Source organism: Streptomyces sp. NPDC107575 (assembly GCF_055657265.1).
On sequence record NZ_JBVKBG010000008.1, the window covers coordinates 228,021 to 285,040 of the forward strand.

Consider the following 57,020-nt stretch of genomic DNA (forward strand, 5'->3'; position numbering starts at 1 on the left):
GGGCGGATCCTGGACGTGCTCGGGCAGTCCGACATCCGGCACGTCCTGTGGTTCACGGTGTGGCAGGCGCTGGCGTCGACCGCGCTGACGCTGCTGATCGCGCTGCCGGGGGCGTATGTCTTCGCCCGGTTCGAGTTCCCCGGCAAGCAGGTGCTGCGGGCGGTCGTCACCGTGCCGTTCGTGCTGCCGACCGTCGTCGTGGGCACCGCGTTCCTCGCGCTCGTCGGCAACGGCGGGCTGCTCGACGAGCTGTGGGGCGCCCGGCTCGACACCACGGTGTGGGCGATTCTGTTGGCGCATGTGTTCTTCAATTACGCGGTCGTGGTGCGGACCGTCGGCGGGCTCTGGGCGCAGCTCGATCCCCGGCAGGAGGAGGCCGCGCGGATGCTCGGCGCCTCGCGGTTCGCGGCGTGGCGGAAGGTGACGCTGCCGGCGCTCGGGCCTGCCGTCGCGGCCGCCGCGCTCATGGTGTTCCTGTTTACGTTCACGTCGTTCGGTGTCGTGCAGATTCTCGGTGGGCCGGGATTCTCGACGCTCGAGGTCGAGATCTATCGGCAGACCGCGCAGATCTTCGATCTGTCCACCGCCGCCGTGCTGACCATCGTGCAGTTCCTCGCCGTCGGGCTGATTCTCGGGGTGCACGCCTGGAGCGTGCGCCGGCGGGAGAGCGCGCTGCGGCTCGTCGACGCCGCGCACACGGCGCGCAGGCCGCGCGGGGCCGGGCAGTGGGCGCTCCTCGGGGGCGTGTTGGTGTGCGTCGCCCTGCTGATCGTGCTGCCGCTGGGTGTGCTCGTCGAGCGGTCGCTCGATGCTCCGGGCGGATACGGGTTCGGGTACTACCGGGCGCTCACGGACGCCGACGGCGGGACCTTCCTCGTACCGCCGATCGACGCGATCTGGAACTCGCTGGAGTACGCGCTCGCCGCCACGGCCATCGCCGTCGTGATCGGTGGGCTTGCCGCCGCGGCGCTCACCCGGCGCGCGGGGCGGCTCGTGCGCGGGTTCGACGCGCTGCTGATGCTGCCGCTCGGGGTGTCGGCGGTGACCGTCGGGTTCGGGTTCCTGATCACGCTCGACGAGCCGCCGCTCGACCTGCGGTCCACGTGGATCCTGGTGCCGCTCGCGCAGGCGCTCGTGGGCGTGCCCTTCGTCGTACGGACGATGCTGCCGGTGCTGCGGGCCGTCGACGGGCGGCTCCGGGAGGCCGCCGCCGTGCTCGGGGCCTCGCCGCTGCGGGCGTGGCGGGAGGTCGACCTGCCGATGGTGCGGCGGGCGCTGCTGGTCGCGGCCGGGTTCGCGTTCGCCGTGTCGCTCGGCGAGTTCGGGGCGACCGTGTTCATCGCGCGGCCCGACAACCCGACGCTGCCGGTCGCCGTGGCCCGGCTGCTCGGGCGGGCCGGTGACCTCAACTACGGGCAGGCGATGGCCCTTTCGACCGTGCTGATGGTCGTCTGTGCGGCCTCGCTGCTCGTCCTTGAACGGATTCGGCCCGCCAAGGCCTCGACCGGGGAGTTCTGATGTCGCTGCTGGAGCTGGACGACGCGACCGTACGGTTCGGTGGGCGCGCCGTGCTCGACGACGTGGACCTGGAGGTCGCCGAGCACGAGATCGTGTGCGTGCTCGGGCCGAGCGGCAGCGGCAAGTCGACCCTGCTGCGGGCCGTCGCGGGGCTGCAACCCCTGGACGGCGGGCGGGTGTTGCTCGGCGGCGCGGACCAGGCCGGGGTGCCCGCGCACAAGAGGGGCGTCGGCCTGATGTTCCAGGACCACCAGCTGTTCCCGCAGCGCGACGTGGGGCAGAACGTCGCCTTCGGATTGCGGATGCACGGGGTCGGCAAGGCCGAACAGGCGGATCGAGTACGGGAGTTGCTGGGGCTCGTCGGGCTGCCCGGGGCCGAGCGGCGCGCGGTCGGCGCGTTGTCGGGCGGGGAGCAGCAGCGGGTCGCGCTCGCGCGGGCGCTCGCGCCGAGGCCGCGTCTGCTGATGCTGGACGAGCCGCTCGGTCAGCTCGACCGCTCGCTGCGTGAGCGGCTCGTCGTCGAACTGCGGGAACTCTTCGGCGAGTTGGGGACGACCGTGCTCGCTGTCACGCACGACCAGGGCGAGGCCTTCGCGCTCGCCGACCGGGTCGTCGTGATGCGGGACGGGCGGATCGCCCAGACCGGTACGCCGCTTGAGGTGTGGCAGCACCCGGCGGACGAGTTCGTGGCGCGGTTCCTCGGCTTCGACAACGTGGTGGAGGCGACGGTGACCGGGGCGGTCGCGGACACGCCGTGGGGCAAGGTGCCGGTGCCCGAGGGGGCGGAGCAGGGGGACCAGCGGCTCCTCGTGCGGCCCGCGGGCGTACGCCTCGTACCCGCCGCCGAAGCCCAGCTGACCTGCGCCGTCACCGCGCGCACCTTCCGTGGCACGCACGTCGCGGTGCATCTGCAGCCGGCGGACGCGCCCCGCCTGGAAGCGGCCTGCGCGCTGCGCGCGGCGCCGGAGCCGGGCGACGAGGTCGGGGTCGCCTTCGACGCGGCGGAGATCGTGGTGCTGGGGGCGGGCGCCGCCGCGGACAACGGCTGAGCCGGAGAACCGGCTGGGCCGGAGAAGCGGCTGAGCCGATGACCGACTGAACCGTCCAACGGCGCCCGCGCCAGGCCTACTTCTGCGCCGAGCCCTTGCGGCGGAGCGCGAAGACCACGCCGCCGCCCGCGACGACCAGGAGGGCCGCGATGCCGGCGATCATCGGGGTGTTGCTGCTCGCGCCGGTCTCGGCGAGGTCCGAACCACCGGCCGGGGAGGCCGAGCTGCTCGGCGCCGGGGCGGCGGCGGAGCTGCTCTTGGAGGGCGCCGGGGTCGGCTTCTCGGCCGGGGCCGAGGTGCTGGGCGCCGCGGACGTCGGAGGCGTCGACGGCTTTTCGGTGGCGCACGCCGTCGCCGGGGCGGTGACGCCGCCCTTGATGTCGTCGTCGACGTCGAAGCGGTCGGTCTTCACGTGGACGCGGTAGGTCGCGCCCGGCTTCCAGTCCTCCTTGAAGGTGATCGTGGCGCCCTCCTTGGAGCCCTTCACGACCTGGGAGCCGACCTGCTCCTCGGAGCCGCCGGACGTCCGGAAGACGGTGACGGTCGCCGGGGTGCCGGACGCGTCCACGTCGGTCACGGAGATGACGCCCTGCGGGCCCTCGCAGGCGGCCTTGGCGGTGAACTCGCTGATGTTGCACGCCGATGCGGAGCCCGCGACGCCGAGCGTCAGGGCCGTCGCGGCGGCGGCCACGCCGGCGAAGCGGGCTGCTCTGGAGGAGGAGATGCGCTGAGATATGCGGGGGGCTACGGACACAGCTGTCCTTCACATGTGCTGGGAAGAGGAGGGGTGCGGCGCGGCGCGAACGCACCTCGAAGCTCAACACCCCCATGGTCACCGCTGGTTTATCGGTGACCGTGACGCACGGTCAATACACGAAGCGCCTCACCGGCCACTCTTGACCCCCGCTTGACCCAACGCGCTAGCCGAGACGCTCGATCGCCTCGCCCGCCTCCTCTGCCGTGTCCACCAAGGCGATCCGGTCCTCCATGGACCGCTCGCGGGCGAGTGCCTGGAGCAGCGGCCAGGTGGGGAGGCGTTCGGTCCAGTGGGCGCGGTCGACCAGGACCATCGGGGTCGGTTCGCCCCGTGACTCGTAGTAGTTGGGCGTCGCGTTGTCGAAGATCTCCTGCACCGTGCCCGCCGCGCCCGGCAGGAAGATCACGCCCGCGGTGGAGCGGGCCAGCAGGCCGTCCTCGCGGGTGGCGTTGGCGAAGTACTTGGCGATGTGCTCGGCGAACGCGTTCGGCGGCTCGTGCCCGTAGAACCAGGTGGGGATGCCCACGGAGGGGCCGCCGCCCGGCCAGCGCTCGCGCACGGCGAAGGCCGCGTCCGCCCAGTCGGTGATCGACGGGGTGAACGACGGTGATTTGGCGAGGAGTTGGAGCGCGTCGTCGAGCATCGAGTCGGCGAACGGCGCCGCGTACGCGCCCAGGTTCGCGGCCTCCATCGCGCCGGGGCCGCCGCCCGTCGCCACCATGAACCCGGCGCGCGCGAGCGTGCGGCCGAGCCGGGCCGCGCCCGCGTACGCGTCCGTGCCGCGCGCCATCGCGTGACCGCCCATGACGCCCACCACCCGGGCCCCGACGAGGAGTTCGTCGAGCGCGTCGGACACCGAGTCGTCGTGCACGGCGCGCAGCATCGACGCGAACACGTCGCCGTCGGCCTTGGTGCGCTGGAACCACTCGTACGCGCGGGCGTCGGGAGTGGCCGCGTAACCGCCCTCGGACGACAGGCCCTCGAAGAGCTCGGCCGGGGCGTAGAGGCGGCCGCGGTACGGGTCGAACGGGAGCCCGGGGACCGGCGGGAAGACCAGCGCGCCGCGCGCCCTGACCTCGGCGGCCGCCTGCGGGTCCATGGGGCAGCCGAGGAATATGGCGCCCTCGACCTCGGCGCGGCGCAGGTGCTCGGTGCGGCCGGTCAGGTCGACGGCCTGCACCCGGTGCCCGGTCAGCGTGCCGCGCGCGGCCACCACCTCGTCGAACTCCGCGAGCGTCTCGATCTCGCGGTCGTGGGTGGTGGCAGGTACGGGTTTGGAGGAATGCTCTGGAGTCGGCACCCGCCCATGCTAAGCACGGGCGGGCGCCGGGCCGTTGGTCAGCCCTCGACGACCGACGGGTCCATCCACATGACCTCGAAGGTGTGGCCGTCGAGGTCGTCGAAGGCGCGTCCGTACATGAAGCCGTGGTCCTGCTTCTCGCCGGTCTCGGTGCCGCCCGCGGCGATCGCCCGGTCCACCAGCTCGTCGACCTTCTCGCGGCTCTCGGCGCTCAGCGCGATGAGCACCTCGCTGCTGCTCGTGGAGTCGACGATCTTCTTCTTGGTGAAGCCCGCGTACTTCTCCTTCGTGAGCAGCATGATCACGATGTGGTCGCTGATCACGATGGAGGCGGCGGTGTCGTCCGAGAACTGGGCGTTGCGCTCGTAGCCCAGCTCCGTGAAGAACTTGGTCGATGCGGCCAGGTCGTTCACGGCCAGGTTCGGGAAGATCATCTGCTGGTACTCGCTCATGACGTGTCCGCCGCCTTCTCGATTAAGTGAAGCGAAGTGAAGTGGTGTGGTGCGTACGAACATGTAGACGGCCAGTGTCGTCAAAACTCATCGCGCCGTCAGCGGAGCCGCCGAAAGTTCCGCGACGACCCAGGTCAGCGGCCCGAAGAGGGCCAGCAGGGCGCAGGCCCTGAGCGCCACCGCGCCGCGCAGCGCCGTGGCGGGCGCGCCGATCCGCAGCAGCGCCTCCGTCGTGTGCCGCCGCGCCTGGCGGGCCTCGAAGGACGCGGTCACCAGCGTCGCCACGGCGCAGCCGACGACGAGCAGCGCGCCGAGCGTGGCCAGCGGTCCGACGCCGGCCGCCCGCTCCCCGTACACGACGCCCGCCGCGTACAGGCCCGACGCCACCGCGCAGACCACGCCGAGCGGACGTCCGACACGCCGCGCCTCCTCCTGGAGCACCCGGCCGGCCAGCAGTCGCACCGCCGAGGGGCGTACGGACTGCAGCGCGCGCCCGCACAGATACGTGAGCCCGGGACCGGCGAGCGCCAGGCCGAGCGCGGTCAGCGTCCACCCGACGAGCACGCCGGTGGGGCTGCCGGTGAGGCCGCCGGGCAGCCGGGAGCCCGCGGCGCCGCGGGCGCTCGCCGCGTACGTCTCCACCGCGAGGCCCGCCGCGAGCAGCGCGAAGCCCCACGGGAGCCCGGCCGGGGGTGCCGCCGGTTCCTGCGGCTGCTCGATGTCCTTGACCGGGCGCGCGAGGCGCGGGCGCAGCGCGAGGGCGCTCGCCGCGGAGGCCGCGAGCGGCACCCACGTGAGCAGGGTGAGTGTCGCGGCCAGCGGCAGGGGCCGGTCGGCTGCGAGCAGTTCACGGGCCGCGCCGTCGAACGGGAGGCCGGAGAGGTCGCCCCGTAGATGCAGGAAGAACAGCAGCGCCAGCATCGAGCCGAGCGTGCACGCGATGGCCGTGGAGATCGCGGCGAGCAGCGTGAGGCGGGCCGGGCCGAGGCCCACGGCGGACAGGCCCGCGCGCGGCTGCGTGCCGGGGTCGGAGCGGGCCACGGCGACCGCGAAGTACACCGTCGCGGCCAGCGGCAGCGCGCACCAGGCGAGGCGCAGCACCGAGTTCGCCGCGGTCTCGGGGTGCGCAAGGGCGTGGCCGAGCGTGCTCAGGAGCAGAAAGCCGGTGCCGGCCGAGGCGGCGGCGACCAGGAGTCTGCGCAGCTGGACCAGCGGGTGCGCGCCGCGCGCTAGACGGAGAGCGAGCACGCGGTGCGGCCCTCCCCTTCGGCGGCCTTCTCGGGCAGCGGCACGGTGTGCACGCGGCGCCCGTCGAGCAGCGACTCCGTGCGGTCGGCGAGCGCGCCCACCGCGGAGTCGTGGGTCGCGAGGACGACCGTGATGTCGTGCGAGCGGGCCGCGGCGGTGAGCGTGCGCAGGATGTGGGCGCTGTCGGCGCGGTGCAGGGTCGCGGTCGGCTCGTCGGCGAACACCACGTGCGGGGCGTGCGCGAGGGCGCGGGCGATGGCCACGCGCTGGCGCTCGGCGACGGACAGGGCGTGCGGGCGCTTGCGGGCGAGGCGGCCGACGTCGAGCCGGTCGAGCCACTCGTGGGCGGCGGTCTTGGCGGGGCGGCGCGAGGTGCCGCGCAGCATCAGGGGGAGCGCGGTGTTCTCCCACACGTTCAGCTCGGGCACGAGGACCGGCTCGGGGTCGATCCAGCCGAACCGGTCGCGGCGCAGCCGCTCGCGGACCAGCGGGCCCATCGTGTGCACGGGCGTGCTGTTGAACCACACCTCGCCCTGCTGCGGCAGGAGCTGACCGGAGAGGCAGCGCAGCAGCGTCGTCTTCCCGCTGCCGCGCGGACCGGTGACGGCGAGGATCTCGCCCTCGCGGACACCGAGCGAGACACCGGTGAGCGCGGGGGGCGCGCCCTCCGGTCCGTTGCCCGATCCGCTGTGCGCATAGTGCAGGGCACGCGCCCACAGCACGTCGTTGTCCGGCGGGGCCACCATGACGTACACCTCGGTTCTGATCAGTTGCCGTCCCCCGATAGGGGGAACGAAGGCGGGGCCGATCGGTCACTGGGCACCGTATGGACGCGCGGGCGCGGGCCGGAGAAGGGCACGGCCCGGTTGCCTCCCATCTCACTCGGATGGGTGCAACCGGGCCGTGCGGCAAGCCAGTTGGCGGTCCGTGGCCACCGCTGGCTCAGACCTTGATCAGATCTTCGACCAGGCCTCCGTGAGGACCTGTCGGATGATCCCTTCGATCTCGTCGAACGTCGCCTGGTCGGAGATCAGCGGCGGCGAGAGCTGGATGACCGGGTCGCCACGGTCGTCCGCGCGGCAGTACAGGCCGTACTCGAAGAGCTTCTTCGAGACGAAGCCGTAGAGCACGCGCTCCGACTCCTCGTCCGTGAAGGTCTCCTTGGTGGCCTTGTCCTTCACGAGCTCGATGCCGTAGAAGAAGCCGTTGCCGCGGACGTCGCCGACGATCGGCAGGTCGTTCAGCTTCTGGAGCGTGTTGAGGAAGTTCGCCTCGTTGTCCAGCACGTGCTGGTTGAGGCCCTCGCGCTCGAAGATGTCGAGGTTGGCGAGACCCACGGCGGCGGAGACCGGGTGGCCACCGAACGTGTAGCCGTGCAGGAACGTGTTGTCGCCCTTGTAGAACGGCTCGGCGATCCGGTCGGAGACGATGGCCGCACCGATCGGGGAGTAGCCGGACGTCATGCCCTTGGCGCAGGTGATGATGTCCGGGACGTAGCCGAACTTGTCACAGGCGAACATCGTGCCGAGGCGGCCGAAGGCGCAGATGACCTCGTCGGAGACGAGCAGCACGTCGTACTTGTCGCAGATCTCGCGCACGCGCTGGAAGTACCCGGGCGGCGGCGGGAAGCAGCCGCCGGCGTTCTGCACCGGCTCCAGGAAGACGGCCGCGACCGTCTCCGGGCCCTCGAACAGGATCTCCTGCTCGATCTGGTCGGCGGCCCAGCGGCCGAAGGCCTCCGGGTCGTCGCCGTGGATCGGCGCGCGGTAGATGTTCGTGTTCGGCACCTTGTGCGCGCCCGGGACGAGCGGCTCGAAGGGGGCCTTGAGGGCCGGCAGACCCGTGATGGACAGGGCGCCCTGCGGGGTGCCGTGGTAGGCGACCGCGCGCGAGATGACCTTGTACTTCGTGTGGTTGCCGTTGAGCTTGTGGTACTGCTTCGCCAGCTTCCACGCGGTCTCGACGGCCTCACCGCCACCGGTGGTGAAGAAGACCTTGTTGAGGTCGCCCGGAGCGTAGTGGGCCAGGCGCTCGGCCAGCTCCACGGCCTTGGGGTGGGCGTACGACCAGATCGGGAAGAACGCCAGCTCGGCCGCCTGCTTGGCGGCGACCTCGGCGAGCTCCTGACGGCCGTGACCGGCCTGGACCACGAACAGGCCGGAGAGGCCGTCCAGGTACTTCTGGCCCTTGTCGTCGTAGATGTAGGTGCCCTCGCCACGCACGATGGTGGGAACGGGCGCGTTCTCGTACGACGACATGCGGGTGAAGTGCATCCACAGGTGGTCGTACGCGGTTCGGCTGAGGTCCTTGCTCACGGCTATCGGGTTCCCCACATGTAGGTCTGCTTCTTGAGCTTCAGGTAGACGAAGCTCTCGGTGGAGCGCACGCCGGGGAGGGCCCGGATGCGTCGGTTGATGACCTCCAGAAGGTGGTCGTCGTCCTCGCAGACGATCTCCACCATCAGGTCGAACGAGCCCGCGGTCATCACGACGTACTCGCACTCCGGCATGTCGGTCAGCGCGTCCGCCACGGGATCCAGATCGCCCTCGACGTTGATGCCGACCATCGCCTGCCGTCTGAAGCCCACGGTGAGCGGGTCGGTGACGGCGACGATCTGCATCACGCCCTGATCGAGCAGCTTCTGGACGCGCTGGCGCACGGCCGCCTCGGAGAGGCCGACGGCCTTTCCGATGGCGGCGTACGGGCGCCTGCCGTCTTCTTGGAGCTGTTCGATGATGGCGAGGGAGACGGAGTCGAGCGGCGGATTGCTGCCGTTCCTCGAACTGGGTCCCTTGGGGTCTGCGCTACGACTGGCCACGGCCTCACTGTGCACGAGGACTCGTCGGTTTCGCAAGCCCGGAGCGATGAAATTCGTTGTCTGCGAGGTTCAACCTCACTAATTCCGTAGTTCAACAGGGGTGGGGGGTGTCGAAAACGTCGGTCGTCGGTCTAGGGTGGGCGTCTCAATCTTTGGACAGCGAACAGTCAGGAGGGCCGGCAGTGAGCAGCAGTGAGCTGGGACGGCTGCGCAAGCTACGCAACTACGTCGACGGTGAGTTCAAGGACGCCGCCGACGGACGGACCACCGAGGTGGTCAACCCCGCCACGGGCGAGGCGTACGCGACCGCGCCGCTGTCCGCACAGGCCGATGTCGACGCCGCGATGGCGGCAGCCGAGGCCGCGTTCCCGGCCTGGCGCGACCTGGTCCCCGGCGAGCGCCAGAAGTACCTCCTCAAGATCGCGGACGCGTTCGAGGAGCGGGCCGAGGAGCTCATCGCCGTCGAGTCGGAGAACTGCGGCAAGCCGCTCGGGCTCACCCGCAGCGAAGAGATCCCGATGATGCTCGACCAGATCCGCTTCTTCGCGGGCGCGGCGCGCATGCTCGAGGGGCGCTCCGGCGGCGAGTACATGGAGGGCCTCACCTCCTTCGTGCGCCGCGAGCCGATCGGCGTCTGCGCGCAGGTCGCGCCGTGGAACTACCCGATGATGATGGGCGTGTGGAAGTTCGCCCCGGCGCTCGCCGCGGGCAACACCGTCGTCCTCAAGCCGTCCGACACCACCCCGGCGTCCACGGTCCTGATGGCCGAGATCATCGGCTCCATCGTGCCCAAGGGCGTCTTCAACGTGGTGTGCGGCGACCGCGACACCGGCCGCCTCATGGTCGAGCACAAGACCCCGGCGATGGCCTCCATCACCGGCTCCGTGCGCGCCGGCATGCAGGTCGCCGAGTCCGCCGCCAAGGACCTCAAGCGGGTCCACCTGGAGCTCGGCGGCAAGGCCCCGGTCGTCGTCTTCGAGGACGCCGACCTCCAGAAGGCCGCCGAGGGCATCGCCGAGGCCGGGTACTTCAACGCGGGCCAGGACTGCACCGCGGCCACCCGCGTGCTCGTCCACGAGTCGGTGCACGACGAGTTCGTCACCGCCCTCGCGAAGATCGCCGCCGAGACGAAGACCGGCGCGGCCGACGACGAGGACGTGCTCTACGGCCCGCTGAACAACGCCAACCAGCTGAAGCAGGTCACCGGCTTCATCGACCGCCTTCCGGCGCACGCCAAGGTCGAGGCCGGCGGTCACCGGGTCGGCGAGCAGGGCTACTTCTACGCCCCGACCGTCGTCTCGGGCCTCAAGCAGGACGACGAGATCATCCAGAACGAGGTCTTCGGCCCGGTCATCACGGTCCAGTCGTTCACGGACGAGGACCAGGCGGTGTCCTACGCCAACGGCGTCGAGTACGCGCTGGCCTCCTCGGTCTGGACGAAGGACCACGGCCGCGCGATGCGGATGTCCAAGGTCCTCGACTTCGGCTGCGTGTGGATCAACACCCACATCCCGCTCGTCGCCGAGATGCCGCACGGCGGCTTCAAGAAGTCGGGCTACGGCAAGGACCTGTCGGCGTACGGCTTCGACGACTACACGCGGATCAAGCACGTGATGACGTCGCTGGACGCGTGAACCTCACGTACAGCGAGGTCGGCGCGACCCTGGCGGCGGGTGAACTGCCGCCCGGGTACGCCCACATGGACCGCCGTGTCCGGATCGGCTCGGGGCAGGAGTGCTTCGAGCGGGCCGGCGCGGCGGTTCTCGCGTGGGGCGCGCAGCGCGGGGCCGGGCTGCGGGTGACGCCGGGCGACGACGTCCGGGAGGGCGCGGACGTGGAGCTGCGGGCGCTTCTCCTGCGGATTCCCTGCCGGGTCGTCCGCGTCGTGCGCGAGCCGTCGCGCGTCGGATTCGCCTACGGGACGCTGCCGGGGCATCCGGAGTGCGGCGAGGAGGCGTTCCTCGTGGAGCGGGCGGCGGACGGGGTTGTGTGGTTCCGGATCCGGGCGTTCTCGCGGCCGGGGCGCTGGTACGCGCGGCTCGGCGGGCCCGTGGCGCGGGGCGTGCAGAAGTGGGTGACCGGGCGGTATCTGCGGGCCGTCGCGGACGCCGTCGGGTGAGCGGGGATCGACAAGGTGTCGGCCCCGGACCGCGGCGCTCGACGCAGCGTCCATTGTGGGGCCAAGTCGCCCGGAGAGAGGCTGAGTTCGTGCGAGCGAACCCGATATTCCCCCAGGTCACCCGTCGTTCCCTGCTGCGCGCCCTGGGCGGTGGTGCCGCGGCCGCGACGGTCGGCGCCGTCGCCACCGGCTGCGGGGTGCCCGCCGCGTACGTCTCGCCCGGTGATCGCGGCGCCAAGGACCGGTCCGCTGCCGACAAGCGGCTCACCTGGGCCAACTGGCCGCTCTACATCGACGTCGACGACGACAATCCGTCGAAGCGGCCCAGCCTCGACGCGTTCGAGAAGCAGACCGGGATCCAGGTCAAGTACACCGAAGAGATCAACGACAACGACGAGTTCTTCGGCAAGATCAGCCCGTCGCTGATGAACCACCAGAAGACCGACCGCGACCTCATCGTCATCTCCGACTGGATGTGCTCGCGCTTCGTGCGGCTCGGCTGGGTGCAGGAGATGGACCGCGCCCACCAGCCGAACGTCACCAAATACCTCGACCCGCTGCTGCGTTCGCCCGCCTTCGACCCGGGCCGCAAGTACACCGTGCCGTGGCAGTCCGGCATCACCGGCATCGCGTACAACAGGCGGAAGCTGGGCCGGGAGATCAAGCACGTCTCGGACCTGTGGGCCAAGGACCTGGCGGGCCGCGTCACCCTCCTCTCCGGCCTCGACGAGTCCTTCGCGCTCCTCATGCAGGGCAACGGCGTCGACATCACCAAGTGGACCGGCGCCGACTTCGACAAGGTCTGCGACCAGGTCGAGAAGCTCGTCAAGGCGAAGCACATCCGCCGCTTCACCGGAAACGACTACATCAAGGACCTGTCCAGCGGCGACGTCCTGGCCTGCCAGGCGTACAGCGGCGACATCATCCAGCTCCAGGCCGACAACCCGGACATCGAGTTCGTCGTCCCGGAGGAGGGCGCCGAACTCTGGGCGGAATCCCTGATGATCCCCAACCTCGCCGACCACAAGGCCAACGCCGAGCGCCTGATCGACTACTACTACCAGCCGGAGGTCGCGGCGGAGCTGGCCGCGTGGGTCAACTACGTCTGCCCGGTGCCCGCGGCGCGCGACGTCCTAGCCTCGTCCAAGGACAAGGAGACGGCCGAGCTGGCCGAGGACCCGCTGATCTTCCCGGACGACCGGATGCGCTCACGGCTCGCCATCGCGCGTGACATCAGGGCGTCGGAGCGCACGGAGTTCTCGAAGCGGTGGAACAAGATCGCGGGGTTGTGACTCCGGGGGAGAGGCTGAAACGCGGCGTGCTTTGGTACGTGGTCTGTTGTGGAGAACCCGTGAATGCGATGCTGCCTACCGCCCGAACCGACGGAGGCACGCCATGGTCGAACCCGCTCGCACACCGGCCCGCCGCACCGTACTGACCGCCGCCGCGACAGCCGTCATCGCCACTGCCGTGCAGGCAGGCAGCGCCGAGGCGGCCTCCTGGCCCATCGAGTTCCCGCTGCCGAACGGCTTCCAGCCCGAGGGGATCGCTGTCGGCCGCGCCCCGTACGCGTACATGGGCTCACGGGTCGACGGCCGGATCCTCCGCGTCGATCTGCGCACCGGACGCGGTGGTGTGCTGTGGCCGGGAGGGGCGGGGCTGGTGTCGCTCGGCATGAAGATCGACGAGGCGGGCCTGCTCTACGTGGCTGGGGGTGGCGGAGGAGGCGCCCGCGTGATCGACACCAGCACGGGCAAGCTGGTCGCCACGCATCAATTCACGTCCACCACCGGCCACTTCATCAATGATGTCGTACTGACCCGCGGCGGCGCGTGGTTCACGGATTCGCGTGACAGCTACCTCTACGTGCTGAAGGGTGGTGCCGTCCGGCGACTCGGGCTGCGCGGTGACTGGGAACTCGTCCCCGACGCCAACAACGCCAATGGCCTCGTCGCCACCGGAGACGGCCGCGACCTCATCGTCGTCAGCTCGGCCCAGGGCCGCCTGTACCGGGTGGACACCCGGTCGGGGCACGCCACGCTCGTCGAGATCGTCGGTCTGCCGGACGTCGTGCACGGCGATGGACTGCTGCGAGTCGGTCCCCTTCTGTACGTGGTCCAGAACCGACTCAACCGCATCGCGGTGCTGCGCCTGGACGCCCGGGAGACGACGGCCACACTGGTCCGCCTCATCACCGACCCCCGATTCGACGTCCCGTCCACGGTGGCCCGTTTCGGGAATCGCCTCTACCTGGTCAACGCCCGTTTCACGACTCCGCCCACGCCAGAGACCACGTACAACGGAGTCGCTGTGCGGCTCTCCAGCGGGGGATGACCGTCGCCGTCGACCACTGCCGCGTGTGCGCGCCCTAGGCGGTTCGCTTCCTGACCGCGGCCATGATGATCCGCTGGGCGACGGGGTTCATCTCCTCGCCCTTCGCGTCCGTGGAGCCGACGGAGTAGACGACCGTCCGGGACAGGTCCTGGTCGGCGGCCATTCCGGTGCTGTAGCCGTACCGCGAACCGGACTTGCCCCAGTACACGTGGCCGTCGATCGTGATCCGCTGAAGGCCGGCGCTCATCGTGGCGCCGGGGATCCCGGCCGGGACCGTGAACATCTCGGTGAGCTGCGGCTCGGGCACGATCCGGCCCCGGAAGAGGGCGGTGAGCAGCCGCTCCAGGTCGGCTGTCGTGGAGATCATGTCGCCCGCCGCCGACCGGTCGGCCTGCACCCACTCCGTCACGTCGACGAACTTCCCGTCCACCAGCTGGTAGCCCCGGTTGTGCGGGCCGTGGATCCGCCGGTCGGTGCCGGGGAAGTACGTGTGGCGCATTCCGGCCGGGCGCAGGACGAGCCGGGTCGCCGCGTCCGCGAAGGCGTCGCCCGTGACCTTCTCCACGAGCAGGCCGAGCAGCGTGTAGTTGATGTTGAGGTACTGCTGGCGGGTGCCGGGCGCGAACGCGGGCTTCTTGGCGAGCGCCGAGGCCGCGACCTGCGTGGGCGTGACGACGTCGAAGCGGTGCGCGTACTGCTCCGCGAACGAGTTGCCCCAGCCGTCGCCGGCCGGTATCCCGCTGGTGTGGTTGAGCAACTGTCGTACAGAGACCGGCTGTTGGAAGTCCGTGCCGCGGAAGAGTGCGGGGAGGTAGCGCTGCACCGGCGCGTCCAGGTCGACCTTTCCGTCGGCCGCGAGCCGCAGCACGGTGGCCGCGGTGACCACCTTCGTCGTCGAGCCCGCCCGGAACCTGCCGTGCTCCAGGGCCTTCGTGCCCGTCCGCAGATCCCGTGCGCCCGCCGTCCCGTGCCAGGAACCGCCGGTGCCGCCGACCCGGACGAGGGCCGCGGTGGCGTCGTCGTCCGGCAGGCCCGCGAGTGCCGCGGCCAGCGCCTTCGCGTCGGGGGCGCCAGGGGCGGGGGTGGTTGCGGGGGTCACCACGGCCCGCGCCGGGACGGCGGCCGCGGCGAGGGGCGCCGCGACGGCGCCGAGGGCGAGCGCGGTGGACAGGGCGAGGGCGAGACGACGCTTCAAGGGGGCCTCCAGGCAGCCGAGTTGGCCCGGTCGGGCCGACACGGACCATCCTCGGTTCCGGTCGGCCGCGGCAGCTCGTCGCACGGGATGATCCCGACCCTGGCCCGCGTCCCGGCTGTCCCCTAGGGGGCTCTCAGATGTCGCCGCGCAGCGACGTCAGGACGTCGACCCGGTTCGTCGTGATCGAGTCGACGCCGATGTCGAGGAGGCGGCGCATCGAGCGCTTGGTGTCCGGGGTCCATGCCGAGAGCAGGTAGCCGTCGCGGTGGACGCGGGCCGCCAGGTCGCGGGTCACCAGTGGGAAGCGGTAGTTGAGCCAGCGGGGCGTGAGGGCCGTGAGGACGGCGGGGCGGGGCGGGGCCTGCGACGTCCAGGTGAGCGCGATCTCCGCGGAGGGCGACGCGGCGCGCACCTTCAGCATCGTCTCGGCGCCCGCGCAGTAGTAGACGCGCTCCTCGGCGCCGCAGTCGCGCACGGCGCCGACGACCGTCCGGACCGTACGCGCGTCCGCGCCCGGCAGGTCGATCATGACGCGGGCGTCCCGGCAAGCCTCCAGGGCGTCCGCCAGCGTGGGCACACCGTCCTCCGTCAGGCCGCGCACCTCGGCGCAGGAGAGCGCGGACAGCGGGCGTTCGTGCTGCCACAGGCGCTCGAGCGTGGCGTCGTGCAGGAGGACGGGGATCCCGTCTCGCGTCAGTCGTACGTCGATCTCCACCGCGTCCGCGCCCCGTTCGAGCGCGGAGCGCAGGGACGGGAGGGTGTTCTCGCGGACGCGGTAGGGGTCGCCTCGGTGGGCCACGGCAGTCACGGTGCGCATGGCCCCATTGTGACCTGCGGGCTCAGCCCGCCGTCGGCCAGTTCTGCGTGTACGTGTCGATCTCCGCGGCGATCCGCGCCTTGCCCGCCTCGTCGAGGAACGACGCCCGCACCGCGTTCTTGGCGAGCTCCGCCACGCCCCGCTCGTCGAGGTCGAGGAGGCGGGCCGCCACCGCGTACTCGGTGTTGAGGTCCGTCGAGAACATCGGCGGGTCGTCCGAGTTGATCGTGACCGTCACGCCCGCGTCCACGAACTGCTTGAGCGGGTGCTCGTCGAGGGTGCGGACCGCGCGCGTCGCGATGTTCGACGTCGGGCACACCTCCAGCGGGATGCCGTGCTCGGCGAGGTGCGCGAGGAGCTTCGGGTCCTGGGCCGACGACGTGCCGTGCCCGATGCGCTCGGCGCCCAGGTGGTTCAGCGCGTCCCACACGGACTCCGGCCCGGTCGTCTCGCCCGAGTGCGGCACCGACCGCAGACCCGCCGCGCGCGCCCGGTCGAAGTACGGCTTGAACTGCGGCCGCGGGACGCCCACTTCGGGCCCGCCGAGGCCGAACGACACCAGGCCATCGGGCCGCAGCCTGTCGTCCGTGGCCAGCCGCACCGTCTCCTCCGCCGACTCAAGACCCGCCTCGCCGGGAATGTCGAAGCACCAGCGCAGCACCGTGCCGAACTCGGCCTCCGCCGACTTGCGGGCGTCCTCGATCGCCTCCATGAAGCCGCGGGCGTCGATGCCGCGGCGCGTGGAGGAGAAGGGGGTGAGGGTGAGCTCCGCGTACCGCACGTTCTGCCGGGCCATGTCGCGGGCGATCTCGTACGTGAGGAGGCGGACGTCCTCCGGCGTGCGGATCAGGTCGACCACCGACAGGTACACCTGGATGAAGTGGGCGAAGTCCGTGAACGTGAAGAACTCGGCCAGCGCCTCGGGGTCCGCCGGGACCTTCGAGTCGGGGTGCCGGGCGGCGAGCTCGGAGACGATCCTGGGGGAGGCGGAGCCCACGTGGTGGACGTGCAGTTCGGCCTTCGGCAGTCCGGTGATGAAGGCTTGCAGGCTCTGGCTTCGACTCGGGCTCTGGCTCTGGCTCTGGCTCACGGTTTCCTCCCCAGGAACTTGGGTGATCGGCTGATCGGGGTCCTCGTCATCGTATGCGGGGAGATCGCCCGAGCGGCGCGGGTGCCTAGCATGAGCGGATGAGCGAGTACGACCCGTGGCGCACGCCGCCGGCGCCCTCGGCGTACGGGTACGCCAACCCGTACGCGGCGCCGGACGAGCCCGTGCCGCCACCGCCGATCGGCCCGGAGGGTCCGGGGCCGTACGCGTACCGGGCGTACTGGTACGCGTACGGTCACGGCGCCCCGGGGGCCGGACCGCCCCGCAACGGGGTCGGCACCGCGGCCCTGGTCCTCGGCATCGTCACCGCGCTCGGCTTCCTGCTGTGGCCCCTCGCGCTCGTGACGGGCGTGCTCGCCGTGATCTTCGGCGTGATCGGCAGGCGCAGGGCCGGGCAGGGTGTCGCGACCAACGGCGGGCAGGCGCTGGGCGGGCTCATCTGCGGCGTGGGCGGGCTGCTGTCGGCGGTCGGCGTCGGGATCGCCGTCCTCCTGGGCTAGGGGGCAGCTCAGCGCAGCCGCTCTCTCGCCACCATCAGCGCGAACCCCAGCAGATTCAGCCCCCGCCAGGCCTCCGGATCCGCCGCGCCCGCGTCGTCCGCCGCCATCCCGATGCCCCACACCCGGTCCATCGGGCTCGCCTCCACCAGCACGCGCTCGCCCGTCCCGACCAGGAACTCCCGCAGCCCCGGATCCGAGGCGAACTTGTGGACGCTGCCCTCGACGACCACGCCGAAGCGCTCCCGCTCCCACACCTCGCCGTCGAAGCCGCGCACCAGGCGACCCGCCTTCTTGGCCTCCGCCGGATGCCCCGCCGACAGCGCGCGGCGCTCCGCCTCCGCGTCACCGAACAGGCGGGCCTTCTCCGCCATCATCCAGTGCTCCGCCGTCGCGTACTCCACGCCCTCCGCCGTGAACGGCGAGGGCCACCACTGGCTGAGGCAAGCGGCCCCGATCGAACCGTCCTTACGCGGTGTGTGCCCCCAGAAGTGCAGGTACTTCACCGTTGTCCCCGCCGCCAGGGCCGCGACCAGCGAATCCCTGCTGTTGATCTCCATACACGGGAGTCTGGCACCCACCACTGACAATCCGTCCTGCGTTTTCCAGGCGGACTCGACACCTGGTCGACAGATTCCGTCGCGTAACCAAAAGGCAACAACGGAATCACTTGTTGGCGCGGGGGTCCTCTGTCAGGATCGGCACTCAAATCGAGCTGGAGCTACGGCTGGAGCTACGTCGGCCCCCGGGACGGAGCCGGCGCAGGAGAAGCGAGAGCGAGCACTCATGCACCACCCCACCTCGGATCACCCCGCCTCGGCCAAGAACGTGGCCGCACTGGCGAAGGAACTCTTCGCGGACGGCGCGAACTTCATCGCGGGCCGCCTCGTCAAGGGCACGTCCGGCCGCACCCACGCCGTCGTCGACCCGGCCACGGGCGAGGAGGTCCACACGTACGAGCTGGCGGGCACCGACGACGTGGACGCCGCCGTCGCCGCCGCCCGCGCGGCCTTCCCCGGCTGGTCGGGGGCCACGCCCGGCGAGCGGTCGGACGCCATGCACCGGTTCGCCGGGGTCCTCGACGAGAAGGCGGAGGAGTTCGCCAGGCTCGAGTCGCTGCAGTGCGGCAAGCCGCTCAAGCTGAGCCGCGAGTTCGACGTTCCCGGTTCGGTCGACAACGCCGCGTTCTTCGCCGGCGCCGCCCGCCACCTCCAGGGGCAGTCCGCGGGCGAGTACAGCGCCGACCACACCTCGTACGTGCGCCGCGAGCCCATCGGCGTCGTCGGTTCCATCGCGCCGTGGAACTACCCGCTGCAGATGGCGGCCTGGAAGGTGCTTCCGGCGATCGCGGCGGGCAACACGATCGTCCTCAAGCCCGCCGAGCTGACCCCGTTCACCTCGCTGCTCTTCGCGCAGGCCGCCACCGAGGCGGGCCTCCCGGACGGTGTCGTCAACGTCGTCACCGGGGCGGGCAAGGACGTCGGCGAGCACCTCGTCGGCCACCCGGACGTCGCCATGACCTCCTTCACCGGCTCCACGGGCGTCGGCAAGCGGGTCGCCGAGATCGCCACGGCCACCGTGAAGCGGCTCCACCTGGAGCTGGGCGGCAAGGCGCCGTTCCTCGTGTTCGACGACGCCGACCTCGACGCCGCCGTGCACGGCGCGGTCGCCGGCGCGCTCATCAACACCGGCCAGGACTGCACCGCCGCCACGCGCGCGTACGTGCAGCGTCCGCTCTACGACGCCTTCGTGGAGAAGACGGCCGCACTGATGGAGACCGTCAGGCTCGGCGACCCGTTCGCCGAGGACACCGACCTCGGTCCGCTGATCTCGCACGCCCAGCGCGACCGCGTCGCCGCCTTCGTGGAGCGGGCACGCGGCTACGCGCGCGTGGTGACGGGCGGCGAGGCCCCCGGCGGCGACCTCGCGGACGGCGCGTACTACAGGCCGACCCTCATCGCCGACGCCGCGCAGGACAGCGAGGCCGTCCAGTCCGAGATCTTCGGTCCCGTGCTTGTCGTGCTGCCCTTCGACAGCGACGACGAGGGCATCGCGCTCGCCAACGACACCCCGTACGGGCTCGCCGCCTCCGCCTGGTCCACGAACGTGTTCCGCGCGAACCGTGCCACGCGCGAGATCAAGGCGGGCTGTGTGTGGGTCAACGACCACATCCCGATCCTCAGCGAGATGCCGCACGGCGGCTACAAGGCGTCCGGCTTCGGCAAGGACATGTCTGCGTACTCCTTCGAGGAGTACACGCAGATCAAGCACGTCATGTTCGACAACACAGCGGTGGTGCGCAAGGACTGGCACCGCACGATCTTCGGGGACCGATAGCGATCAGGCCGCCCCGACCAGCGGCCGCCAACCCTCCCGAAAGGGCAACCAGCGCATGGAGCAGTACGAGCCCGACAGCCTGACGTCCCTCAGTCGGCCCCAACTGGCCGCCATGCACCGCAGCTTCAGGAACGGCAGGGCAGCGATGTCCCGCCGCTCCCTGATGCGGGCCTCGGCCGGCGGCGCGCTCGCCGTCGGCGGGCTCGGCGCCCTCACCGGCTGCGGCATCCCGGCGGCGAGCAAGTCCTCGGGCGGCATCTCGTCCGAGGACCACTCGGCCAAGGAGAAGACCATCAACTTCTCGAACTGGACCGAGTACATCGACATGAGCGACGACGAGAAGCACCGTCCGACGCTCGAGGCCTTCACCAAACGCACCGGCATCAAGGTCAAGTACACCGAGGACATCAACGACAACGTCGAGTTCTTCGGCAAGATCAAGCCGCAGCTCGCGGCGGGCCAGGACACCGGCCGGGACATCATCATCCTCACCGACTGGCTGGCCGCGCGGCTCATCCGCTACGGCTGGGTGCAGAAGCTCGACCCGGCCAACCTGCCGCACGCGTACACCAACCTGGCCACCCAGTTCCGCAACCCCGACTGGGACCCGGGCCGCGCCTACTCCTACCCCTGGCAGGGCATCGCGACGGTCATCGCGTACAACACCAAGGCCACCGGCGGGAAGGAGATCACCTCGGTCTCGCAGCTGCTCGACGACCCCAAGCTGAAGGGCCGGGTCGGGCTGCTCTCCGAGATGCGCGACACGATCGGCATGACGCTGATCGACATGGGCAAGGACCCCGCCGACTTCAAGGCCGACGACTTCGACGCGGCGATCGCCCGCGTCCAGAAGGCCGTCGACAGCAAGCAGGTGCGCCGCTTCACCGGCAACGACTACATCTCCGACCTCAGCAAGGGCGACCTCGCGGCCTGCCTCGCCTGGGCAGGCGACATCGTGCAGCTCCAGGCGGACAACCCGCACGTCAAGTTCGCGATCCCGGACGCCGGTTACATCTCGTCGACCGACAACATGCTGGTTCCCAACAAGGCGCGTCACAAGACGAACGCCGAGAAGCTCATGGACTACTACTACGAGCCGGCGGTCGGCGCGGAGCTTGCCGCGTGGATCAACTACGTCTCGCCGCTGGAGACCGGCATCGTCAAGCCGGAGCTCGCCAAGATCGACAAGGACGTCGCGAACGACCCGCTGATCGTCCCCGACAAGGAGATGTCGGCGAAGGCGCACGGCTTCCGCTCCCTGACGGCCAAGGAAGACACGGCGTTCGAGCAGAAGTTCGCCCAGCTCACGGGCGGCTGAACCGCCTCGGCCCCGCCTTCGCCCCCGTCCGGCACCGCCCCTGCCCGCCCCGACTCCTTGGACTCACCATGACGACCCTTACGACGTCGGAGACCGGCGGAGACGTCCGTCTCTCCGGGATCAGCAAGACGTACGACAACGGCTTCACCGCCGTCCGGCCGCTCGACCTCACCGTGCCCCAGGGCTCCTTCTTCGCGCTGCTCGGCGCGTCCGGCTGCGGCAAGACCACGACGCTGCGCATGATCGCCGGGCTCGAGGACCCGACCACCGGCACCGTGCACCTCGGCGACCAGGACGTGACGTCCCTGCCCCCGTACAAGCGCCCGGTGAACACCGTCTTCCAGTCGTACGCGCTCTTCCCGCACCTCGACATCTACGAGAACGTCGCCTTCGGCCTGCGCCGCCGCGGCATCAAGTCCGTGAAGAAGCAGGTCGAGGAGATGCTCGACCTGGTGCAGCTCGGCGAGCACATCCGCAAGAAGCCGCAGCAGCTCTCCGGCGGCCAGCAGCAGCGCGTCGCCGTGGCCCGCGCGCTCATCAACCACCCCAAGGTGCTCCTCCTCGACGAGCCGCTCGGCGCCCTCGACCTCAAGCTGCGCCGCCAGATGCAGCTGGAACTCAAGCGCATCCAGACCGAGGTCGGCATCACCTTCGTGCACGTCACGCACGACCAGGAGGAGGCCATGACGATGGCCGACACCGTGGCCGTGATGAACGCGGGCACCGTCGAACAACTCGGCGCCCCCACCGACCTGTACGAGAACCCGGGCTCCACGTTCGTCGCGAACTTCCTCGGCACCTCGAACTTCATCGAGGCCGAGATCGCGGGCCGGGCCGGCGACGACCTCACCCTCAAGGCGGGCGACGGCAAGCTCGTCCTGCCCGCCGCCCGCAACTCCGCGCGCACCACGTCGACCGGCGACAAGCTGCTCCTCGGCGTGCGCCCCGAGAAGATCTCGCTCACGCACGCCGACGACGCGGGCGAGATCCCCGACGGCCGCAACCGCATCACCGGGAAGATCGCCGACTCCAGCTTCATCGGCGTCTCCACGCAGTACGTCATCGACAGCCCGCTGTGCGACTCCTTCGAGGTCTACGCGCAGAACATCGAGCGCGACAGCCGCCTCGCGCCCGGCGCCGAGGTCGTCCTGCACTGGAACCCGGCGCACACCTTCGGACTCGACGCCGCCCAGGACATCGACGCGGGCGCGGCCAAGGTCTCGGAGGACGCCGCCGCATGAGCACGACACTCTCCGACGCGCCCCCGGCGGCGCCCGCACCCACGGAAAAGCCGCGCAAGCCCCGCAAGCGCGGCCGCCTCGTCCCGTACTGGCTGCTGCTGCCCGGCATCCTCTGGCTGGTGATCTTCTTCGCCCTGCCGATGGTCTACCAGGCGTCGACCTCGGTGCAGCAGGGTTCCCTGGAGGACGGCTTCAAGGTCACCTGGCACTTCGCCACGTACTGGGACGCGCTGTCCGAGTACTGGCCGCAGTTCCTGCGCTCAGTGCTCTACGCCGGTCTCGCCACGATCCTGTGCCTGCTGCTCGGCTACCCGCTCGCGTATCTCATCGCGTTCCGCGCGGGCCGCTGGCGCAACTTCATCATGATCCTGGTGATCGCCCCGTTCTTCACCAGCTTCCTGATCCGTACGCTCGCGTGGAAGACGATCCTCGCGGACGGCGGCCCGGTCGTGGGCGTGCTCAACTCGCTGCACGTCCTGGACGTCACCAGCTGGCTCGGCATGACCGACGGCAGCCGGGTCCTCGCCACCCCGCTCGCGGTGGTGTGCGGACTCACGTACAACTTCCTGCCGTTCATGATCCTGCCGCTCTACACCTCGCTGGAGCGGATCGACGGCCGGCTGCACGAGGCGGCGGGCGATCTGTACGCCTCGCCCGCGACGACGTTCCGCAAGGTGACGTTCCCGCTGTCGATGCCGGGCGTCGTGTCCGGAACGCTGCTCACCTTCATCCCGGCGGCCGGCGACTATGTGAACGCCGACCTGCTCGGCTCCACCGACACCCGCATGGTCGGAAACGTCATCCAGACGCAGTTCCTGCGCATTCTCGACTATCCGACGGCGGCGGCGCTCTCCTTCATCCTCATGGCGGCCATTCTCGTCATGGTCACCTTCTACATCCGTCGTTCCGGGACGGAGGACCTCGTCTGATGCGCTGGCTGCGAAAGAACCTCGTCGTCATTGCGGGCCTGATCACGCTCGGCTATCTGCTGCTCCCGAACCTCGTCGTGACGGTCTTCTCCTTCAACAAGCCGAAGGGCCGCTTCAATTACGAATGGCAGGCGTTCTCGATGGACGCCTGGAAGAATCCGTGCGGCGTCGCCGACATGTGCGGATCGCTCTCGCTGAGCCTCCAGATCGCACTGTGGGCCACCATCGGTGCGACGGTCCTCGGCACGATGATCGCCTTCGCGCTGGTGCGCTACCGGTTCAGGGCGCGCGGCGCGATCAACTCGCTGATCTTCCTGCCGATGGCGATGCCGGAGGTCGTGATGGCGGCCTCGCTGCTCACGCTCTTCCTCAACATGGGCGCCCAGCTGGGCTTCTGGACGATCCTGATCGCCCACATCATGTTCTGCCTCAGCTTCGTGGTGACGGCGGTGAAGGCGCGCGTGATGTCGATGGACCCGCGCCTTGAGCAGGCGGCGCAGGACCTGTACGCGGGCCCGGTGCAGACGTTCCTGAGGGTCACCCTGCCGATCGCGGCGCCCGGTATCGCGGCGGGCGCGCTGCTCGCCTTCGCGCTCTCCTTCGACGATTTCATCATTACGAACTTCAACGCGGGCTCGACCGTCACGTTCCCCATGTTCGTCTGGGGCTCGGCACAGCGCGGAACGCCCGTTCAGATCAATGTCATCGGTACGGCCATGTTCCTGGTCGCCGTACTGTGTGTGTTGGCTGCAATGACCATCGGTAAGCGCAAGAACAAGGTTTCCTGAACGACTCGCATTCTGAACCACTCGAATTTCTGAGGGAGTTGGAATCATGGCCGCACGCGCCATGAATCGCTGGACGAATTCACTCGCCGACGCCAAGCCGGTCGCGTACTGGCTCGACGACCCCGGCAGGCCCGAGGCCCGCGCCGCGCTGACCGGCGACGAGCACGCCGACCTCCTGGTCGTCGGCGGCGGCTACAGCGGACTGTGGACCGCGCTCCTCGCCAAGGAGCGCGACCCGGGCCGCGACGTGGTCCTCGTCGAGGGCCGCGAGATCGGCTGGGCCGCCTCCGGGCGCAACGGCGGATTCTGCGCCGCCTCCCTCACGCACGGCACGGCCAACGGGCTCACCCGCTGGCCGGACGAGATCAAGAAGCTGGAGGAGCTGGGCGCCGCCAACCTCGACGCCATCGAGGCGGCGGTCGCCCGCTACTCCATCGACTGCGACTTCGAGCGCACCGGTGAGCTGGACGTGGCGACGCAGCCCCACCAGGTCGCCGAACTCCGCGAATTCCACGCGGAGTTGACCGAGGCGGGCCTCGCCGACGGCATCGAACTCCTCGATGCGGACCAGACCCGCGAACAGGTCGACTCGCCCACCTTCCTCGGGGCGATGTACGACCGGCACGGCGTCGCGATGCTGCACCCGGCGAAGCTGGCGTGGGGCCTCAAGCGGGCCTGTCTCGACCTGGGCGTGCGGATCTACGAGAACACCCCGGCCACGGAGCTGTCGTCGAACGGCGCAGGCGTCGCGGTCCGCACCCCGTACGGCCGGGTCTTCGCCCGGCACGCCGCGCTGGCCACGAACGTCTTCCCCTCGCTGGTCAAGCGCACCCGCGCGTACACCGTCCCGGTGTACGACTACGCGCTGATGACGGAGCCGCTGAGCGCGGAGCAACTGGCCTCGGTCGGCTGGAAGAACCGGCAGGGCCTCGGCGACTCCGCCAACCAGTTCCACTACTTCCGGCTCTCCGCCGACAACCGGATCCTGTGGGGCGGCTACGACGCGATCTACCCGTACGGCGGCCGGGTGCGGGCCGAGCACGACCACCGCCCGGAGACGTACGCGAAGCTGGCCGGCCACTTCTTCACGTGTTTCCCGCAGTTGGAGGGGCTGCGCTTCACGCACGCGTGGGGCGGCGCGATCGACACCTGCTCCCGCTTCTCGGCGTTCTTCGGCACGGCGCACGCGGGCCGGGTGGCATACGCCGCCGGGTACACGGGCCTCGGCGTCGGCGCGACCCGCTTCGGCGCGGACGTGATGCTGGACCTCCTCTCGGGCGAGCGCACCGAGCGCACGGAGCTGGAAATGGTCCGCAAGAAGCCGCTCCCGTTCCCGCCGGAACCGTTCGCCGCCACGGGCATCGCACTCACCAAGTGGTCCCTGGCCCGCGCCGACGAGAACGGCGGCCGCCGCAACCTGTGGCTGAAGGCGATGGACACGGTGGGCCTGGGCTTCGACAGCTGAAACGTCCCCGCCGGGGTCAGGCGCTCGCGTCCGCCGTGAGCGTCCCCTGATGGAAGTACAGCCGCCACCCGGCCTCCGGGTGGCGGCGCCACACCGAACTCCGGTGCGCGCGGCGCCCGTCGTCATCCGTGTGGAACGTCAGATGCACGACGCCGGGCGCGAGCAGCGTCCCCCGCATCCCCGTGACCCGCACCGGCGGCCCCGGCTCCACGGCCGCGGCGCCGGTCACCTCCAGGATCGACTCGCGGCCCCAACGCCGCCCGGACGCGCCGAACTCCACGAACTCCGGGTCGAGCAGCGCCGTCACTTCCGCGTCGGACGCCCGCACGCCGGGTTCGAGCAGCCGCAGCTCCCCGTCGACCGCCGCCTGGATCTGCGCGTTCACGTCCTCGTCCATGGCCCGAGCGTACGGGTGCGCCGGTGTCGACCGCCCGGCGTACGCCCTGGTCGTACGCGCCTCCGGAAATTCACTACCTTCAGGTAACCGAAGTCGCGTAATGCCCCGGCCACTTCTCGCTCTCGTTCGTGACGATCAGCGTCGATCTGAACGAGGAGGGCCCCGCATGACTGGCTCGGGGGACAAGGCCGCCGTCGAGTGGCTGGTGTCCGTGGCACCGGATCCGGACGCCTGCCGTTGGGAGTGGGAACGCAATCCGCACGGGGTGGCGCTGCTGCCCGCGGGCGAGCGGTGGGACGTGTTGATCCTGCCGGGGGAGCTCGGCTATCCGACGCTCGACGTGCTGCGCCGGGTGATCGACAGGACGGGGCCCGTGCTCGCGGACTTCGGAGCCGCCCGCATGGGCTTCTTCGTGCCCGCGGGCACGGCCGCCCGCTGGCTCGGCACCGGGGTGCGCGCGGTGGGGCGCGGCTCCTGGATCGTGGCGCCGTACCCCGGCCGGCTCGCGGGCGGCGTGCGCTGGCTGGTGCCGCCGGACGGCTCGGGCACGCTCACGGACCCCGCGCTCCTGGAACTCGCGATGCACGAGGCGGCGGCCCAACTGGCAAGGGAAACGGGGGAGTAGTGGAGGGGCGACGGATGCCCGACCCTTGACAACTCAATTGGTCTGGACCAAGTTGGGCGCGCTCCACCGTGCCCGTTTCCCCGCCACGCCCGGAGGCAGCCATGTCCCGCTCCAGACCCCGCAGACCCCACGGACCCGGCAGGTTCCACGGGCTCCTCACGAGCCTCACGGCCGCCGCGCTCGCCGCGACCGGGCTCACCGCCCTGTCCACCACCGCGAGCGCCGCCGACGTCGACCTCGCCCGCAACGGCGGATTCGAGTCCGGCATGGACGGCTGGACCTGCTCGTCCAGTACGGGCAGAAACGTCAACGCGCCCGTCCACAGTGGCAGTTCGGCGCTCCAGGCCACGCCTTCGGGCGCCGACAACGCCCAGTGCGCGCAGACCGTCGCGGTCAAGCCCGACTCCACGTACACCCTGTCCGGATACGTCCGCGGCAGCTACGTCTACCTCGGTGCGAGCGGCACCGGCACCACGGACGTGTCGACCTGGACCCCGTCGGCGTCCGACTGGCAGCAGCTCAGGACCACTTTCAAGACCGGCCCCACCACCACCAAGGTCACGATCTACACCCACGGCTGGTACGGCAGCCCCGCCTACACCGTCGACGACCTCACCCTGCTCGGCCCGGGCGCCGGAACCCCGGCGCCGCCCGCCGCGCCCACGGGCCTGAAGACCTCGACCGTCACCGCGACGAGCGTCGGCCTGTCCTGGTCGGCGGTCCCCGGCGCCACGAGCTACGCGGTGTACCGCAACGGCACGAAGGACCGGACGGTGACCGGCACTTCGGCCACGGCCACCGGCCTCGCACCCACCACCGCGTACAGCTTCCAGGTCACGGCGCTGAACGACGCGGGCGAATCCGCGAAGTCGGCGCCGGTCACCGCGACGACGGCCGAAGGCCCCGGCGACACCGGCTCCTCCGACCTCCCGGCGCACGCCCTCGTCGGCTACCTCCACGCGAGCTTCGCCAACGGCGCGGGCTACACCCGCCTCGCCGACGTCCCCGACAGCTGGGACGTCATCGACCTCGCCTTCGGCGAACCCACCTCGACGACCTCAGGCGACATCCGCTTCGACCGCTGCCCGGCCGCCGAATGCCCCGGCGTGGAGTCCGACGCCGACTTCAAGGCCGCGATCAAGGCCAAGCAGGCGGCGGGCAAGAAGGTCCTGATCTCGATCGGCGGCCAGAACGGCCAGGTCCAGCTCACCACCACGGCCGCCCGCGACACCTTCGTCTCCTCGGTCTCGAAGATCATCGACGAGTACGGTCTCGACGGCCTCGACATCGACTTCGAGGGCCACTCCCTCTCCCTGAACGCCGACGACACCGACTTCAAGAACCCCAAGACCCCGGTGATCGTGAACCTGATCTCGGCGGTGAAGACCCTCAAGGCCAAGTACGGCGAGAAGTTCGTGCTGACCATGGTGCCGGAGACGTTCTTCGTCCAGCTCGGCTACCAGTACTACGGCACCGGCAAATGGGGCGGTCAGGACCCGCGCGCGGGGGCGTACCTCCCGGTCATCCACGCGCTGCGCGACGACCTGACGCTCCTGCACGTCCAGGACTACAACTCCGGCTCGATCATGGGCCTCGACAACCAGTACCACTCCATGGGCGGCGCCGACTTCCACATCGCGATGACCGACATGCTGCTCACCGGCTTCCCCGTCGCGGGCGACGCGAACAACGTCTTCCCGCCGCTGCGCCCCGACCAGATCGCCATCGGCATGCCGGCCTCCACCCAGGCGGGCAACGGCTACGTCTCCTCGGCCGAGACCGACAAGGCCCTCGACTGCCTCACCAAGAAGACCAACTGCGGTTCGTACACCACCCACGGCACCTGGCCCGCGCTGCGCGGCCTCATGACGTGGTCGGTGAACTGGGACCGCTTCAACAACTGGGAGTTCCAGAAGAACTTCGACGCGTACTTCGGCTGATCGCGTACGCCGCCGCGGACAGCAGGACGAGCGACAGACACCAGCTCCCCACCACGTCCGCCGGCCAGTGATACCCCTGCCGTACGAGTCCCAGGCCCACGGCCGCGTTCAGCAGGACGCAGCCCTGGGCCAGCAGGCGTGAACGCAGCAGGAGTACGCACAGCCCGTACGCGACCGCCGCCGTCGCCGCGTGGCCCGACGGGTAGAAACCCGTGGCCGGGGCCATCGGCGGCGGGCCCGGGCGGTCGACGAGGGCCTGGAGCGGGGCCACAAGCGTGGGCACCAGGGACATCGTCACCGCCGCGACGATCACAGGGAGCCAGGTCCTGGTGCGCCAGGTGACGTACGCGAGGGTCACGGCAAGGACCGGGAGGGCGACCGCCATGTTGCCGAGATCGGCGAAGAATTCGGCGGGGCCCGCGGGGATCGCACTGGTGCGGATCGTGTCGCCGAGGCGCTCGTCGTACGCGAGGAGGGGGCCGTCGGAGACGACCTGCCAGGTGAGTGCGGCGAAGAGGAGCGCTGCGAAGAGGATGAGAAAGATGGTCGGCCGGTCCGGAACAGGGGGGGTAGTTCCGAACCGGCCGAACTGGCCGGCGTGTCGCGCGCCCCGGGGGGTTTGGGGCGGGCGACCGTCCGACCGGTGAGGAGTTCCGGAGCCGGAAGCTCCGGGTGTGTGCGCGAGGGCACGACCAGGGCGAAGCTGGGGAGGCCTCGACCCGGTATCGCCCGCAGTCACCTGCGAGCGGGGTGTTTCTCTCATCTGCAGAAACCGTACGGCAGGGGCTGAGGGTGCGACACCCGGTTGGGCAACATCCCATGGGCCTCGCACACCTTCTTCACACGGCCCGACCGTCGTCGCAGGTCACGGAAGTGTCGCGGTCCGCGTCGTCACGATCGGGCGGTGTGGCTCCTGTTGCCGGAGCGGCCTCCTGAGGGTGGCTCAGAGCGCCGCGAAGGCGCTCTCGATGATGTCGAGGCCCTCGTTGAGGAGGTCCTGGCCGATGACGAGCGGCGGCAGGAAACGCAGCACGTTGCCGTAGGTGCCACAGGTGAGGACGAGCAGGCCCTCGGCGTGGCAGGCCTTGGCGAGCGCGGCGGTGGCCTCCGGGTTCGGCTCCTTGGTGGCCGGGTCCTTCACGAGCTCGACGGCGATCATGCCGCCGCGGCCGCGGATGTCGCCGATGACCGGGAACTTCTCCTGCATCGCCGACAGGCGCGACTTCATCGTCGTCTCGATCTCCTTCGCCTTGGCGTTGAGGTCGAGCTCCTTCATCGTCTCGATGGCGCCGAGCGCACCGGCGCAGGCCACCGGGTTGCCGCCGTACGTGCCGCCGAGGCCGCCCGCGTGCGCGGCGTCCATGATCTCGGCCTTGCCGGTCACGGCGGCGAGCGGGAGGCCGCCCGCGATGCCCTTGGCGGTCGTGATCAGGTCCGGGACGATGCCCTCGTCCTCGCACGCGAACCACTGGCCGGTGCGGCAGAAGCCGGACTGGATCTCGTCTGCGACGAAGACGATGCCGTTGTCGGCGGCGAACTGGCGGATCGCCGGGAGGAAGCCCTTGGCCGGCTCGATGAAGCCGCCCTCGCCGAGCACCGGCTCGATGATGATCGCGGCGACGTTGTCCGCGCCGACCTGCTTGGAGATCTGGTCGATGGCCTGCTTGGCGGCCTCGGGGCCGGCGTTCTCCTCGCCGGTCGGCCAGCGGTAGCCGTACGCCAGCGGGGCGCGGTAGACCTCGGGGGCGAACGGGCCGAAGCCGTGCTTGTACGGCATGTTCTTCGCGGTCAGCGCCATCGTCAGGTTCGTACGGCCGTGGTAGCCGTGGTCGAAGACGACGACCGCCTGGCGCTTGGTGTAGGCGCGGGCGATCTTGACGGCGTTCTCGACGGCCTCGGCACCGGAGTTGAAGAGCGCGCTCTTCTTGGCGTGGTCGCCCGGCGTCAGCTCCGCGAGGGCCTCGGCGACCGCGACGTAGCTCTCGTACGGCGTGACCATGAAGCAGGTGTGGGTGAAGTCCTGCAGCTGGGCGGAGGCGCGGCGGACCACGGCCTCGGCGGAGGCGCCCACCGAGGTCACGGCGATGCCCGAACCGAAGTCGATGAGGCGGTTCCCGTCGACGTCCTCGATGATGCCGCGGTCGACCTTGGCGGTGAACACCGGCAGCGTGGAGCCCACGCCCGCGGCGACGACCGCGGTGCGGCGGGCCTGCAGCTCCTGCGACTTCGGGCCGGGGATGGCGGTGACGACGCGGCGCTCCTGCGGGATGTCGCTCATGCGGGACTCCTGGTTCTTGATCCGGTCCCGGGCTCGGCTCGGTGTCGATGTCGCCGGGGCTGCTTTCGGGGGGTTTCTCGCAGGTTAGGGGCGGGGGAGCGGGGTGGTCATGCTCCATCCGGGCGGGGTCGGGAAAGCATGTTGTCCGTCTTGGACAGGTGTGAATCCGGTGCGGTCGCCGGTCCGGCCACGTGCGCGGGCCGCACCGGTCCCCGCCCATGGGGCGCGTATGCGGTGAACTCCCCTGGTGCGGGCATTAGATTGAGGCGCGATCGACGCACACGGCACGGACGGACCGGGCAGCTCAGGGGGCTAGGCCATGGACAGCGAAAGCGGCACGCAGGGCACGCAGGACGCGGGTGGTGGTGAGCGGCAGGCGTCCGCGCCCGTGCCGCGTCCCGCGCGGCCGCCCCGCCCGGCCGTCCCGCCGATGCCCCGGCAGGCGCCCCCCGCGGCCCGCGGCCTGGTGGCCGAGTGGCTCGCCGCGCGCCGCCCCAAGGCCCAGCCGGGCGTGTGGCGGTACGAGTACGAGCCCCGGCCGCCCCAGCAGGACACGGCCGCGGTCGGCCGCAAGCTGCTGACGTGGATGGCCCTGTCGTTCCTGGTCGGCGTCCTGCTGTGGAGCCTGTGGCGGCGCGGCACGCTGCCCTACCAGTGGGCCCCGCTCAAGATCTTCACGCCGGACAGTTGGTGGTGGCCCGGCACGACCACGCCGCGCGACTCGAGCTCGAAGGCGTGGGACGCGCTCGCCGTCTACGAAGGAGTGGCGTTCGCCCTGCTCGTCTTCCTGGTGGGGCGGTTCGGGGCCTGGGGGGAGGGCATCCAGCACTTCGTCGTGCGGCGTCCGCAGCCCGCCCGCGCGATCGTGGCCGCGGTCGCCGCCGCGGGCGTGCTGGTGTTCGTGTGGCCGGACGCGCTGGGGCTCGACTGGCGGCCGCTGCCGGTCGCCGACCCGGTGTTCTCCCTCGTCGTCCTCGTCACCGGCGGCCCCGGCGTCTTCGAGGTCCCCGTCCTCGTCTACCTGCTGTACGCCCTGATCACCGCTGCGGTGCTGTGGCCGTTCGCCCGGCTCGGCGGCTGGCTCGACGTCTGGTCCGCGCGCCGCAAGAAGGAGGCGCCGTCCCGGCCCGCCGCCCCGCCCGCGCGCGCGGCCTGGGAGCAGCTGCGCGAGGCGGGCCAGGCCCAGGCCGCCGACGTGCTCACCGCCGAGGTCGCGGGCGGCCGCATGAACGACGTCGACTGCGCCCGCGTCACCCACGCCTGGCGGTGCACCGACGACCCGGCGGCCTTCACCAAGACCGTGCTCAAGCAGGGCGCGGGCGCCTGGGCGCACCCCTCGGGCCAGCGCGATCTGCCGTCCCGCGCGGCGGCGCACGACCTGCTCGTCGGCCAGGTGCGGATCGGCTCCTACGCGCGCGACGAGCGCAATCCGCACGCGCTGCGCGGCGCGGGCGTCGCCCTCGACCCGGGCCTGCTCGGCACCTCGCTCCTCGCCGTAGGCCCGCCCGGCGCCGGCAAGACGGCGGGTGTCGTACGCCCGGTCGTCGAGTCCCTGGCGCTCCAGGCGCTCACCGGTCAGTGCGCCGTGCTCGCGGTCTGCGCGAAGGGCACCCCGCTCGGCCCCGACGAGGCGTACGACGTGGTGGTCCGGCCCGGCGACCGGGCATCGGTGCACGACCTCGACCTGTACGCGGACGCCACCGACGCGGACGAGGCGGCGGGCTTCCTCGCCGAGGGCCTCGTCGGCGACCTGGACACGGTGGACACCCGGCGCGCCGCCACCACGCTCGCCCAGCTCCTCGGCCCCTACCGCGAGGCGCACGGCACGTTCCCCGCGGTGCCGGTGCTGCGCGAACTCCTGGAGGGCGAGCCGGAGGCCCTCGCCGACCTCCACGGGAGGCTGACGGCGGACTCCGCGATGCGCCGCGAACTCGACGCCAGGCAGCGCCAGTTCGGCACGGCAGGCGACCCGAGCCCGATGCTCGCCGACCGTCTCGCGCTCCTGGACCGCCCGGTCTTCTCCGGCTTCTTCGACCCGGCGGCCGCCCGCCCGTTCTCCGTACGGGCCCTCGCGCACCACCCGCTGCGGGTCCGCGTCGACCTGCCCGAGCAGGGCCACGAAGAGGCGTCCCGGCTGCTCGCCCGGCTGCTGCTGGCCCAGTTCACCTCCGTCGTACGGGACCGGTCGGGGCGCTCCCACTTCGCCTGCCTGGTCCTCGACGACGCGGCGCGCACCGTGACCGCCGAGACCGTCCGCGGCATCCAGCGGCTGCGGTCCGCGCACGCCGGAGTGGTGCTCGGCCTGCGCACCATCGGCGAGGTCGCCGAGCCACTGCAGGGCCCGCTGTACGCGGCCGTCGGCTGCCGCATGGCGTTCTCCGGCGTCACGACGTGGGACGGCCGGCGCTTCGCGGAGGCCTGGGGCACCGAGTGGGTGGAGACCGAGGAGGTCGCGCAGCACGCCGTGTACGCGCAGGCGCCGGTGACCCGCGCGCTCTACAAGATGCGCCAGATGGTGACCGGGAAGGCCGTCACCACGGACGCCGTCACCGTCCGCAAGGTGGAGCGCGAGCGCTGGTCGGCCTCCGACCTGGCGCACGCGGTGCCGCCGGGGCACGCGGTGCTCTCGCTCACCACCGTCCGGGGCGAGCACGCTCCGCCGCTGCTCGTGGACCTGCGGGGCTGAGAGCCGCGTGAAAGCGGCTGAAGGTTGACTGAGCTTTCAGGGGGCGGGGGCCCCAGTGGTACGTACGGTGAGGCAGAATCGACACTGGTCGTTCATACGCACCGGCCAAAAGCTTCACAGGATCCACGTGTACGCCCTGCCCCCGTGTACGCCCCCGCTCACCCGAAGGCCTGGCCCATGCCGCCCACGCTCGCCTCGCTCGTCCACCACTCGGCGCTCAAGCTCGGCGTGCGCGCGGGCGAGCAGCACCTGGACACGCCTGTCCGCTGGGCGCACGTGAGCGAGCTCGCCGACCCCGTCCCGTACATGGAGGGCGGCGAACTCCTCCTGATCACCGCGCTCAAGCTGGACGCCGAGGACCCCGACGCCATGCGCCGCTACGTGAAGCGGCTCTCCGAGGCGGGCGTCGTCGGCCTGGGCTTCGCCGTCGGCGTCAACTACGACGACGTTCCCGAGGCACTCGTGAAGGCGGCGCAGAGCGAGGGCCTGCCGCTGCTCGCGGTGCCGCCGCGCACGCCGTTCATCGCCATCAGCAAGGCGGTCTCCGCCGCGATCGCCGCCGAGCAGTACAAGGCCGTCACCTCCGGGTTCGCCGCCCAGCGCGAACTCACCAAGCAGGCGCTCGGCAGCGGGCCCGAAGGGGTGCTCGCCGTGCTCGCCGCCCAGGTCGACGGGTGGGCCGCCCTGTACGACGCGTCCGGCGCCGTCGTCGCCACCGCCCCGGACTGGGCGGGCCGCCGCGCCGCCCGCCTGACCGGCGACGTCGAGCGTCTTCGGGACCGGCCCGCCCCCGCGAGCGCCGTCGTCGAGAGCGGCTCCGACGACCGGGTCGAACTGCACTCCATCGGCACGGGCCGGCGGCCCCGCGCGGCGCTCGCGGTGGGCACGGCCGCGACCCTCGGCACCGCCGAGCGCTACGCCCTGCACTCCGCGATCGCCCTCCTCACCCTCACCACCGAACGCTCCCGTGCGCTGTACGCGGCCGAGCAGCGGATCGGCGCGGCCGTCCTGCGGATGCTGCTCGCGGGGGAGCCCGACCACGCGCGGGCCGTCGCGGGCGACCTGTACGGGGCGCTGCTCGACGCCCCGTTCCGGATGGTGATCGCGGACGCCGTCGCGCCGCCGCCGAGCGGGGTGGCGCCCGCGGCCGGGGACCGGTCGACCGGGACGGCGGCGCTGCTCGCGGAGGCGGTGACCGGGGCCGGTGGCCCGGGCGTGGGTCCGTTGGCCGTCCTCGCCGACGTCGTGGAGTCCGCGGCGGCGCGCTCCGGCGAGGCGCTGCTCGTCGTCCCCGACGGCCAGCGCCTCGTGCTGCTCGCCGTCGACGGCGGTGCGGCGGCCGAGGCGTGCCTCCAGTACGCGGAGGCCCTGGAGTCGACGCGCGGGGAGGGCGCGGCCACCTCCTCGTCCGAGGACGAACTGGTCATCGGCTTCTCGGCGCCGGCCGGGCCGATCGCGGCGGTGTCCGCGTACAAGCAGGCCGAACAGGCGCTCTCCGTCGCCCGCAGGCGCGGCCGGATCCTCGTCGAGCACGAGGACGTGGCGGCGGGCTCGGTGCTGCCGTTGCTGGGCGACGACGCGGTGCGGGCGTTCGCGGACGGCCTCCTCCGGGCGCTGCGCGACCACGACGCGACGGGCCGGGGCGACCTCGTGGCCTCGCTCCGGGCGTGGCTCTCCCGGCACGGCCAGTGGGACGCGGCGGCGGCGGATCTTGGGGTCCACCGTCATACGTTGCGGTACCGGATGCGCCGGGTCGAGGAGATCCTCGGCCGCTCCCTGGACGACCCGGACGTCCGCATGGAGCTGTGGCTGGCGCTGAAGGCGACGGGGGCGTAAAGGCCGGGGCTCCGCCCCGTACCCCGCTCCTCAAACGCCGGAGGGGCTGGATGTGGTCATTTCAAGCCCCTGCGGCGATTGAGCAGCGGGGTCCGGGGCGGAGCCCCGAGGCTGTAACGCCGTTGTGCCGATCCGTCGAAGAAGGCCTCGCTGACCACTCCGCAATGTCGAAACCGCCACCCACCACACCCGCTCTACCTTGGTCACACCCACCGCAACATCCACGGAGAGGCCGGTAACCGCCCCATGACCACCCACGCCTTCTGGCTCGCCGGCCGCCAGGCCACCGGTGACACGACGTTCGACGTCCACAACTCCTACGACGGCCGCCTCGTCGGCACCGTCGCCGAGCCCACCGAGGCCCAGGTGGAGGAGGCCGTCGCCGCCGCCCACGCCGTGGTCGACGAGTTCGCCGCGACCCCCGCCCACGTACGGGCCAAGGCCCTGAACCACGTGGCCGACCGCCTGGTCGAGCGCACCGAGGAGATCGCCCAGCTGATCTCCGCGGAGAACGGCAAGCCGATCAAGTGGGCCCGCGGCGAGGTCGGCCGCGCCGTCTCCGTGTTCCGCTTCTCCGCCGAGGAGGCCCGCCGCTGGAACAGCGGGGAGGCCCAGCGCCTCGACACCGACGCGGGCGGCACGGGCCGCATGGCGATCACCCGCCGCATCCCGAAGGGCGTCGTCCTCGGCATCGCCCCGTTCAACTTCCCGCTGAACCTCAGCGCCCACAAGGTCGCCCCGGCCATCGCGGTGGGCGCGCCCATCATCCTCAAGCCGGCCCCGGCCACCCCGATCTCCTCGCTGATCCTCGGCGAGCTGCTCGCGGAGACCGAGCTCCCGGCCGGTTCCTGGTCCGTCCTCACGGTCCCGAACGACCGCATGCCCGCCCTCGTCCAGGACGAGCGCCTCCCGGTCATCTCCTTCACCGGCTCGGGCCCGGTCGGCTACGCGATCATGGACAGCGTCCCGCGCAAGCACTGCACCCTGGAGCTCGGCGGCAACGGCGCGGCCGTCGTCCTCGCCGACTACTCCTCCGAGGCGGACCTGGACTGGGCGGCGCAGCGGATCGCCACCTTCTCCAACTACCAGGGCGGCCAGTCCTGCATCTCGGTGCAGCGCGTCATCGCCGACGCCGCGGTGTACGACCGGCTGCTCCCGAAGATCGTCGCGGCCGTCGAGGCCCAGGTCACCGGCGACCCGGCGGACGACGCCACCGACGTCGGCCCGCTGGTCAGCGAGGACGCCGCCAAGCGCGTCGAGTCGTGGGTGAACGAGGCCGTGGAGGCGGGCGCGTCCCTCCTCGCCGGCGGCAAGCGCGAGGGTGCCACCTACGCGCCCACCGTCCTCGCCGACGTCCCCGCCGACACCACCATCGCCTGCGAAGAGGTCTTCGGCCCCGTCCTCACGGTCAAGAAGGTGGACGGCGAGGCCGAGGCCTTCGCCGCCGTCAACGATTCCAAGTACGGCCTCCAGGCGGGCGTGTTCACGCACGACCTCCAGACCGCGTTCCGTGCCCACCGCGCGCTCGAGGTCGGCGGCGTGGTCATCGGCGACGCTCCGTCCTACCGCGCCGACCAGATGCCGTACGGCGGCGCCAAGCAGTCCGGCGTCGGCCGCGAGGGCGTCAAGTTCGCCATGGACGACTACACGTACGAGCGCGTCCTCGTCCTGACGGGCCTCGCCCTCTAGGACACCGCGAAGACCCCGGCGCGCGCCTGAATCCGCGCGCCGGTCACGACGGCCGGAGCCCACTGTGCGGGGGCTCCGGCCGTCGGCGTTCGGGTGCACGGGGACTGGTCGACATGCCCGTTATCGGGTACATACGATCCAGTAGCACCGGTCGGTAACGAGCCGGGCGGTGGACCCGACGCGCGGCGAGGTGAACCTCATGTCCGCAACATCCCCCGCACCACAGCACCGGGCGAAGGTCTCCGAGAAGGAGGCACGCCAGGTCGCCGAGGCGGCCCGCGAACAGGACTGGCGCAAGCCCAGCTTCGCCAAGGAACTGTTCCTCGGCCGGTTCCGGCTCGACCTCATCCACCCGCACCCGATGCCCGCGGACGAGGACGCGCAGCGCGGCGAGGAATTCCTCGCCAAGCTCCGCGACTTCTGCGAGACGAAGATCGACTCGGCCCGCATCGAGCGCGAGTCGCGGATCCCCGACGAGACGATCAACGGGCTCAAGGAGCTCGGCGCGCTCGGCATGAAGATCGATACGAAGTACGGCGGCCTCGGGCTCACGCAGGTCTACTACAACAAGTCGCTCGCCCTGGTCGGTTCGGCCTCGCCCGCCATCGGCGCGCTGCTCTCCGCGCACCAGTCCATCGGCGTCCCCCAGCCGCTCAAGCAGTTCGGCACGCAGGAGCAGAAGGAGACGTTCCTGCCGCGCTGCGCCCGCACCGACATCTCCGCGTTCCTGCTCACCGAGCCCGACGTCGGCTCCGACCCGGCCCGGCTCGCCACCACCGCTGTCCCCGAGGGCGACGAGTACGTCCTCGACGGCGTGAAGCTGTGGACGACGAACGGCGTCGTGGCCGACCTCCTCGTCGTCATGGCCCGCGTACCGAAGTCGGAGGGCCACAAGGGCGGCATCACCGCGTTCGTCGTCGAGGCGGCCTCCGAGGGCATCACCGTGGAGAACCGCAACGCCTTCATGGGCCTGCGCGGCATCGAGAACGGCGTCACCCGCTTCCACCAGGTCAAGGTCCCCGCGGCGAACCGGATCGGCCCCGAGGGCGCGGGCCTGAAGATCGCCCTCACCACGCTCAACACCGGCCGGCTCTCCCTGCCCGCCATGTGCGTCGGCGCCGGCAAGTGGTGTCTGAAGATCGCCCGCGAGTGGTCGGCGGAGCGCGAGCAGTGGGGCAGGCCGGTCGCGTTCCACGAGGCGGTCGGCTCGAAGATCTCGTTCATCGCGGCGACGTCCTTCGCGCTCGAAGCCGTCCTCGACCTCTCCTCGCAGATGGCCGACGAGGACCGCAACGACATCCGCATCGAGGCCGCCCTCGCCAAGCTCTACGGCTCCGAGATGGCCTGCCTGATGGCCGACGAACTCGTCCAGATCCGCGGCGGCCGCGGCTTCGAGACGGCCGAGTCCCTCGCGGCCCGCGGCGAACGCGCCGTCCCCGCCGAACAGGTCCTGCGCGACCTGCGCATCAACCGCATCTTCGAGGGCTCGACCGAGATCATGCACCTGCTGATCGCGCGCGAGGCCGTGGACGCCCACCTGTCCGTCGCCGGGGACCTGATCGACCCCGACAAATCCCTCTCGGACAAGGCGAAGGCGGGCGCGAAGGCGGGCGGCTTCTACGCCAAGTGGCTCCCGAAGCTGGTCGCTGGACCCGGCCAACTCCCGCGCACCTACGCCGAGTTCCACCCGCCCGGGCACCCGGACCTCTCCACCCACCTCCGCTTCGTCGAACGCTCCGCCCGCAAGCTCGCCCGCTCCACCTTCTACGCCATGTCCCGCTGGCAGGGCCGCATGGAGACCAAGCAGGGCTTCCTCGGCCGGATCGTCGACATCGGCGCCGAACTCTTCGCCATGAGCGCCGCCTGCGTGCGCGCCGAACTGCTGCGCACCACGGAGGCGTACGGCCGCGAGGCGTACCAGCTCGCCGACGCCTTCTGCCGCCAGTCCCGCATCCGCGTCGACGAACTCTTCGACCGCCTGTGGACCAACACCGACGAGCTCGACCGCAAGGTCGTCAAGGGCGTCATCGGCGGCACGTACACCTGGCTGGAAGAGGGCGTCGTCGACCCCAGCGGCGAAGGACCCTGGATCGCGGAGGCGACCCCCGGACCGAGCAAACGCGAGAACGTCCACCGCCCGATCCGCTGATCCCCGGCCACCTTGTGCCATCCCGTGTCGGACGCACAGGGAGTTCACGCAAGAATGGGGGGATGAGCGACAGCCCATCCCCCCTCGCGGACCCGCACCTCGTCTTCGACCCGGCCCCGACCGACGCCCCTCGTGACGTCGTCGTCCTGGGCTCCACGGGCTCCATCGGCACGCAGGCCGTCGACCTCGTCCTGCGCAATCCCGACCGGTTCCGCGTCACCGCGCTGAGCGCCGCGGGCGGCCGCGTCGAGCTGCTCGCCGAGCAGGCGCACCGGCTGCGCGTACGCACGGTCGCCGTGGCCCGCGAGGACGCCGTGCCCGCGCTGCGCGAGGCACTGGCCGCGCAGTACGGGGCGGGGGAGCAGCTCCCCGAGATCCTCGCAGGGCCCGACGCCGCCACCGAGATCGCGGGCCGCGGCGACTGCCACACCGTCCTCAACGGCATCACCGGCTCCATCGGCCTCGCCCCGACGCTCGCCGCCCTCGAAGCGGGCCGCACCCTCGCGCTCGCCAACAAGGAGTCGCTGATCGTCGGCGGCCCGATCGTCAAGCGCATCGCCAAGCCCGGCCAGATCATCCCGGTCGACTCCGAGCACGCCGCGCTCTTCCAGGCCCTCGCCGGCGGCACCCGCTCCGACGTCCGCAAGCTCGTCGTCACCGCGTCCGGCGGCCCCTTCCGGGGACGTACGAAGGCGGACCTCGCGAACGTCACGGTGGACGACGCCCTCGCGCACCCCACCTGGGCGATGGGCCCGGTCATCACGATCAACTCCTCGACCCTGGTCAACAAGGGCCTGGAGGTCATCGAGGCGCACCTGCTGTACGACATCCCCTTCGACCGCATCGAGGTCGTCGTCCACCCGCAGTCCTACGTGCACTCCATGGTCGAGTTCACCGACGGCTCGACGCTCGCCCAGGCGACCCCGCCCGACATGCGCGGCCCGATCGGCATCGGCATCGGCTGGCCCGAGCGAATTCCCGACGCGGCCCCCGCTTTCGACTGGACGAAGGCCTCCACCTGGGAGTTCTTCCCGCTCGACACCGAGGCCTTCCCCGCGGTGGGGCTCGCCCGGCACGTGGGGGAGCTCGCGGGCACGGCCCCGGCGGTGTTCAATGCCGCCAACGAGGAGTGCGTGGACGCGTTCTTGAAGGGCGCCCTGCCGTACAACGGGATCATGGAAACCGTGACGAAGGTCGTGGAAGAACACGGCACACCCGGAACGGGAACTTCGCTCACCGTCGCGGACGTCCTCGAAGCGGAGACCTGGGCGCGCGCCCGGGCCCGTGAACTGACCGCAACGGACAAGGCAGCCGCGGAGGCCCGTGCATGACGACCTTGATGATGATCCTCGGCGTAGTCATCTTCGCGGTGGGTCTGCTCTTCTCCATCGCCTGGCACGAGCTGGGCCACCTGTCGACGGCGAAGCTGTTCGGCATCCGCGTGCCCCAGTACATGGTCGGCTTCGGCCCGACCGTCTTCTCGCGCAAGAAGGGCGAGACCGAGTACGGCGTCAAGGCGATCCCGCTCGGCGGGTACATCCGCATGATCGGCATGTTCCCGCCCGGCGCCGACGGCCGGATCGAGTCCCGCTCGACCTCGCCGTTCCGCTCCATGGTGGAGGACGCGCGGGCCGCGGCCTTCGAGGAGCTGAAGGAGGGCGACGAGACCCGCCTCTTCTACACGCGCAAACCGTGGAAGCGCGTCATCGTCATGTTCGCGGGCCCGTTCATGAACCTGATCCTCGCGATCGGCCTGTTCCTGACGGTCCTGATGGGCTTCGGCGTCACCCAGCAGACGAACGTCGTGTCGTCCGTCTCCTCCTGCGTCATCCAGGCCAGCGCCAACCGCGACAGCTGCAAGGCATCCGACCCCGAGTCCCCGGCGAAGGCGGCGGGCCTGCAGCCGAAGGACAAGATCGTGTCCTTCAACGGAGTCGCGACGGACGAGTGGAACGCGCTGTCCGACGAGATCCGCAAGAGCGCCGGTGACACGGTGCCGATCGTGGTCGAGCGCGACGGACAGCAGCAGACGCTGACCGCGAAGATCGCCACGAACCAGGTGCCGAAGAAGGACGCCAGCGGCCAGATCACCGACGGCTACGTCAACGCCGGCTTCCTCGGCTTCACCGCCGCCACCGGCGTCGTACGGCAGGACTTCGGCGACTCCGTCACCTGGATGTCCGACCGGGTGAGCGACGCGGTGGACTCGATCATCGCGCTGCCCGCGAAGATCCCCGCCCTGTGGGACGCGGCGTTCGGCGACGGCCCGCGCGAGCAGGACTCGCCGATGGGCGTGGTCGGCGCGGCCCGGGTCGGCGGCGAGATCTTCACCCTGGACATTCCGCCGACGCAGCAGCTGGCGATGGCGTTGATGCTGGTCGCGGGCTTCAACCTGTCGCTCTTCCTGTTCAACATGCTGCCGCTGCTGCCGCTCGACGGCGGGCACATCGCGGGCGCGCTGTGGGAGGCGCTGCGCAGGAACCTGGCGAAGGTGTTCCGCCGTCCGGACCCGGGCCCGTTCGACGTGGCGAAGCTCATGCCGGTGGCGTACGTGGTGGCCGGTGTCTTCGTCTGTTTCACCATCCTCGTGCTGATCGCGGACGTGGTGAACCCGGTGAAAATCTCCTGATCTCTCCTGATCAGACACCGGACGGGTGCCGGATACACAGCGTTCGGACGTTGTTCGGGACTGCCCGGCACCCTGAGTGCCGGGCAGTCCCTCTTTATGAGGGTTTGCGGGGGCGCGATGTGCTGGTGCACGCGCCGGTGACGTAATCTCGGAAGCCTCTGGACTCGATCCACATCCTTGGGGTTGCACAGCAGATGACTGCGATTTCTCTCGGCATTCCGTCGGTACCGACCAAGCTCGCCGAGCGGCGCAAGAGCCGCCAGATCCAGGTCGGCACCGTGGCGGTCGGCGGAGACGCGCCCGTTTCGGTGCAGTCCATGACCACGACGCGCACCTCCGACATCGGCGCGACCCTGCAGCAGATCGCCGAGCTGACGGCCTCCGGCTGCCAGATCGTCCGCGTGGCCTGCCCGACGCAGGACGACGCCGACGCGCTGCCCGTCATCGCCAGGAAGTCGCAGATCCCCGTGATCGCGGACATCCACTTCCAGCCGAAGTACGTCTTCGCGGCCATCGAGGCCGGCTGCGCCGCGGTCCGCGTGAACCCGGGCAACATCAAGCAGTTCGACGACAAGGTCAAGGAGATCGCCCAGGCGGCGAAGGACCACGGCACGCCGATCCGCATCGGTGTGAACGCGGGCTCCCTCGACAAGCGGCTGCTGCAGAAGTACGGCAAGGCGACGCCCGAGGCGCTCGCCGAGTCGGCGCTGTGGGAGGCGGGCCTCTTCGAGGAGCACGGCTTCCGCGACATCAAGATCTCCGTGAAGCACAACGACCCGGTGGTCATGGTCAACGCGTACCGGCAGCTCGCCGCGCAGTGCGACTACCCGCTGCACCTCGGTGTGACCGAGGCGGGTCCCGCCTTCCAGGGCACGATCAAGTCGTCCGTCGCCTTCGGCGCGCTGCTCGCCGAGGGCATCGGCGACACGATCCGCGTCTCGCTCTCCGCCCCGCCGGTCGAGGAGATCAAGGTCGGCAACGCGATCCTGGAGTCCCTCAACCTCAAGCCGCGCCGCCTGGAGATCGTCTCCTGCCCGTCCTGCGGCCGCGCCCAGGTCGACGTCTACAAGCTCGCCGAGGAGGTCACCGCCGGCCTCGAGGGCATGGAGGTCCCGCTGCGCGTGGCCGTCATGGGCTGTGTCGTGAACGGGCCGGGCGAGGCGCGCGAGGCCGACCTCGGTGTCGCGTCCGGCAACGGCAAGGGCCAGATCTTCGTCAAGGGCGAGGTCATCAAGACGGTGCCCGAGTCGAAGATCGTCGAGACGCTGATCGACGAGGCGATGAAGATCGCCGAGCAGATGGAGAAGGACGGAATCCCGTCCGGTGAGCCCTCGGTCTCCATCGCCGGCTGACCCGTCACCGCCAGGCCCGCGCACCCTTCCGGGTGGGCGGGCCTTTCGCGTCGGCGGCTGCGGTCCCGTCGTGGCCCTGATGCAGCGGCGAAGCCGCTGCTTTCAGGGGCGCGGGGAACTGCGCAAACCACCTACGAACCGCAGCCGCCGACGCAACACAAGCAAACGCACGCCCCACGCGGGGGCCGCCCCCGGAAAGGGGGCCGAATCGTCGACCCGCCACACCCGCGGAGCGCCAGGTACAGTGCGGAGATCAGTAGCCCATCTGGTGAGGCCCCTCCGCACGTGTTGACTCAGACCACCACCCGGGTCCTCGAACCGAGCGACCTCGACGCCGCGCTCGCCGTCCTCGACCGCGAGCCCGTCGCGAACGCCTTCGTCACGGCCCGGGTCCGGGCCGCGGGCCTCGACCCGTGGCGGCTCGGCGGCGAGATGTGGGGCTGGTACGAGGACGGGATGCTGGAGTCCCTGTGCTACGCGGGCGCCAACCTCGTCCCGATCTGCGCGACCGACCGCGCCATCCGCGGCTTCGCCGACCGCGCCCGCCGCGCGGGCCGCCGCTGCTCCTCCATCGTCGGCCCCGCGGAGCCCACCGCCCGCCTGTGGCAGCTGCTCGAACCGGGCTGGGGCCCGGCCCGCGAGATCCGCTCCCAGCAGCCGCTGATGGTGACCGACCGGATGCCCGCGGACGTCACCCCCGACCCGTACGTCCGCCGCGTCCGCAAGGACGAGATGGACACGATCATGCCGGCGTGCGTGGCGATGTTCACCGAGGAGGTCGGCGTCTCCCCGCTGGCCGGCGACGGCGGACTGCTCTACCAGGCACGGGTGGCCGAACTGGTCGGCTCGGGCCGCTCCTTCGCCCGCCTCGACGAGCACGGCAAGGTCGCCTTCAAGGCGGAGATCGGCGCCGCGACCGATCAGGTCTGCCAGATCCAGGGCGTGTGGGTGGCCCCCGAGTACCGGGGCCTCGGCCTCGCCGCCCCCGGCATGGCGGCGGTCCTGCGCTACGCCCTCGCCGACGTCGCCCCCGTGGTCAGCCTCTACGTCAACGACTTCAACACCCCGGCCCGCTCCGCGTACCGGCGCGTGGGATTCGAAGAGGTCGGGGCGTTCATGAGCGTGCTGTTCTAGCCACCCTGTGGTGCCCGTCTCATCTCCTTCGTGCGCATTGACATTAGTAAGTCTTATGGACCATAAAGGTACTGCTTTGCTTTGGTTCAAGCTTCACTGACTGTAGGTGCCTCTCGATGTCTGCTCCCGGTTCCGGCCTGGCCGCCTGGCAGGAATGGCGTGCCGACCGGCACCGCTCCCTCACCGCCCCCACGGGCAACCTCGCCCTCGTCGAGACCCGCTGGCTCCCGGCCGGCGAGACCCCCGACCTCGACGCTGCCCGCGCGAGGCAGCCGGACACCGTCACCGTGACGGCCCTGGAGCGCACCGACATGGTCACCGGCGCCCCCGAGCACGGACTGCGGTTCTGGGACGCGAACTCCCCGGCGATCCAGGCCTTCGAGGGCGTCGACGCCTTCGCGTACGACCCGTCCTGGGTCCTCGACGCCACGTACACGCCCGTCGAGGGCGCCCGCACGGTCGCCTTCGAGCACCTGCGGGACAACGGCGGAACCCGCGAGAAGGTCGTCCCCGGCGACATCGCCCTGACGATCGACGGCACCGACTACACGCTCTCCGCGTTCGACGACGACGGCACCCTCCTCCTCGTCTTCGGCGACCCCACCAACGGCGACAGCACCTACGGCGCGGGCCGCTTCCTCTTCGTCGAGCACACCGGCGAGGGCCGCGTGCGCCTCGACTTCAACCGGGCCTTCGTGCCCCCGTGCGGCTTCTCCGATCAGTACAACTGTCCGATGCCGCCGCGGCAGAACCGTCTCCACCTGCCCGTCGAGGCAGGCGAGAAGCTCCCGGTCCTCCGCGACGGCGCCGCCGGCACCGCTCACTGATCGACTCCCCGCACCCCTTCACGTAAGGCCCCCTCATGCGCGTCTCCAAGAGATCCCTGTCCGTCGGCACGCTCACCGTCGCCCTCGCCGTCACGCTCGCCGCCTGCGGCGGAGGCTCGAACTCGGCCTCCGGCGGCGGCGCGTACGACAAGAACGCCTCGGTCAACATCGGCTCCCTCTACGAGCCGCAGAACCTCGACAACACCGCGGGCGGCGGCCAGGGCGTCACCGAGGCGCTCAACGGCAACGTCTACGAGGGCCTGTTCAAGCTCACCGACAAGGGCAAGGTCGAGAAGCTCCTCGCCGACGACTACAAGGTCAGCGGCGACGGCCTCACCTACACCTTCACCCTCCGCGACGACGTCAAGTTCCACAGCGGCAAGAAGCTGACCAGCGAGGACGTCAAGTACAGCCTGGAGAAGGTGATCGCGAAGGACTCGCAGTCCGCGCGGAAGTCGAACCTCGAGGTCATCAAGGACGTCGCCACCCCCGACGCGAAGACCGTCAAGGTCACGCTGTCGAAGAAGTCGATCTCCTTCGTCTACAACCTCAGCTACGTCTGGATCATCAACTCCGACGCGAAGAACTTGAAGACGACCGAGGACGGCACCGGCCCGTACCAGCTGAAGAAGTGGACCCGCGGGTCTGCCCTCAGCCTCGACCGGTTCGGCGGCTACTGGGGCGACGCGGCCAAGAACAAGCAGGTCGTCTTCCACTACTACAAGGACGCGACCGCCCTCAACAACGCGCTCCAGACAGGCGCCGTCGACGTCGTCACCAGCGAGCAGTCGCCCGACGCCCTCGACCAGTTCAAGTCGGACCAGAACTACAAGGTCAACGACGGCAACTCGACCACCAAGCTGCTCCTCGCCTTCAACGACAAGGCCAAGCCGTTCACGGACGTCAAGGTCCGCCAGGCCGTCTCCGCCGCCATCGACGACAAGAAGCTGCTCGAATCCGTCTGGGGCGGCTACGGCAAGCAGATCGGGTCGATGGTGCCGCCCACCGACCCCTGGTACGAGGACCTGACCGACGTCAACGCGCACGACGTCGCCAAGGCCAAGAAGCTCCTCAAGGAGTCGGGCCACGCGAAGGGCTTCAGCTTCACGCTCGACACCCCGAACTACGACCCGCACCCCACCGCCGCGACCTTCATCAAGTCGCAGCTCGCCAAGGTCGGCATCACCGTCAAGATCAACACGATCACGCCCGACGAGTGGTACACGAAGGTCTACAAGAACCACGACTTCACGGCCACGCTCCAGGAGCACGTCAACGACCGCGACCTCGTCTGGTACGGCGACCCCGACTTCTATTGGGGCTACGACGACAAGCAGGTCCAGGACTGGGTCGCCAAGGCCGAGCAGGCGTCCAGCACCCAGGAACAGACCGAGCTGCTCAAGAAGGTCAACCGCAAGACCGCCGAGGACGCGGCCAGCGACTGGCTCTACCTGTATCCGCAGCTCGTCGTCGCGAACACCAAGCTGTCCGGCTACCCGGTCAACGGCCTGAACTCGCAGTTCTTCGCGTACGACATCAAGAAGAGCAGCTGAGCCAGGGGACATGACCCGCTATCTCCTGCGGAGACTGGTGTTCCTGCTGGTCTCCCTCGCCCTCGCGTCCGTCGTGCTGTTCGTCCTCCTGCGGATGCTGCCCGGCGACCCGGCGAACGCGCTCACCTCGGTGGGCGCCTCGCCGGAGCAGATCGCCGCGGCCCGGCACGCCATCGGCTCCGACAAGCCGCTGCCCGAGCAGTTCACGCACTGGATCGGCCAGCTGGCGAGCGGCGACCTCGGCACGTCCTTCGTGTCGTCGCTGCCCGTCGGCCCGGAGGTGACGCAGCGCCTGAACGTGACGGTGCCGCTGACGCTCTCGGCGTTCGTGCTCGCCGTGCTCATCGCGGTCCCGGCCGGCTTCGTGGCCGCGTACAAGAAGAACACCTGGTACGGGGCGCTGCTCAGCGGCGTCTCCCAACTCGGCATCGCCGTCCCGGTGTTCTGGCTCGGCATGATCCTCATCGCCGTGTTCGCGCTGAACGCGGGCTGGCTGCCGTCCGGCGGCTTCCCGCAGGACGGCTGGGACACCCCGGGACCCGCCGTGCAGTCGCTGGTGCTGCCGGTGGTCACGGTCGCGCTCGTCATGTCGGCGTCCCTGATCCGCTACGTACGGTCCGCGACGCTCGACGTCCTCGACAGCGAGTACCTGCGCACCGCGCGCGCACTCGGCTCGTCGTTCGGGCGGGCGATGTGGCGGCACGGGCTGCGCAACGCGTCCGTGCCGGTCATCTCGATCCTCGGCATCGAACTCGCCTCGACCCTGCTCGGCGCGGTCGTCGTCGAGTCCGTGTTCGCGCTGCCAGGGCTCGGCTCCATGCTCGCGACGGGGATCGGGCAGCACGACTACCCGGTGATCCAGGGCGTGCTGTTCGTGTCGACGTTCGGAGTGCTGATCATCGGATTCCTCGCCGACCTCGTGCAGCGGATCGTGGACCCGCGCCTCCGCGGCCGCCTCTCGGGCGGAGGTGCCCGATGAAGCGCCGGTCCTCCCTCACGCTCTGGACGGGCGGCGTGTTCGCCGGACTCGTCGTCCTGCTCGCGCTCGTCTCCCTGTTCTGGCTGCCGTACGACAGCGACGACACGTCCGGCGGCCGGCTCGCCGGGCCCGGCGGCGGGCACCTGCTCGGCACCGACAAGCTCGGGCGCGACCTGTTCACGCAGCTCATGACCGGTTCGCGGATCGCGGTCCAGGCGGGGCTCGGCTCGGTCGCCGTGGCGGCGCTCCTTGGCGTGACCCTGGGGCTGCTCGCGGCGTTCGCGCAGGGCTGGTTCGACGACACGCTCTCCGCGCTGCTCGACATCCTCATCGCGTTCCCGACGCTGCTGCTCGCGATGCTGATCGTCGCCGCGAGGTCGGCGACGCTCGGCTCGGCGATCCTCGCGATCGGCCTCGCGCAGAGCGCGGTCGTGGCCCGGCTGACCCGCATCCTCGTCAAGCGGGTCCTCGCGCAGGACTACATCACGGCGTCCCGCACGTCGGGCACGAGCTGGCCGCGCATCGTGGCCGGGCACGTCCTGCCCAACATCTGGCCGACGCTCGCGGTGAACCTGGCGCTCCAGTTCGGCCTCGCCGTCCTCGCGGAGGCGGGCCTGTCCTACCTCGGCCTCGGCGCACCGCCGCCCAACGCCTCGTGGGGCCGGATGCTCCAGGAGGCGCAGGCGACGTTCACGACGGCACCGGCGGGCGCGCTCGCGCCGGGCGTGCTGCTCGTGCTGCTGGTGATCGGGGTCAACCTGGTCGCGGACGGGCTGCGCGACGTGCTCGACCCGACGGCACGGAAGGAGCGGGTGGCGACATGAGCGAACCGTTGCTCTCCGTAGAGGGACTCACGATCCGTACGGGGGACGGGCGCGAGCTGGTGTCAGGACTCGGCTTCGAGATCGCGCGCGGCGAACGCCTCGGCCTCATCGGCGAGTCGGGCTCCGGCAAGTCCCTGACGACGCTGGCGGCTCTCGGGCTGCTGCCCGCGGGCATGACAGTGACCGGCAGCGTACGGCTGGACGGTACGCAGATCGTCGGCGCCAGCGAGAAGACCCTCGTGGGCGTACGCGGCCGGAGCGCGGCCGTCGTCTTCCAGGAACCGCTCACCGCGCTCGACCCGCTGATGCGGGTGGGCAAGCAGATCGCGGAACCGCTGCGCAGGCGGCGGGGGCTGAAGGGCGCGGCGCTGCGGTCGGCGGTGACCGACCTGCTGGAGCAGGTACGCCTCCCGGACCCGGCCCGCATCGCCCGCGCCTTCCCGCACGAGATCTCCGGCGGTCAGCGCCAGCGCGTGGCCCTCGCCATGGCGCTCGCCTGCGACCCGGCGCTGCTCGTCGCGGACGAGCCGACGACGGCGCTGGACGTGACCGTGCAGGCCGAGATGCTGGAACTGATCGACGGACTGGTGCGCGAGCGCGGCATGGCGGTCCTCTTCGTCAGCCACGACCTGGCGGTGGTGTCGAAGGTGACGGACCGCGTCCTGGTGATGAAGGACGGGCGCGCGGTCGAGTCCGGCGCGGTGGCCGACGTCGTGCGGGCGCCGCGCGAGGCGTACACGAAGGCGCTCGTGGACAGCGCGCGGCAGCTGGAGTCCGCGCTCGACCTGGGAGGTGCGCCATGAGCGCCCCTGTGCTGGAACTCGACGGGGTGTCGTACGCGTACCGGGGCGCCGTGGCACCCGTGGTCACGGACGTGTCGGTGACGGTGGAGACCGGGCAGAGCCTCGCGCTCGTCGGTGAGTCGGGCGCAGGGAAGACGACCCTCCTTCGCATGCTGCTCGGCCTCGCCCGGCCCACGTCCGGGACGGTCCGCTTCGACGGGGACGAGCTGCGGCCGCGCGACCGCGCGCAGATGAAGGCGTTCCGGCGCAGCGTGCAGTGCGTCTTCCAGGACCCGTACGCCTCGTTGGACCCGCGGCAGCGGGTGCGGCGGATCGTGGCCGAGCCACTGCGCTCGCTCGGCGTCGCGACGGGGGAGGAGGCGGACCGGAAGGTCGCGCACGCCCTCGAACGGGTGGGGCTCCCGGCCGACGCGGGGGAGCGGTACCCGCACGAGTTCTCCGGCGGGCAGCGCCAGCGCATCGCCATCGCGCGGGCCTCGGTCTGCGATCCGCGGGTCCTCCTCGCCGACGAACCGGTCTCGGCCCTGGACGTCACGACGCGGGTCAAGGTCGTCGACCTGCTGGCCGAGCTGAAGGAGACGGCGGGCCTGACGATCGTGATGGTCTCCCACGACCTGTCGGTGGTGGCGGCGCTGTGTGAGCACACGGCTGTGCTGGAACGGGGGCGGGTGGTGGAATCAGGCCCCACGCCGTCGGTCCTGGGCGAGCCCACCCATCCGTACACGCGACGCCTCCTCTCCAGCGTCCCGAGACTCCCTGCGGCACCGTAGCTTCGGGGCTCCGCCCTGGACCCCGAGCGGGCTGGACATTTCAAGCCCCTGCGGCGATTGAGCAGCGGGGTCCGGGGCGGAGCCCCGAGGCGGCAACCACGGCTGCCCGTACTGCGCACCGGCCCACCGGGGTACCCTCCCCGCATGCCGCACCGGAACCGTACGGACGACCGCGCCGTCACCATCGGGCCCCTGGACCTGCGCAGCCGGGTCGACGAGGCGCTCGCCGTGCAGGCGTACGCGTTCGGGCTCAGCGACGACGAGATCGCCGTCCGCCGGCAGATCGTGCTGCGGCACATCACGTACCCGGGCGCCCGCTCCCTCGGCGCCACGACCGGCAACGGACGGCTCGTCGGCTTCGTCTACGGGATGCCGAACGACCGCACCCACTGGTGGTCCACCGTCGTCGAGCCGTATCTGCGCACCCGCGGCGAGGACCACTGGCTCGACGACTCCTTCGTGATCACCGAGCTGCACGTGCACCCCGGCTACCAGAACCGCGGCATCGGCCGGGCGCTCATCACGTCGATCACCGACGGCGCCACCCAGCCCCGCTCGATCCTCTCCGCGATCGACATCGACAGCCCGGCCCGCGGCCTCTACCACTCGCTCGGCTACGAGGACCTGGCCCGCCAGGTGCTGTTCCCGAGCGCCCCGAGGCCGTACGCGGTGATGGGCGCGCCCCTCCCGCTCCGCCGTCACCCCTGACCGATTTCCGGCCGTGCCCGGGGCCCGGCTAACCTCCTGACATCAGCCTTTCGTCGCAGGAGTCAAGAATCATGGCCAAGGTCCAGGTCCAGCGCATGTCCCGATTGATGGTCAAGACCCTGCGCGACGACCCGGCGGACGCCGAAGTCCTCAGCCACAAGCTGCTGGTCCGCGCCGGTTTCGTGCGCCGCACCGCCGCCGGTGTCTGGTCCTGGCTGCCGCTCGGCCGGCGGGTCTACGCGAACGTCGAGCGCGTCATCCGCGAGGAGATGGACGCCATCGGCGGCCAGGAGGTGCTGCTGCCGGCGCTCCTGCCCAAGGAGCCGTACGAGGCGACCGGGCGCTGGGAGGAGTACGGCGCCGAGCTGTTCCGCCTCCAGGACCGCAAGGGCGGCGACTACCTGCTCGGCCCGACGCACGAGGAGATCTTCACCCAGCTGGTCAAGGACCAGTGCACGTCCTACAAGGACCTGCCGGTGATCCTCTACCAGATCCAGACCAAGTACCGCGACGAGGCCCGTCCCCGCGCCGGCATCCTGCGCGGCCGCGAGTTCCAGATGAAGGACTCGTACTCCTTCGACCTCTCCGACGAGGGCCTCGCCGAGTCGTACGCGCTGCACCGCGCCGCGTACCAGCGCATCTTCGAGCGCCTCGGCCTCGACTACCGGATCTGCGCCGCGACCGCGGGCGCGATGGGCGGCTCGAAGTCGGAGGAGTTCCTGGCCCCGGCCGCGGCCGGCGAGGACACCTTCGCGGACTGCCCGGCCTGCGACTACGCCGCGAACACCGAGGCCGTCGGCTTCGCGGTGAAGGCGGTCGACGCGGAGGGCGTGCCCGCGCTCGTCGAGGTGCCCACGCCCGACACCCCGACCATCGAGACGCTCGCCGCGTACATGGAGGTCCCGGCCTCCGCGACGCTCAAGAACCTCCTCGTGAAGGTCGACGGTGAGATCGTCGCCGTCGGCGTCCCCGGTGACCGCGAGGTCGACATGGGCAAGGTCGAGGCGCACTTCGCGCCGGCCGCCGTGGAGCTGGTGACGGCCGAGGACTTCGAGGGCCGTGACGACCTGGTCCGCGGTTACGTCGGGCCGCAGGGCCTGGAGAAGGTCACGTACATCGCCGACCCGCGGGTCGCGCCCGGCACGGCGTGGATCACCGGCGCCAACAAGGACGGCGTGCACGCGCGCAACGTCGTCGCGGGCCGTGACTTCGAGGTCTCCGAGTACGTCGACGTGGTCGTGGTCCAGGAGGGCGACCCGTGCCCCAAGTGCGGCACCGGGCTCAAGCTGGACCGCGCCATCGAGATCGGTCACATCTTCCAGCTCGGCCGCAAGTACGCCGACGCGTTCCAGCTCGACGTCCTCGGCCAGAACGGCAAGCCGGTCCGCGTCACCATGGGCTCGTACGGCATCGGGGTCTCGCGCGCCGTCGCGGCGCTCGCCGAGCAGCACGCCGACGACAAGGGCCTGATCTGGCCGGAGGAGATCGCTCCCGCCGACGTCCACGTCGTGGCGGCGGGCAAGGCGCTCCAGACGGAGCTGGCCCTTGAGGTCTCGGACAAGCTGGCGGCGGCGGGCGTACGAGTGTTGGTGGACGACCGTCCGGGCATCTCGCCCGGCGTGAAGTTCACCGACTCCGAGCTGATCGGTGTCCCGAAGATCCTGGTCGCCGGCCGCCGCAGCGCCGACGGCGTGGTCGAACTGAAGGACCGCCTCACCGGTGAGCGCGAGGAACTGACGGTCGACGAGGCGGTCGCCCGCCTGACGGCGTAGCGGTTCCCCGGCCGGGGCGGGCCCGCGCGGTTCCCTGGCCGGGGCGGGCCCGCGCCCGGGGTGGCGCGTGTCGTGTTGGTTGCGCGGGGCGTGGTTCTGGTGCGGCGCTGTGGGTGACGCATGCGGGGCCGGGGTCGGTGGCAGGGGGTGCGCGGCCGGTGCCGGTGGCACAGGGCGCGCGGCCGGTGCCGGGGCCGGTGGCACCGGGTGCGCGGCACCGGTCCTTCCTGCCCGCCTATCTCCCACCCGCCCGCCCCCTCCGGGGGCTTGGGCCTCCCGGTGCCCGGGGGCTTCTGCCGGGGCGGCGCCCGTCGCGTTGGTTGCGCGGGACGTGACTCTGGCGCGGCGCCGGGCGCGGAGTGTGCCCCTCCGAGGGCTTCGCTCCCATGGCTTGGTAACCGCCCAGCACGGCGGCGCGGGGGCTCTGCCGTGGTTGCCGCCTGCCGTTCAGGGTGCGCGGCACCGGGGGCCGCCTTGCCCACCCTGCCGCCCAAGGCGGCAGATTGCCCAAGGCAGTGACGGCCGATGGTCACGGGTGGGGAGTCGTGCCGGGTGGGGTCTGTCCAAGGTGGTGACGGCCGGTCGTCACGGGTGGGGCGACGTGCCGGCGGCAGGTTGCGGTACCCCGTGGGGCCGACGCCCCCGGAGGGGGCGGGCGGGTGGGAGATAGGCGGGGGCACGGCCATCGCTCACGCGGGAAGGCGGGGCACATGAAGCCGACATGGCGGTGGCGGCCAGGTGCCGGTATTTCAAGCCCCTGCGGCGCTTGAGCAGCGGGGTTCGGGGCGGAGCCCCGTGACCGAAACCGTGGTGCCGGTTCGGGCGTCGATGGGGCCTTGGGTTGCGCAACGGTTGGGCAGTGGGGCTCGGGGCTCGGCCTCGTAACCGTGATGTTGGTGCGGAGCCGACAGCGGGTCCGGGGCCGAACCCCGCGATCGCGACCCGGAGCCCCGGGTGCGGGGGCCCGGGGCCGAACCCCGTGACCGCGACCCGGAGCCCCGGGTGCGCAAGCATTGATTCGGCCGGGCCCGGGGCCGTGCCCCGCGACCGCCGTCGCCCCGTGCGCAACGCCCATTCGGCGGACTCAGCGCAACCGGCCCGCCAACCCCGCGAACCCCACCCGCCCCGACCGGAGGTCACAGCCAGCCGGCGAACTCCAGCAGGTTCTCGCCGTCCTGGTGCCGCCCCACGCGCAGTGCCCGCGCACCCGATTCCACCGCGCGGAACAGGGTCCAGCCCCGCAGTCGTTCCTGGTCGACCTCCAGGGACTCCGCGAGGCGCTTCACACGGCGACGGGTGATCGCCGGACCCGACGGCGAGCCGATGAGGTCCTCCACCCGGTCACGGACCAGCCGCGCCAGGTCGAACGCGGTCTCCCCGACGACCGGGTCGGGCCCGACCGCCAGCCACGGCATCCGCTCCCCGGACAGCACCTTGGACTGCCGGAACGTACCGTGCAGCAAACGGTGTTCGGGAGCCGAGGACACCAGCTCGTCGCGCGTTCCGAGAGCCGCGTCGATCAGTGGCGCGACATCCGGATACGACTCCACCGTCGCCCGCATCCCGACCGCCTGGCGGCCCGTGCGTTCCGGAACGGTCTCGCAGTTGCGCCCCTCCGGCGGGTCCACCCACAGGCGGCGCAGCGTGCCCGCCGCCTCCAGGAGCGCCTTCGCCTCCGGCAGCGTCCGGACGGAGATCTCGGGGTGGAGGCGTTCCAGGAGCAGCGCGCCGTCGTTCACCCCCGGGTCCAGCAGACGCACCGCGCCGAAGCCGTCCCAGTGCGTCAGCGCCGCGCGCTCCGCCTCCGGGCGGAACCGTTCCGGCGCCAGCTTCAGGATCGCCGGCGAGCCGTCCGCCCTGCGGACGTGGGCGACGAGGCTGCTGCGGCCCCCGGGCACATGCACCCGCTCCACCGTCACATCGCGCCGCGCCGCCGCCTCGTCGAGCAGCGCGCCGACCCGGTCGAGCCACGCCGAGGCCCCGTCGTCGCGCACCTCGCCGAGCGCGTTCACAAGCCGCTTCGGCGGTTCGAATGCCATGCGCGGGGATGCCATGCGCGGGGATTCCCTTCCCAAGTCTGCCTACGTGCTGGGGTCCTGCGACGGGGACGAGGACGCCGACGGCGCCGCTGCCCGTTCGGAGAGCCCAGGGAAGGCTACGCTGCCGCCGCTCCAGCGCACGGCACGGACCGCCGCCTCCCGGAGCGCGTCGGCCGCGTTCCGGCGCCGCTCGCCGCTCGCGGCCCGTACGAGATCCGAGTAGACGCCCGCGACCCTGCTCTCGATGTCCGCGGCGAGCCGTGCCGCCGCCGAGGAGTCGGGCACCGGGAACGGCAACGCGTACGCCCCCGCCGATTCCTCGGGGTTGCCGCCCAGGTCGCGGACCGTGCGCCGCAGCTCGTCGCGGCGCGCGCGATGCGCGTCGTACGCGTCCCTGGCCCGGTCCCTGCGGTCCTCGCCGATCCGGCCGCCGACCACCCCGTAGCCGTACACCGCCGCGTGCTCGGCGCGCAGCGCCGCCTGCACCGCCGCGAGCAGCTGGTTCTCGCTCATTTCCGTCCGTCCTCCGACAGCAGGTACGCGTGTGCCGCCCCGGCCGCCGCCACCGAGGCGAGCAGCCGCGCCAGCTCGCCGGGAGCGTCCGTGAGCGCGGCGATCCGGCGGTCGGAGAGCTGCTGCTCGGCCACCGAGAGCGCCTTGAGGATGTCCTTCTCGGAGGCCGGCGCCGCTGCCGACTTCCGGCCCGGGGGCGCCGCCGCGCCCGAAGGACCGCGCTTCCCGCCGAACGCCTTCACGTGCCGCTCGACCTCGGCCCGCAGCGGGTTCAGCCGCTCCGCGAGCGCCGGACGGGCCGACACCGCCCGGTCGTACTGGCCGAGGAGGTCCGCGCTCTCCCGCGCCGCCCGCGTCCGCAACTGCTTCTCCTGCGCGGCGGCGGGCGCTCCGCTGCCGCCGTCGGCGCCGTCGCCGGAGTCGGAGCAGCCGGTCAGCAGCGCGGTCCCGGCCAGGGAGGCGAGCAGGGTCCTACGACGTGGCCCGGAGCGGGCGAGAGGGGGCAGCGGCACGGCAGGCGTCCTCAAGGGGCGAAGAGGCGGGAGGAGACGAGAAGGAGCGGGCTTCAGGGTCGGCTCCCTGATCGGAACTGATCAGGTTCGATCGAGCGGGAGTGGCGGTGATCACCGTACCGCCGCCCTCGCACGGGTGGACGGCAACACCCCCCTGGACCGGATACCCTTTGACCTGACGCGCAAGGAAAGTCAGTAACCACAACAGCACACGCGGCCGAGGAGTCACCCGGATGAGCACCACCCAGAACGAGAGGCTGCGGGAACTACTGGAACCGCTCGTCACCTCACAGGGGCTCGAACTCGAAGAGATCGAAGTGGCCTCGGTCGGACGCAAGCGTGTGCTGCGCGTCGTCGTCGACTCCGACGAGGGCGCCGACCTCGACGCGATCGCCGATGTGAGCCGCGCGCTCTCGGCGAAGCTCGACGAGAACGACGCCATGGGCGAGGGCGAGTACGAGCTCGAGGTCGGGACACCCGGCGCCGAGCGCCCCCTCACCGAGCACCGCCACTACCTCCGCGCGATCGACCGCCTCGTGAAGTTCACGCTGAACGACGAGTCCGAGCTGGTCGCGCGCATCCTCAAGGTCGACGACGACGGCCTCGACCTCGAAGTGCCGGGTGTGAAGGGCCGCAAGGCGACCACCCGAAGGCTCGACTTCTCGGACATCGCCAAGGCGCGCGTCCAGGTCGAGTTCAACCGCAAGAACAAGAACGACAGCAGCGACAACGACAACGAAGAGGAGGCGTAGCCGTGGACATCGACATGAGTGCCCTGCGGGGGCTGGTCCGGGAGAAGGAGATCTCCTTCGATCTGCTGGTCGAGGCGATCGAGTCGGCCCTCCTCATCGCCTACCACCGCACCGACGGCAGCTTCCGCCACGCGCGCGTGAAGCTCGACCGCGACAGCGGCCACGTGACGGTCTGGGCGAAGGAGGACCCGTCCGACCTCGAGGAGGGCCAGGAGCCCCGCGAGTTCGACGACACCCCCTCCGACTTCGGCCGGATCGCCGCCACGACCGCGAAGCAGGTCATCCTGCAGCGGCTGCGCGACGCCGAGGACGACGCGACGCTCGGCGAGTACGCGGGGCGCGAGGGCGACATCGTGATGGGCCAGGTCCAGCAGGGCCGCGACCCGAAGAACGTGCTGGTCGACATCGGCAAGCTGGAGGCCATCCTGCCGGTGCAGGAGCAGGTGCCCGGCGAGGAGTACCCGCACGGCCTGCGCCTGCGCTCGTACGTCGTGCGCGTCGCCAAGGGCGTCCGCGGCCCCTCCGTGACCCTGTCCCGTACGCACCCGAACCTCGTGAAGAAGCTCTTCTCGCTCGAGGTGCCGGAGATCGCCGACGGCAGCGTCGAGATCTGCGCCATCGCGCGCGAGGCGGGCCACCGCACGAAGATCGCCGTGCGCTCCACCCGGAGCGGGCTCAACGCCAAGGGCGCCTGCATCGGCCCGATGGGCGGGCGTGTGCGCAATGTCATGGGCGAGCTCAACGGCGAGAAGATCGACATCGTCGACTGGTCCGAGGACCCGGCCGAGATGGTGGCCAACGCGCTGTCCCCGGCCCGCGTCTCCAAGGTCGAGATCGTGGACCTCGCGGCCCGCTCGGCCCGCGTGACGGTGCCCGACTATCAGCTCTCCCTTGCCATCGGCAAGGAGGGGCAGAACGCCCGGCTCGCGGCCCGGCTCACCGGCTGGCGCATCGACATCCGTC

At 71.1% G+C, this 57,020-nt stretch carries 50 protein-coding genes (2 of these 50 cut by a window edge); 33 read left to right on the plus strand and 17 right to left on the minus strand.

Annotated elements, in window-relative coordinates; all coding sequences use genetic code 11:
- Both ACZ7L4_RS35830 and ACZ7L4_RS35835 read left to right on the plus strand, forming a co-directional pair.
- On the plus strand, window positions 1-1,518 hold the 3' portion of the coding sequence (locus tag ACZ7L4_RS35830; RefSeq protein WP_472109113.1) for an ABC transporter permease. 159 nt of this gene lie to the left of the window's left edge; the window shows 1,518 of its 1,677 coding nt (coding positions 160-1,677); its start codon lies beyond the left edge, outside the window; it ends in the stop codon at window positions 1,516-1,518.
- Window positions 1,518-2,567 carry an ABC transporter ATP-binding protein gene (locus ACZ7L4_RS35835; protein WP_472109115.1) on the plus strand — a complete coding sequence of 350 codons (1,050 nt, stop codon included), beginning with the start codon at window positions 1,518-1,520 and terminating at the stop codon, window positions 2,565-2,567. The genes ACZ7L4_RS35830 and ACZ7L4_RS35835 overlap by 1 nt, the downstream gene beginning before the upstream one ends.
- A 76-nt stretch (window positions 2,568-2,643) precedes the next feature.
- Here the strand turns inward: ACZ7L4_RS35835 and ACZ7L4_RS35840 are convergent, their stop codons facing one another.
- From ACZ7L4_RS35840 to ACZ7L4_RS35870, 7 genes are all read right to left on the minus strand, one after another.
- Window positions 2,644-3,321: an LAETG motif-containing sortase-dependent surface protein gene (locus ACZ7L4_RS35840; protein ID WP_472109117.1), complete on the minus strand. Its 678-nt coding sequence runs from the start codon at window positions 3,319-3,321 to the stop codon at window positions 2,644-2,646.
- A 166-nt stretch (window positions 3,322-3,487) separates the two neighbouring features.
- A complete protein-coding gene (locus ACZ7L4_RS35845; protein ID WP_472109119.1) occupies window positions 3,488-4,624 on the minus strand; it encodes an LOG family protein in 1,137 nt (378 codons plus the stop codon).
- 38 nt (window positions 4,625-4,662) lie between these two features.
- Window positions 4,663-5,076: a VOC family protein gene (locus ACZ7L4_RS35850; protein ID WP_472109121.1), complete on the minus strand. Its 414-nt coding sequence runs from the start codon at window positions 5,074-5,076 to the stop codon at window positions 4,663-4,665.
- Between the two features lie 87 nt (window positions 5,077-5,163).
- A complete protein-coding gene (locus ACZ7L4_RS35855; protein ID WP_472109123.1) occupies window positions 5,164-6,324 on the minus strand; it encodes a hypothetical protein in 1,161 nt (386 codons plus the stop codon).
- Window positions 6,306-7,070: an ABC transporter ATP-binding protein gene (locus ACZ7L4_RS35860; protein WP_472109125.1), complete on the minus strand. Its 765-nt coding sequence runs from the start codon at window positions 7,068-7,070 to the stop codon at window positions 6,306-6,308. Before ACZ7L4_RS35860 ends, ACZ7L4_RS35855 begins: the two co-directional genes overlap by 19 nt.
- Window positions 7,071-7,277: 207 nt before the next feature.
- Entirely contained in the window at window positions 7,278-8,657 is a 1,380-nt protein-coding gene (locus tag ACZ7L4_RS35865; protein ID WP_422410264.1) for an aspartate aminotransferase family protein, read from the minus strand.
- Window positions 8,642-9,157: an Lrp/AsnC family transcriptional regulator gene (locus ACZ7L4_RS35870; protein ID WP_266714722.1), complete on the minus strand. Its 516-nt coding sequence runs from the start codon at window positions 9,155-9,157 to the stop codon at window positions 8,642-8,644. Before ACZ7L4_RS35870 ends, ACZ7L4_RS35865 begins: the two co-directional genes overlap by 16 nt.
- 167 nt (window positions 9,158-9,324) lie before the next feature.
- On the opposite strand from ACZ7L4_RS35870, the gene ACZ7L4_RS35875 reads away from it, so the two are divergent.
- The 4 genes from ACZ7L4_RS35875 (at window position 9,325) to ACZ7L4_RS35890 (ending at window position 13,595) form a co-directional block, all read left to right on the plus strand.
- Window positions 9,325-10,776, plus strand: a complete 1,452-nt coding sequence (locus tag ACZ7L4_RS35875) for a gamma-aminobutyraldehyde dehydrogenase (RefSeq protein WP_472109127.1) — start codon at window positions 9,325-9,327, stop codon at window positions 10,774-10,776.
- The gene (locus ACZ7L4_RS35880; RefSeq protein WP_472109129.1) at window positions 10,773-11,261 is read left to right on the plus strand and encodes a DUF1990 family protein; all 489 of its coding nucleotides are present in this window, start codon (window positions 10,773-10,775) and stop codon (window positions 11,259-11,261) included. The genes ACZ7L4_RS35875 and ACZ7L4_RS35880 overlap by 4 nt, the downstream gene beginning before the upstream one ends.
- Window positions 11,262-11,350: 89 nt before the next feature.
- Window positions 11,351-12,553 (plus strand): ABC transporter substrate-binding protein, encoded by a 1,203-nt coding sequence (locus ACZ7L4_RS35885; protein WP_472109131.1) that lies wholly within the window; start codon window positions 11,351-11,353, stop codon window positions 12,551-12,553.
- Between the two features lie 103 nt (window positions 12,554-12,656).
- Entirely contained in the window at window positions 12,657-13,595 is a 939-nt protein-coding gene (locus ACZ7L4_RS35890; RefSeq protein ID WP_472109133.1) for an SMP-30/gluconolactonase/LRE family protein, read from the plus strand.
- 34 nt (window positions 13,596-13,629) lie between these two features.
- Here the strand turns inward: ACZ7L4_RS35890 and ACZ7L4_RS35895 are convergent, their stop codons facing one another.
- From ACZ7L4_RS35895 to ACZ7L4_RS35905, 3 genes are all read right to left on the minus strand, one after another.
- Window positions 13,630-14,790, minus strand: a complete 1,161-nt coding sequence (locus ACZ7L4_RS35895; RefSeq protein WP_472109242.1) for a serine hydrolase domain-containing protein — start codon at window positions 14,788-14,790, stop codon at window positions 13,630-13,632.
- A 133-nt stretch (window positions 14,791-14,923) separates the two neighbouring features.
- Complete coding sequence (locus tag ACZ7L4_RS35900) at window positions 14,924-15,607, minus strand: glycerophosphodiester phosphodiesterase (protein WP_472109135.1); 684 nt, start codon at window positions 15,605-15,607, stop codon at window positions 14,924-14,926.
- A 22-nt stretch (window positions 15,608-15,629) separates the two neighbouring features.
- On the minus strand, window positions 15,630-16,697 hold the full coding sequence (locus ACZ7L4_RS35905; protein WP_472109137.1) for an adenosine deaminase: 1,068 nt from the start codon (window positions 16,695-16,697) through the stop codon (window positions 15,630-15,632).
- 98 nt (window positions 16,698-16,795) lie between these two features.
- Between ACZ7L4_RS35905 and ACZ7L4_RS35910 the strand changes: the two genes are divergently transcribed.
- Window positions 16,796-17,215: a DUF4190 domain-containing protein gene (locus tag ACZ7L4_RS35910; RefSeq protein ID WP_472109139.1), complete on the plus strand. Its 420-nt coding sequence runs from the start codon at window positions 16,796-16,798 to the stop codon at window positions 17,213-17,215.
- An 8-nt stretch (window positions 17,216-17,223) separates the two neighbouring features.
- Here ACZ7L4_RS35910 and ACZ7L4_RS35915 read toward each other — a convergent pair whose 3' ends face one another.
- Window positions 17,224-17,772, minus strand: coding sequence for an NADAR family protein (locus tag ACZ7L4_RS35915; protein WP_472109141.1), 549 nt, complete (start codon window positions 17,770-17,772; stop codon window positions 17,224-17,226).
- Window positions 17,773-17,998: 226 nt separating this feature from the next.
- Between ACZ7L4_RS35915 and ACZ7L4_RS35920 the strand changes: the two genes are divergently transcribed.
- The 6 genes from ACZ7L4_RS35920 to ACZ7L4_RS35945 all read left to right on the plus strand — a co-directional run bounded on the left by ACZ7L4_RS35920 (window position 17,999) and on the right by ACZ7L4_RS35945 (window position 25,290).
- Complete coding sequence (locus ACZ7L4_RS35920) at window positions 17,999-19,549, plus strand: gamma-aminobutyraldehyde dehydrogenase (RefSeq protein ID WP_472109143.1); 1,551 nt, start codon at window positions 17,999-18,001, stop codon at window positions 19,547-19,549.
- 55 nt (window positions 19,550-19,604) lie between these two features.
- Window positions 19,605-20,867, plus strand: a complete 1,263-nt coding sequence (locus ACZ7L4_RS35925) for a polyamine ABC transporter substrate-binding protein (RefSeq protein ID WP_472109144.1) — start codon at window positions 19,605-19,607, stop codon at window positions 20,865-20,867.
- Window positions 20,868-20,935: 68 nt separating this feature from the next.
- Window positions 20,936-22,108, plus strand: a complete 1,173-nt coding sequence (locus tag ACZ7L4_RS35930; protein ID WP_472109145.1) for an ABC transporter ATP-binding protein — start codon at window positions 20,936-20,938, stop codon at window positions 22,106-22,108.
- Window positions 22,105-23,037, plus strand: a complete 933-nt coding sequence (locus ACZ7L4_RS35935; protein WP_472109147.1) for an ABC transporter permease — start codon at window positions 22,105-22,107, stop codon at window positions 23,035-23,037. The genes ACZ7L4_RS35930 and ACZ7L4_RS35935 overlap by 4 nt, the downstream gene beginning before the upstream one ends.
- Window positions 23,037-23,825, plus strand: a complete 789-nt coding sequence (locus ACZ7L4_RS35940) for an ABC transporter permease (protein WP_472109149.1) — start codon at window positions 23,037-23,039, stop codon at window positions 23,823-23,825. The genes ACZ7L4_RS35935 and ACZ7L4_RS35940 overlap by 1 nt, the downstream gene beginning before the upstream one ends.
- A gap of 46 nt (window positions 23,826-23,871) precedes the next feature.
- The gene (locus tag ACZ7L4_RS35945; RefSeq protein ID WP_472109151.1) at window positions 23,872-25,290 is read left to right on the plus strand and encodes an NAD(P)/FAD-dependent oxidoreductase; all 1,419 of its coding nucleotides are present in this window, start codon (window positions 23,872-23,874) and stop codon (window positions 25,288-25,290) included.
- Between the two features lie 16 nt (window positions 25,291-25,306).
- On the opposite strand, the gene ACZ7L4_RS35950 is transcribed toward ACZ7L4_RS35945, so the two are convergent.
- Entirely contained in the window at window positions 25,307-25,687 is a 381-nt protein-coding gene (locus ACZ7L4_RS35950) for a nuclear transport factor 2 family protein (protein WP_472109153.1), read from the minus strand.
- A 166-nt stretch (window positions 25,688-25,853) separates the two neighbouring features.
- Between ACZ7L4_RS35950 and ACZ7L4_RS35955 the strand changes: the two genes are divergently transcribed.
- Together ACZ7L4_RS35955 and ACZ7L4_RS35960 are read left to right on the plus strand one after the other, a co-directional pair.
- Window positions 25,854-26,312, plus strand: coding sequence for a bifunctional DNA primase/polymerase (locus tag ACZ7L4_RS35955; protein WP_472109155.1), 459 nt, complete (start codon window positions 25,854-25,856; stop codon window positions 26,310-26,312).
- 101 nt (window positions 26,313-26,413) lie between these two features.
- Window positions 26,414-28,252: a chitinase gene (locus tag ACZ7L4_RS35960; protein WP_472109157.1), complete on the plus strand. Its 1,839-nt coding sequence runs from the start codon at window positions 26,414-26,416 to the stop codon at window positions 28,250-28,252.
- On the opposite strand, the gene ACZ7L4_RS35965 is transcribed toward ACZ7L4_RS35960, so the two are convergent.
- Window positions 28,206-28,637 carry a phosphatase PAP2 family protein gene (locus ACZ7L4_RS35965; RefSeq protein WP_472109159.1) on the minus strand — a complete coding sequence of 144 codons (432 nt, stop codon included), beginning with the start codon at window positions 28,635-28,637 and terminating at the stop codon, window positions 28,206-28,208. The two genes, ACZ7L4_RS35960 and ACZ7L4_RS35965, sit on opposite strands and share 47 nt — an antisense overlap.
- A 558-nt stretch (window positions 28,638-29,195) precedes the next feature.
- On the minus strand, window positions 29,196-30,530 hold the full coding sequence (gene gabT, locus ACZ7L4_RS35970; RefSeq protein ID WP_472109160.1) for a 4-aminobutyrate--2-oxoglutarate transaminase: 1,335 nt from the start codon (window positions 30,528-30,530) through the stop codon (window positions 29,196-29,198).
- Between the two features lie 319 nt (window positions 30,531-30,849).
- Here gabT and ACZ7L4_RS35975 point away from each other — a divergent pair, with 319 nt between their 5' ends.
- The 16 genes from ACZ7L4_RS35975 to ACZ7L4_RS36050 all read left to right on the plus strand — a co-directional run bounded on the left by ACZ7L4_RS35975 (window position 30,850) and on the right by ACZ7L4_RS36050 (window position 52,241).
- Entirely contained in the window at window positions 30,850-33,216 is a 2,367-nt protein-coding gene (locus ACZ7L4_RS35975; RefSeq protein ID WP_472109162.1) for an ATP/GTP-binding protein, read from the plus strand.
- A 177-nt stretch (window positions 33,217-33,393) separates the two neighbouring features.
- Window positions 33,394-35,052 carry a PucR family transcriptional regulator gene (locus ACZ7L4_RS35980; protein ID WP_472109244.1) on the plus strand — a complete coding sequence of 553 codons (1,659 nt, stop codon included), beginning with the start codon at window positions 33,394-33,396 and terminating at the stop codon, window positions 35,050-35,052.
- 246 nt (window positions 35,053-35,298) lie between these two features.
- Complete coding sequence (locus ACZ7L4_RS35985) at window positions 35,299-36,741, plus strand: aldehyde dehydrogenase family protein (RefSeq protein WP_472109164.1); 1,443 nt, start codon at window positions 35,299-35,301, stop codon at window positions 36,739-36,741.
- Between the two features lie 199 nt (window positions 36,742-36,940).
- Window positions 36,941-38,890 (plus strand): acyl-CoA dehydrogenase family protein, encoded by a 1,950-nt coding sequence (locus ACZ7L4_RS35990; protein WP_472109166.1) that lies wholly within the window; start codon window positions 36,941-36,943, stop codon window positions 38,888-38,890.
- Window positions 38,891-38,952: 62 nt separating this feature from the next.
- Window positions 38,953-40,221, plus strand: coding sequence for a 1-deoxy-D-xylulose-5-phosphate reductoisomerase (dxr, locus tag ACZ7L4_RS35995; protein ID WP_472109168.1), 1,269 nt, complete (start codon window positions 38,953-38,955; stop codon window positions 40,219-40,221).
- Complete coding sequence (locus tag ACZ7L4_RS36000; protein WP_472109170.1) at window positions 40,218-41,519, plus strand: M50 family metallopeptidase; 1,302 nt, start codon at window positions 40,218-40,220, stop codon at window positions 41,517-41,519. Before dxr ends, ACZ7L4_RS36000 begins: the two co-directional genes overlap by 4 nt.
- A gap of 194 nt (window positions 41,520-41,713) precedes the next feature.
- A complete protein-coding gene (gene ispG / locus ACZ7L4_RS36005; protein WP_472109172.1) occupies window positions 41,714-42,871 on the plus strand; it encodes a flavodoxin-dependent (E)-4-hydroxy-3-methylbut-2-enyl-diphosphate synthase in 1,158 nt (385 codons plus the stop codon).
- A gap of 285 nt (window positions 42,872-43,156) precedes the next feature.
- Window positions 43,157-44,005 (plus strand): GNAT family N-acetyltransferase, encoded by an 849-nt coding sequence (locus ACZ7L4_RS36010; protein ID WP_472109174.1) that lies wholly within the window; start codon window positions 43,157-43,159, stop codon window positions 44,003-44,005.
- Window positions 44,006-44,121: 116 nt separating this feature from the next.
- Window positions 44,122-44,832, plus strand: a complete 711-nt coding sequence (locus tag ACZ7L4_RS36015) for a DUF1684 domain-containing protein (protein ID WP_472109176.1) — start codon at window positions 44,122-44,124, stop codon at window positions 44,830-44,832.
- Between the two features lie 35 nt (window positions 44,833-44,867).
- A complete protein-coding gene (locus ACZ7L4_RS36020) occupies window positions 44,868-46,385 on the plus strand; it encodes an ABC transporter substrate-binding protein (RefSeq protein WP_472109177.1) in 1,518 nt (505 codons plus the stop codon).
- Window positions 46,386-46,395: 10 nt separating this feature from the next.
- Window positions 46,396-47,364, plus strand: coding sequence for an ABC transporter permease (locus tag ACZ7L4_RS36025; RefSeq protein WP_472109178.1), 969 nt, complete (start codon window positions 46,396-46,398; stop codon window positions 47,362-47,364).
- Window positions 47,361-48,188, plus strand: coding sequence for an ABC transporter permease (locus tag ACZ7L4_RS36030; protein ID WP_472109180.1), 828 nt, complete (start codon window positions 47,361-47,363; stop codon window positions 48,186-48,188). Before ACZ7L4_RS36025 ends, ACZ7L4_RS36030 begins: the two co-directional genes overlap by 4 nt.
- The gene (locus tag ACZ7L4_RS36035; RefSeq protein ID WP_472109182.1) at window positions 48,185-48,991 is read left to right on the plus strand and encodes an ATP-binding cassette domain-containing protein; all 807 of its coding nucleotides are present in this window, start codon (window positions 48,185-48,187) and stop codon (window positions 48,989-48,991) included. Before ACZ7L4_RS36030 ends, ACZ7L4_RS36035 begins: the two co-directional genes overlap by 4 nt.
- Window positions 48,988-49,761, plus strand: coding sequence for an ABC transporter ATP-binding protein (locus ACZ7L4_RS36040; RefSeq protein WP_472109184.1), 774 nt, complete (start codon window positions 48,988-48,990; stop codon window positions 49,759-49,761). Before ACZ7L4_RS36035 ends, ACZ7L4_RS36040 begins: the two co-directional genes overlap by 4 nt.
- 144 nt (window positions 49,762-49,905) lie before the next feature.
- On the plus strand, window positions 49,906-50,469 hold the full coding sequence (locus tag ACZ7L4_RS36045; RefSeq protein WP_472109186.1) for a GNAT family N-acetyltransferase: 564 nt from the start codon (window positions 49,906-49,908) through the stop codon (window positions 50,467-50,469).
- Between the two features lie 71 nt (window positions 50,470-50,540).
- Complete coding sequence (locus ACZ7L4_RS36050) at window positions 50,541-52,241, plus strand: proline--tRNA ligase (protein WP_450810683.1); 1,701 nt, start codon at window positions 50,541-50,543, stop codon at window positions 52,239-52,241.
- A gap of 1,136 nt (window positions 52,242-53,377) precedes the next feature.
- Here the strand turns inward: ACZ7L4_RS36050 and ACZ7L4_RS36055 are convergent.
- From ACZ7L4_RS36055 to ACZ7L4_RS36065, 3 genes are read right to left on the minus strand one after another with little or no spacing between them, the layout of a single operon-like run.
- On the minus strand, window positions 53,378-54,280 hold the full coding sequence (locus ACZ7L4_RS36055; protein ID WP_472109188.1) for an aminoglycoside phosphotransferase family protein: 903 nt from the start codon (window positions 54,278-54,280) through the stop codon (window positions 53,378-53,380).
- Window positions 54,281-54,322: 42 nt separating this feature from the next.
- On the minus strand, window positions 54,323-54,793 hold the full coding sequence (locus tag ACZ7L4_RS36060; protein ID WP_472109190.1) for a ferritin-like domain-containing protein: 471 nt from the start codon (window positions 54,791-54,793) through the stop codon (window positions 54,323-54,325).
- On the minus strand, window positions 54,790-55,305 hold the full coding sequence (locus ACZ7L4_RS36065; protein ID WP_472109192.1) for a hypothetical protein: 516 nt from the start codon (window positions 55,303-55,305) through the stop codon (window positions 54,790-54,792). Before ACZ7L4_RS36065 ends, ACZ7L4_RS36060 begins: the two co-directional genes overlap by 4 nt.
- Window positions 55,306-55,538: 233 nt before the next feature.
- Between ACZ7L4_RS36065 and rimP the strand changes: the two genes are divergently transcribed.
- Both rimP and nusA read left to right on the plus strand, forming a co-directional pair.
- A complete protein-coding gene (rimP, locus tag ACZ7L4_RS36070) occupies window positions 55,539-56,057 on the plus strand; it encodes a ribosome maturation factor RimP (RefSeq protein WP_472109193.1) in 519 nt (172 codons plus the stop codon).
- Window positions 56,058-56,059: 2 nt separating this feature from the next.
- Window positions 56,060-57,020, plus strand: the 5' portion of a protein-coding gene (gene nusA, locus ACZ7L4_RS36075; protein ID WP_472109195.1) for a transcription termination factor NusA. 50 nt of this gene lie beyond the right edge of the window; the window shows 961 of its 1,011 coding nt (coding positions 1-961); it begins with the start codon at window positions 56,060-56,062; its stop codon lies beyond the right edge, outside the window.

Bases quoted from the DNA above. Each gene is read 5' to 3' on its own strand.
- ACZ7L4_RS35835 (WP_472109115.1), top strand. From the start codon at position 1,518: ATGTCGCTGCTGGAGCTGGACGACGCGACCGTACGGTTCGGTGGGCGC.
- ACZ7L4_RS35850 (WP_472109121.1), bottom strand. From the start codon at position 5,076: ATGAGCGAGTACCAGCAGATGATCTTCCCGAACCTGGCCGTGAACGAC.
- ACZ7L4_RS35860 (WP_472109125.1), bottom strand. From the start codon at position 7,070: ATGGTGGCCCCGCCGGACAACGACGTGCTGTGGGCGCGTGCCCTGCAC.
- ACZ7L4_RS35890 (WP_472109133.1), top strand. From the start codon at position 12,657: ATGGTCGAACCCGCTCGCACACCGGCCCGCCGCACCGTACTGACCGCC.
- ACZ7L4_RS35900 (WP_472109135.1), bottom strand. From the start codon at position 15,607: ATGCGCACCGTGACTGCCGTGGCCCACCGAGGCGACCCCTACCGCGTC.
- ACZ7L4_RS35910 (WP_472109139.1), top strand. From the start codon at position 16,796: ATGAGCGAGTACGACCCGTGGCGCACGCCGCCGGCGCCCTCGGCGTAC.
- ACZ7L4_RS35915 (WP_472109141.1), bottom strand. From the start codon at position 17,772: ATGGAGATCAACAGCAGGGATTCGCTGGTCGCGGCCCTGGCGGCGGGG.
- ACZ7L4_RS35920 (WP_472109143.1), top strand. From the start codon at position 17,999: ATGCACCACCCCACCTCGGATCACCCCGCCTCGGCCAAGAACGTGGCC.
- ACZ7L4_RS35925 (WP_472109144.1), top strand. From the start codon at position 19,605: ATGGAGCAGTACGAGCCCGACAGCCTGACGTCCCTCAGTCGGCCCCAA.
- ACZ7L4_RS35930 (WP_472109145.1), top strand. From the start codon at position 20,936: ATGACGACCCTTACGACGTCGGAGACCGGCGGAGACGTCCGTCTCTCC.
- ACZ7L4_RS35935 (WP_472109147.1), top strand. From the start codon at position 22,105: ATGAGCACGACACTCTCCGACGCGCCCCCGGCGGCGCCCGCACCCACG.
- ACZ7L4_RS35940 (WP_472109149.1), top strand. From the start codon at position 23,037: ATGCGCTGGCTGCGAAAGAACCTCGTCGTCATTGCGGGCCTGATCACG.
- ACZ7L4_RS35945 (WP_472109151.1), top strand. From the start codon at position 23,872: ATGGCCGCACGCGCCATGAATCGCTGGACGAATTCACTCGCCGACGCC.
- ACZ7L4_RS35950 (WP_472109153.1), bottom strand. From the start codon at position 25,687: ATGGACGAGGACGTGAACGCGCAGATCCAGGCGGCGGTCGACGGGGAG.
- ACZ7L4_RS35955 (WP_472109155.1), top strand. From the start codon at position 25,854: ATGACTGGCTCGGGGGACAAGGCCGCCGTCGAGTGGCTGGTGTCCGTG.
- ACZ7L4_RS35960 (WP_472109157.1), top strand. From the start codon at position 26,414: ATGTCCCGCTCCAGACCCCGCAGACCCCACGGACCCGGCAGGTTCCAC.
- ACZ7L4_RS35965 (WP_472109159.1), bottom strand. From the start codon at position 28,637: ATGGCGGTCGCCCTCCCGGTCCTTGCCGTGACCCTCGCGTACGTCACC.
- gabT (WP_472109160.1), bottom strand. From the start codon at position 30,530: ATGAGCGACATCCCGCAGGAGCGCCGCGTCGTCACCGCCATCCCCGGC.
- ACZ7L4_RS35975 (WP_472109162.1), top strand. From the start codon at position 30,850: ATGGACAGCGAAAGCGGCACGCAGGGCACGCAGGACGCGGGTGGTGGT.
- ACZ7L4_RS35980 (WP_472109244.1), top strand. From the start codon at position 33,394: ATGCCGCCCACGCTCGCCTCGCTCGTCCACCACTCGGCGCTCAAGCTC.
- ACZ7L4_RS35985 (WP_472109164.1), top strand. From the start codon at position 35,299: ATGACCACCCACGCCTTCTGGCTCGCCGGCCGCCAGGCCACCGGTGAC.
- ACZ7L4_RS35990 (WP_472109166.1), top strand. From the start codon at position 36,941: ATGTCCGCAACATCCCCCGCACCACAGCACCGGGCGAAGGTCTCCGAG.
- dxr (WP_472109168.1), top strand. From the start codon at position 38,953: ATGAGCGACAGCCCATCCCCCCTCGCGGACCCGCACCTCGTCTTCGAC.
- ACZ7L4_RS36000 (WP_472109170.1), top strand. From the start codon at position 40,218: ATGACGACCTTGATGATGATCCTCGGCGTAGTCATCTTCGCGGTGGGT.
- ispG (WP_472109172.1), top strand. From the start codon at position 41,714: ATGACTGCGATTTCTCTCGGCATTCCGTCGGTACCGACCAAGCTCGCC.
- ACZ7L4_RS36015 (WP_472109176.1), top strand. From the start codon at position 44,122: ATGTCTGCTCCCGGTTCCGGCCTGGCCGCCTGGCAGGAATGGCGTGCC.
- ACZ7L4_RS36020 (WP_472109177.1), top strand. From the start codon at position 44,868: ATGCGCGTCTCCAAGAGATCCCTGTCCGTCGGCACGCTCACCGTCGCC.
- ACZ7L4_RS36025 (WP_472109178.1), top strand. From the start codon at position 46,396: ATGACCCGCTATCTCCTGCGGAGACTGGTGTTCCTGCTGGTCTCCCTC.
- ACZ7L4_RS36030 (WP_472109180.1), top strand. From the start codon at position 47,361: ATGAAGCGCCGGTCCTCCCTCACGCTCTGGACGGGCGGCGTGTTCGCC.
- ACZ7L4_RS36035 (WP_472109182.1), top strand. From the start codon at position 48,185: ATGAGCGAACCGTTGCTCTCCGTAGAGGGACTCACGATCCGTACGGGG.
- ACZ7L4_RS36040 (WP_472109184.1), top strand. From the start codon at position 48,988: ATGAGCGCCCCTGTGCTGGAACTCGACGGGGTGTCGTACGCGTACCGG.
- ACZ7L4_RS36045 (WP_472109186.1), top strand. From the start codon at position 49,906: ATGCCGCACCGGAACCGTACGGACGACCGCGCCGTCACCATCGGGCCC.
- ACZ7L4_RS36050 (WP_450810683.1), top strand. From the start codon at position 50,541: ATGGCCAAGGTCCAGGTCCAGCGCATGTCCCGATTGATGGTCAAGACC.
- ACZ7L4_RS36055 (WP_472109188.1), bottom strand. From the start codon at position 54,280: ATGGCATTCGAACCGCCGAAGCGGCTTGTGAACGCGCTCGGCGAGGTG.
- ACZ7L4_RS36060 (WP_472109190.1), bottom strand. From the start codon at position 54,793: ATGAGCGAGAACCAGCTGCTCGCGGCGGTGCAGGCGGCGCTGCGCGCC.
- rimP (WP_472109193.1), top strand. From the start codon at position 55,539: ATGAGCACCACCCAGAACGAGAGGCTGCGGGAACTACTGGAACCGCTC.